Genomic DNA, 57671 nt, shown 5'->3' on the forward strand with positions numbered 1-57671 from the left:
GCATCTGCAACATCTCGACGCGGACGCCGATCGCCTTCGATCCCTTCGCCGAGAACCGCACCACCGGCGCCTTCATCCTGATCGACCGCATCTCGAATGCCACCGTCGGCGCCGGCATGATCCTACACACGCTGCGCCGCGCCGAAAACATCCACTGGCAATCGCTCGACGTCGGCAAGCGTGTGCGCGCCGACATGAAGAACCAGCGGCCCGCGGTGTTCTGGTTCACCGGACTGTCGGGCTCCGGCAAGTCGACCATCGCCAACCTGTTCGAAAGGAAGCTGTTCGCCACCGGCCGCCACACCTATATCCTGGACGGCGACAACGTCCGGCACGGTCTCAACCGCGATCTCGGTTTCACCGACGCCGATCGCGTCGAGAACATCCGCCGCGTCGCCGAAGTGGCGCGTTTGATGGCCGATGCCGGCTTGGTGGTCATCGTGTCGTTCATTTCGCCGTTCAGCGCCGAGCGGCGCATGGCACGCGAATTGATGGCCGATGGCGAGTTCATCGAGGTGTTCGTCGACACGCCGTTCGAGGAATGCGCCAGGCGTGATCCGAAGGGCCTCTATGCGCGCGCGCTGAATGGCGAGATCAAGAATTTCACCGGCGTCGATTCTCCCTACGAAGCGCCGCAAAACCCGGAAATCCATCTCAAGACACTCGGCAAATCGGCCGAACAGATGGTAGACGCCCTGGAACACTGGCTGAACGAGCGCGACATTGCCGAAGACCAATACGACAGCGGCGGCGGCATCTGACGACAGGGAGGTGCTCGAAACCTTCGAGCGGCTTGCGCTGGCGGCCGGGCGCGAGGTGATGCGCGTGTTCCATGCCGGCTGTGCGGTCGACCGCAAGTCCGATTCGTCGCCAGTGACCGAGGCGGACCGTGAGAGTGAGAAGATCATTCTCGCCGGACTGCGCGCCGCATTTCCCGACATACCTTGCGTGGCCGAAGAGGAAGCATCCGCCGGCATCGTGCCGCCCAACCTGGACGGGGCCTTCTTTCTCATCGATCCACTCGACGGCACCAAGGAATTCGTCAACCGCCGCACCGATTTCACCGTCAACATCGCGCTTGTCCGTCACGGCGTGCCGGAGGTCGGCGTCGTCTTTGCCCCTTGCACCGGCCGCTTCTTTTCGGGCCTGCCGGGCAAGGCGGAATCTCTCGAAATCAATAGCGACTACCAGATCACATCCCGTCGGCCGATTTCGGTCAGAACAGCCGTGGCGCCGCTGGCCGTCGTTGCCAGTCGGTCGCACAACACGCCGGAAACCGAGGCCTATATTCGCGATCTCGGCGCCGCCGAAATCGTCTCGGTCGGTTCGTCCTTGAAATTCTGTCTTGTCGCCAGCGCCGAGGCGGATGTCTATCCGCGCTTCGGCCGCACCATGGAATGGGACACGGCAGCGGGCGACGCCGTGTTGCGCGCGGCCGGCGGCATGACACGCACACTGGACGGCCAACCTTTGCTCTATGGCAAGCGCAGGCAAAGAGACGACGAGGATTTTGCCAATCCGCATTTTATTGCCAGCGGGGCAGGGGCCAGCCCAGCTTGAGAAGGCCGGGCAGCTTACTCGGCTGCGGCCTGCGCTGAATTCAGGTAGTTCCATTCATCTTGAATGTCTTCACTTGTGCTTAAGGCGAGTGTGGCAACCTGTAGTTGTCAACGCTTGGGGTAGAAGTCAATCAGGATGTTTGCCAAATCCATTCGAGCGCGTCTCCTGGGCCTTTCCGGCCTGTTCTTTGTCGTGCTCTTGGCGACTGTGTCGCTCGCCTCGATACAGATCGATCTTATCGAAGATCTCGTCGAAAGCCTGAACCTGAAGTCGCTCCCGGCGGCGCGGATTCTTGGCGACATTAAAGCCGAGCTTGGCCGGCTTCGCCTCGCCGAGGCCACATCTCTGCCCGACGTTGCCGGTTTGGCGCCGGCGCGAGCACGCCAGCGTCTTCGGGATCTCGGGACCGCCTACTCGAACCTCGCTTTGTCGGGCGAGGAGCGACGCATGGCCGCGACCCTCGGCGTTGCCCTCGAGGCCTATCTGGCAAAGCTTGACGCATCGACGGACGCCGCGACGAATGGGGCCGCCGATGCGGTCCAACGCGACAAGCTGAGAACGCTCAGCGACGGGGTCTCGCGAGCGCTGGATGCTTTGAGCCATGCCGCCGCAACGTCCGCAACGAACGACGTCAGCGAGGCCGAAGGGGTTTCTGAATTCGCCATCGGGCTCATGGCAGGCATCGGAGCGGTTGGCCTGATCCTCACGGCCTGGATCATCCTGCGCCTCAAGAGGGGTCTGTCCGATCCTCTTGTCTCAATCGCGCGTGCGCTGTCGCGGCTGGCCCAGGGCGATAACGACGTCGTGGTTTTCGACGTCGCCAACCGCGACGACGAGATTGGTTCGATCGGAAGGGCTGTCGAGGAGTTTCGTGATAGTGTCGTCGCGCGACGGCGCATCGAGGCCGCACTCGCGGAACAGAACAGTCGCTTGGACGCAGCGCTGACGAATTTGCCGCACGGGATGTGCATGTTCGATGCACAGACACGCCTGATCGTCTGCAATACCCAATATGGCCGAATGTACGATTTGCCTGCAGACCTGATGGCTCCCGGCACGCCGCTCGATCGCATCCTCGAGCACCGCGTGTCGGTCGGCAACGCGCCGGTCGACATGGCGACGTACTTCGACGTCGTAGTAGCCTCTCGATCGAGAGGCGGAGTCGCAAGCGCCAAGATGGAGCTCACCGACGGCCGAACCGTCAAGGTCACATACAATCCCAGGCAGGAAGGTGGTTACGTCGCAACACACGAAGACATCACCGAGAGCGTCAGGGCCGAGGCGGAGATTGCACATATGGCGGGGCACGATGCTCTGACCGGACTGCCGAACCGTTACCTGCTGCATGAGAAGATCACCGACGCTCTCGTCCGCAGCCGCGCCGGTGAGAGCGCTGCAGTGCTTTGCCTCGATCTCGATCAGTTCAAGATGGTAAACGACACGCTCGGTCACACCGTCGGCGACTTGCTGTTGAAGGCGGTAGCAGAGCGCCTGACCGGTTGTGTTCGGGAGAACGACACTCTCGCGCGCCTGGGTGGCGACGAGTTCGTTGTCGTTCAGTCCGGCGTTGAGGGACCGGAGCAGCCTGAGGCGCTCGCCCGCCATCTCATTGACAGTCTCTGTCAGCCATTCGATCTCGACGGTCACCAGGTGGTGATCGGCACGAGCATCGGGGTCGCGCTTGGCCCGGACGATGCCGATGACGCGGGTCGCTTGCTTAAGCATGCGGATCTGGCGCTCTACAGGGCAAAGGCGGACGGTCGAGGCACCTACCGCTTCTTCGAAGCCGAGATGGATGCGCGGGCGCAGCGCCGCCGCCAGCTCGAGCTGGATCTGAGGCGCGCACTGGTTAGCCGCGAATTCGAGCTATACTACCAGCCACTGGTCGACGCTCAGACCCAGAAGGTGATCGGCTTTGAGGCGCTGCTGCGGTGGAATAATGCAGGTCGCGGTGTCGTCCTCCCGTCGGAGTTCATCCCGCTGGCCGAGGAGATCGGCCTGATCATTCCCCTGGGAGAGTGGGTGCTCCGGCAGGCTTGCGCCCATGCGGCTGCGTGGCCGCATGACATCAAGGTTGCCGTCAACCTTTCGGCAGTTCAATTCAAAAGCCACGCCCTCGTGCATCACGTGGCGCTGGCACTGGCGGATTCGGGCCTGTCGCCGGGTCGATTGGAACTGGAGATCACCGAGTCGGTGCTGCTCACCGACACGGAGGCGACACTCGCCGCGCTTTACAATATGAAGCAGTTGGGCGTGCGTATCGTCATGGATGATTTTGGCACCGGCTATTCCTCGCTGAGTTATTTACGGTCTTTCCCCTTCGACAAGATCAAGCTCGATCGCTCTTTCATTGACGGTCTGCCAGACGAGAAGGGAATGTCCGCGATTGTCAGGACGGTAGCCGATCTCGGCGCGAACCTTGGAATGATCACGACAGCGGAAGGCGTGGAATCTGCGGAGCAGTTCAGACTGGTGCGCGAACAAGGCTACACCGAGGTTCAAGGCTATTATTTCGGCCGGCCCCGTCCGGAGGGCGAAGTCCTTGGAATGCTTGGCTCCAAGATTGCTTTCGTCGCCTGATCGAAGGCCGGGCAAGACGATTCAGCGGTTCGTCTCAATCTTGTGCCAGGTATGGGCGGCGCAGGCCAAGTTTGCCCCATTGAATGCCGCCTTAGATGCGGCGCCGCCGAAATCGTCTCGGTGGGTTTGTCGCCAACGCCGAGGCGGGTCTCTATCCGCGCTTCGGCCGCACCATGGAATGGGACACGGCAGCGGGTGACGCCGTATTGCGCGCAGCCGGCGGCATGACACGCACACTGTACGGCCAACCTTTGCTCTATGGCAAGCGCAGGCAAAGCGACGACGAGGACTTTGCCAATCCGCATTTTATTGCCAGCGGGGCAGGGGCCAGCCCCGCTTGAGAAGGCCCGGCAGCCGGCAGCTTACTCGGCTGCGGCCTGTGCTGAATTCGAGCCGATATAGTTGCGGATCGTCTCGATGATGCGGTCCTGGTCGGCTTCGCTGAGATAAGGGTGCATCGGCAGGCAGAGGATTCGCTTCGGCAGGTCTTCCGACACGGCAAGGCCGGTCGGCGTGCGCGGGTAGTCGCGGTAAGCAACCTGGGCATGCAGCGGCTTCACATAGTAGATAACAGACGGAATGCCCTTTTCACCAAGATGCGCCTTCAACCCGTCGCGCTTCGGCGTCTCGATCGCGTACTGCGCCCAGGCCGAACGGCTGCCGTCCAGATTGCGGGCGGCGGTAACGATGTCGCCAAGTCCGTCCGCATACCGCTTTGCCACCACCTGGCGGGCACCCATCTCGTCTTCGAGAATGGCCAGCTTCTCGATCAGGATCGCCGCCTGTATCGTGTCGAGCCGCGAATTGATGCCGACGCGGACATTGTCGTATTGCGTTTCACCCTTGCCGTGGAAGGCGAAGGATCTGAGTTCCTCGGCCAGCGCATCGTCATTGGTGAACATCGCGCCGCCGTCACCGTAGCAGCCAAGCGGCTTTGCCGGATAAAAGCTGGTCGAGCCGACCGCGCCGAAGGAACCGCACATCTTGCCTTCGAGCGAACCGCCCATCGACTGGGCGGCATCCTCGATCACCATCAGCCCTTCGCGGTTGGCAATCGCCACGATCGCCTCGTAGTCGGCGGCAAGGCCGAACAGATCGACGGGAATGATTGCCTTCGGCTTCAGCCGGCCTTCCTTCTTGATCATGGCGATTGCCGCCTCAAGACTGGCAATGTCGATGTTGTACGTATGCGGGTCGACATCGACGAACACCGGCTCGGCCTTGGCCAGCGCCACCACTTCGGCGGTGGCGGCGAAGGTGAAGCTCGGCACGAAGACCGCGTCGCCCGGGCCAATCCCGGCCGCAAACAGCGGCAACAGCAGTGCATCCGTGCCGTTGGCGCAGGCCACGACATGCTTGGTGCCGATATAGGCGGCGAGCTTGTTTTCGAATTCGGTGACTTGGGGCCCGAGAATATAGCGGCCCTCATCGACGACGCGGTCGATCGCGGCCTTCAGCCGGTCGCGGATTCGTTCGCGCTGCGCGCCAAGATCGATGAATTGCATGTCGGCCTCAAAACGGGTTAGCCAGGTAACCGGCCGCTGGTACCAGAGTTGCGCCTGTCGAGAAAGCCGGACAGGCAGAGCCGCGAATTGCCCAGGTGTCGCAGTCTGTTACCTGTATTTCCGGGGATGTCTTCGCGAGATGCCGGAATTCCGGGCTTCATCAGGCACGGTCCTGCGCCTATTATCCCCGGCATCGGCCCAGCGAAACATAAAGTGATCGACGCGCTCAACCAATCTTGAGCACGTTCGGGCCGCTCAGGCGATCTCGTGCCGCCATGGTGGATTGGCGCCGGCCCGCGAGACCGTGACCGCCGCCGCCTTGGCGCCAAGCGCCAGCGCCTTGCCGATGGCATCCCTGGAAAGGCTGGCGATTGCCGTCTTCGTCAGCAGGCCTTGTTCATGCAACGAGGCGAGGATCCCCGCGTTGAACGTGTCGCCGGCGCCGACCGTGTCGACCACCTCGACCCTTTCCGGCATCACCGTGACGGCGTGCTGCTTGCTGTACCCGACGGCGCCTTCGCTGCCGTGCGTGACGACGATCAGCTTGGGACCGCGGTCCAGCCAGTTGTGGATGACATCCTCATGCGAGCCGCCTTCGCCGAACCAGTTCAAATCTTCGTCCGACAGTTTCACGATATCGGCCATCGCCATCATGGTGCGGATGCGACTGAGGTGCTTGGCCTTGTCGGGGATGAAGTTCGGCCGGATGTTGGGATCGAGCATCATGACACGGCTTCCATGCTCGCGCCGCATCAACTCTTCATAGGCACTGCCGGCGGGCTCAGAGATCAGGCTGATGGCGCCGAACAGCATGGCTTCGATCTCGCTGCCGAGCTGTGGCAGATCGTCGATGGTGAGCATCCGGCCAGCGGTGTTCTCGTCATAGAAGGTGTAGGTCGCCTGGCCGTTGGTGAGCTTGACGAAGGCCAACGTGGTCGGTCGTGGCGAGGTGTGTGCATAGGTGGAACTGACCTTGCTCGCCTCGAGCGCATCCCTGAACTGACCGCCGAATAGATCCGACGACAGTCCGGAAAAGAAGCCGGCCGGCGCGCCGAGCCGACCAAGTGCGATCGCCGTGTTGAACACGGCGCCGCCGACATAAGGTGCAAAAGCCGGCTCGCCCGCCGTCGTCGTGCGCGGCAGCATATCGATCAGGGCTTCGCCGCAGCATAGGATCATGGCTTCCTGGTCTCCGGCGGATAGATCACGCCCTTGCGAATGATGATATTGGCATAGAGCCGCGGCTCGCTTGTCGCGACGATGGCATGCGCCGATTTGACCCGTGCATAGAAGTCGGCGCCAGCCAGTGCAACCACTTTGCGGCCCGGCGCGCGTCTGGCGCAGGTAGCCTCGATCTCCTGGTGGACAGGATCGGCAAGCGAGGGATCGCCTTTGACGGAGGCGCGAAACAGCGCCTCGGGTACAACGTCATCGACAGGCAAGACGCTCAATATCGCATCGAGCATCGGGATAAGATCGTGACCGTCGGCCCGCACCAACCGGGTCGCCTGTTGCTCGGCCGGATAATTTCCGTCGACAAGGGCGATTTCGTCGCCATGGCCCATGCCGCGCAGGATCGCCAGAAGCTCCGGACCGAGCAGCGCCGGGATTCCGATCAACATCAGGCGCTCCTGGAAATCGTCGTCGAGCCAATCAGGAAGCGTTCGGAAAGTGGCAGGCTGGCGCCGCCGAGCGCCCTGGCATGAATGCCGACGGTTCCCTCGCGAACGGCGGGCAGCTTCAAGCCTTCGCCGTCGATCGTGGCGATGGCCGCGATGATGGCATCGACCAACCGGCGGCGCACGGCCTTCGGCATCCATCCGTCGATGACCGCCGCTTCGAAATCGATGACCGAGGACGCGGCGACGATCGCGTAGGCCAGCGCCCGCGAAGCACTGGCGATCCAGTCGTCGAGTTCGGCGCCGATCTCGCCCCAGTCTTCCGGCGATGTCCACAGATGCGAGGCCTCGACGCCGCGCGCATTGAGCGCCTTTTCGAGCATGGCAATGGACGCCACGTCAATCAATTGGGTCGGCTTGCCGTCCGGCCCTGGCACGGGCATCGAGCCGAGTGCGCCGGCATTGCCGGTCGGGCCGCCAAACAGCCGGCCATTCAGCACGATGCCGCCACCGGCAAAGGCGCCGATATAGAAGTAGACGAAGTCACGCGCAGCGCCCGCCTGACCGAAGACGAGTTCGGCGCCGCAGGCTGAAGTAGCGTCGTTCTGCAAGTAGACCGGGAAATCGCATTGCGCCTGGATGTCGCCCCTGATGTCACGATGACGCCATTCGTCCATGACGTCGCGCGGGGCGCCGGCGGTATCGGCCCAGTTCCACAATTCGAACGGCATGGCGATACCGAGCCCGGCGATGCGCTTGTCCTGTGCGGGCGTCAGTTCGCCACGCATCTGCCGCATGCCGTTGCTTACGAAGTCCACCGTCTCGCGTGGCGCCGGGTAGCGGTATGAATGCTGCAGCATCGAGCGCACATTACCGAGAAAGTCGATCAGCACGAGTTCGGCGCTGCGCCGCCCGATTTTCAGGCCGATGAAGAAAGCGCCTTCGGGATTGAGCGCCATCGGGATGGAGGGCTGGCCGATCTTGCCGCGCAACGGCGCCTGGCGCAGCAGAAGGTTCTCTTCCTCCAGTTCGCGCATGATGACCGAAACCGTCTGCGCCGAAAGTCCGGTCATGCGGGCGATGTCGGATTTCGCCAGGCTGCCATGCTGACGCACCAGCGAGAGCACCAACCGCTCGTTGTGGTCGCGCATGCCACTTTGGTTGGTGCCGCGGTGAATGAGGCTGTCATTCATCTCGGGCGAACCGTGCCTCACAATGGCGGTTTCCACCCTGTTCCTCCCGTCGTTACCCTTCAAGGCTTTTCGGGCCAGAATGGGTGAACGAAGCATGGCTGTCAATAATAAATAAGAGTGATTTAATTATTGACAGAAGCCTCGGGCTGGTGTCTGTTGAGACAGCGTCCACGCTGGGAGAAATTCGATGGACGCGCCGCAGGTGCCGGTTGGCCGGCATCCGGAATGGTTCCACTGGGAGGAAGATCGTGACCAATACAAAACTGTTGAAATCGACCGTGTTTGCCGCCGCGGCTCTGAGCCTGATGGCGTTTGCCTCGTCCGCATCCGCGGCCGGTGTCGGTGCCTGCCTGATCACAAAGACCGACACCAATCCCTTCTTCGTCAAGATGAAGGAAGGCGCGACGGCGAAGGCCAAGGAACTCGGCGTCGACCTTAAGACCTACGCCGGCAAGATCGACGGCGACAGCGAGAGCCAGGTCGCGGCGATCGAAAGCTGCATCGCCGACGGCGCCAAGGGTATCCTGATCACGGCATCCGACACCAAGGGCATCGTGCCAACCGTGAAGAAGGCGCGTGACGCCGGTCTGCTGGTGATCGCACTCGACACGCCCCTCGATCCGATCGACGCCGCCGACGCGACTTTTGCAACGGACAATCTCGAAGCCGGTAAGCTGATCGGCGCCTGGGCCGCCGCTACACTCGGCGACAAGGCCAAGGACGCCAAGATCGGCTTCCTCGACCTGACCCCCTCGCAGCCGACCGTCGATGTGCTGCGCGACCAGGGCTTCATGATGGGCTACGGCATCGACGTGAAGGATCCCAACAAGATCGGCGATGAGGACGATGCGCGCATCGTCGGCCACGACGTCACCAACGGCAACGAGGAGGGTGGCCGCAAGGCGATGGAGAACCTTCTGCAGAAGGACAACACCATCAACGTGATCCACACCATCAACGAGCCCGCAGCTGTCGGCGCCTACCAGGCGCTCAAGGCCGTCGGCCTTGAAAGCCAGGTGCTGATCGTTTCCGTCGATGGCGGCTGCCCCGGCGTGAAGTCGGTGGCCGAAGGTGTCATCGGTGCCACGTCGCAGCAATATCCGCTGCAGATGGCGGCACTTGGCATCGAGGCGATCGCAGCTTTCGCCAAGGACGGAACCAAGCCGAAGCCGACCGAAGGCAAGAATTTCTTCGACACCGGCGTCAACCTGGTGACCGACAAGCCGGCCACCGGCGTGAAGTCCATAGACACCAAGGAAGGCCTCGCCAAGTGCTGGGGCTGATGCCGGTCTGACCGGCAACAACCGAACCTGAGCGGTCGGGGCTTGATCCCCGGCCGCTTCGGGTGGACGATGGTCGCGTGACCGCGAACAATCCCGGCAGCAGACCGGATAAGCGTGGACGGGCGTCGGCGTTTGGCTGCAGCCCCACGGGGAGGAAATATGGCTCAAGCTCAAGAATTCGAGAAAGTTCTCTCGGGCAGCGACACCAGCGTAGCCGCTTTTGACGAGCACAAATCGGCCGTCAAGCGCATCCAGCATTTCCTGCATTCGACTCCGGCCGCAGTGCCGTTGATCGTGCTGGTTCTGGCAATCATCGTCTTCGGCATCACCATCGGAGGGCGGTTCTTTTCGTCCTACACGCTGACGCTGATCCTGCAGCAGATTGCCATCGTCGGCATTCTCGGCGCCGCGCAGACGCTGGTCATCCTGACCGCCGGCATCGACCTGTCGATTGGCGTCATCATGGTGATTTCAGCGGTGATCATCGGCAATTGCGCGGTCAGTTACGGTATGCCCAGTGTGCTCGCCGTGGCGATCGGGCTTGCCGCCGGCGCGGCCTGCGGGCTGCTCAACGGGCTGCTGGTTGCCTACATGAAGCTGCCGCCCTTCATCGTGACGCTTGGCACCTGGAACATCGTCATGGCCACGAATTTCATCTATTCGGCCAATGAGACGATCCGCGACACCGACGTCGACAACCAGGCACCGCTGCTGCATCTGTTCGCCCTTAGCTTTAAAGTTGGGACCGCGGTGCTGACGCTCGGGGTCATTGCGACAGTCTTGCTTGTGATGATCCTCTGGTACGTGCTCAATCACACGGCATGGGGCCGCCATGTCTACGCCGTCGGCGACGACCAGGAAGCGGCGAAGCTGTCGGGTATCCAGACCAAGAAGGTGCTGGTGACGGTCTACACCCTTGCCGGGTTGATCGCAGCTTTCGCGGCCTGGGTCTCGATCGGCCGCAACGGGTCGATCTCGCCGTCCGCCGCCGTTACCGACTACAATCTGCAGGCGATCACCGCGACGGTGATCGGCGGTATTTCTCTGTTCGGCGGACGCGGCTCGATCCTGGGCACGCTGTTTGGCGCGATGATCGTCGGCGTCGTCTCCATGGGCCTCAACATGCTGGGCGCCGATCCGCAATGGAAAGTGCTGCTCACCGGTGTGCTGATCATCGGCGCCGTGGCTGTCGACCAATGGATCAGAAAGGTTTCGGCATGACCATGACTCAGGAACCCATCCTCACCGCTCGTGGCCTGATCAAACGCTATGGCCGCGTCACCGCTCTCGACAATGCGGACTTCGACCTCTACCCAGGCGAAATCCTCGCCGTCATAGGCGACAATGGTGCCGGCAAGTCGTCGCTCATCAAGGCGATTTCCGGCGCGGCCGTGCCCGACGAAGGGGAGATTCGGCTTGAAGGCAAACCCGTCGCCTTCAAATCGCCGATGGAGGCCCGCGAAGCCGGCATCGAGACCGTCTATCAGAATCTGGCGCTGTCGCCGGCGCTGTCGATCGCCGACAATATGTTCCTTGGCCGCGAGATCCGCAAACCGGGTTTTCTGGGCGACTGGCTTCGTATGCTCGACCGTCCGGCGATGGAAAAGCGCGCCCGCGACAAGCTCACCGAACTTGGCCTGATGACCATCCAGAACATCTCCCAGGCGGTGGAAACGCTCTCAGGCGGCCAGCGCCAAGGCGTGGCGGTGGCGCGCGCCGCCGCATTCGGCAGTCGTGTCGTGATCATGGATGAACCGACGGCAGCCCTTGGCGTCAAGGAAAGCCGCCGCGTGCTCGAACTGATCCTCGACGTCAAGAAGCGCGGCCTGCCGATCGTGCTCATCTCGCACAACATGCCGCATGTCTTCGAAGTGGCCGACCGCATTCACATCCACCGGCTGGGTCGTCGCCTCTGCGTCATCGATCCCAAGCAATATACGATGTCCGATGCCGTGGCTTTCATGACCGGTGCAAAGGTTCCGCCCGAGGCAGCGCTCGCGGCTTGAGGCATGTGGCCAAAGTGCGTGACGGTTTTGGGACAACGACAGGCACGGAACAAGAATTTGAAGCGCGATGCGCAGATCGTCTCAGCGCGCCGCGCTTGAAATTGTCAAATTGCCGCAGGGTAAAGCAAGCATGGGCTGATCTAAATCGATTGAACATGAAGCGGTATCGGCTAGCATGGGCTGGGAGGAACGATGAAAGCCGGTATGATCATGGCAACCGCACGAGAGGCAGCATGACGAGCGCGATGACATCCGAACCCCTCCCGCCACTGCTCGAAAATCCTGATCCAGAGACGCTCGCAAGGGAAGTCTTGATGGCCCTCAAATATCGGGTCGGCAAGGATACCACGGTCGCGACCCAATACGACTGGCTGACCGCCTCGATCAAGGTCGTGCGCGACCGCATCGTCGACCGCTGGATGCAGGCGACGAAGGAGGCCTATGACCAGAAGGAAAAGCGAGTCTATTATCTGTCGCTGGAGTTCCTCATCGGCCGGCTGATGCGCGATGCCTTCTCCAATCTCGGTCTGATGGACAATATGCGCGAGGCGTTGTCGTCGCTGGGCGTCGATCTCGATCTCATCGCCGCGCTCGAGCCTGATGCGGCACTCGGCAATGGCGGCCTCGGCCGGCTTGCCGCCTGCTTCATGGAAAGCATGGCGACCGTCGACATCCCCGCGCATGGCTACGGCATTCGTTACGCCAACGGCATGTTCCGCCAGGAGATTCACGACGGCTGGCAGGTCGAATTGCCCGAAACCTGGCTCGATCACGGCAACCCGTGGGAGTTCGAACGCCGCGAACGCTCGTTCGAGGTCGGGTTCGGTGGTTCGGTGGAATCGATCACCTCGAAGGATGGCCGACTCGATCGCCATGTCTGGAAGCCGACCGAGCATGTGCTGGCCGTCGCCTATGATACGCCCGTGGTCGGCTGGCGGGCCAATCGCGTCAACACCCTGCGGCTCTGGTCGGGCATGCCGGTCGATCCGATCCTGCTCGACAAATTCAATGCCGGCGACCATATCGGCGCGCTTGCCGAAAGCAACAAGGCCGATGCCTTGTCGCGCGTTCTCTATCCCGCCGATTCCCACAAGGCCGGGCAGGAACTGCGGCTCAGACAGGAGTACTTTTTCTCCACCGCCTCGCTGCAGGACATCGTCCAGCGGCATCTCAGCCAGTATGGCGACCTGAAATCGCTGCCCGACAAGGCTGCGATCCACCTCAACGACACCCACCCGGCCATCGCTGTGCCTGAACTGATGCGCCTGTTGATGGATGTCCACGGCATGGATTTCGATCAGGCCTGGGATACCACCAAGCGCACCTTCGGCTACACCAACCACACGCTGCTGCCCGAGGCGCTGGAAAGCTGGCCGGTGCCGCTGTTCGAGCGGCTTTTGCCGCGCCACATGCAGATCGTCTACGCCATCAATGCCGAAGTGCTGCTTGAGGCGCGCGCGTCCAACCAGTTCTCGGACGAGCAGATCAGCCGCATCTCGCTGATCCAGGAAAATGGCGACCGCCGGGTGCGCATGGGCAATCTGGCCTTTGTCGGCTCGCATTCGATCAATGGCGTTTCGGCTCTGCACACCGACCTGATGAAGGAGACGGTGTTTGCCGACCTGCACAAGCTCTACCCCGATCGCATCAACAACAAGACCAACGGCATCACGCCACGGCGCTGGCTGATCCAGTGCAACCCCGGCCTGACGTCGCTCGCCCGCGAGGCGATCGGCGATCGCTTTCTCGACGACATCGACGCTATCAAGGATCTCGATGGCTTCGCCGGCGACGCCGCGTTTCGCGACAAGTTCGCCGCCGTCAAGCGCGCCAACAAGGCGCGGCTGGCCAACCTCGTCGCCGACCGTCTCGGCATCAAGGTCGACCCCTCGGCGCTGTTCGACATCCAGATCAAGCGCATCCACGAATACAAGCGCCAGCTCCTGAACATCCTCGAGGCGATCGCGCTTTACGATCAGATCCGCTCGCATCCCGAGCGTGACTGGATGCCGCGCGTGAAATTCTTCGGCGGCAAGGCGGCGCCCAGCTATCACAATGCCAAGCTGATCATCAAACTCGCCAACGACGTCGCCAAGGTCATCAACCGCGACCCGGCGGTGCGCGGCTTGCTGAAGGTGGTGTTCGTGCCGAACTACAATGTCAGCCTGGCCGAGATCATGATGCCGGCTGCCGACTTGTCGGAGCAGATCTCGACCGCCGGCATGGAAGCGTCCGGCACTGGCAACATGAAGTTCGCCCTGAACGGCGCGTTGACCATCGGCACGCTCGACGGCGCCAATGTCGAGATCAAGGAGTGCGTCGGCGACGACAATATCTTCATCTTCGGCCTGACCACCGCCGAGGTCGCAGAGCGGCGAAACAACGGCTACAACCCGCGCGCTGTCATCGAAGGATCATCCGAGCTGGCGCAAGCAGTTGCGGCTGTTTCGTCAGGTGTCTTTTCGCCGGACGATCCAGAGCGTTACCGCGACCTTATCGACGGTCTCTACAGCAGCGACTGGTTCATGGTTGCTGCCGATTTCGATGCCTATGCCGCCGCCCAGCGTGAGGTCGATGCAGTCTGGCGCAACAGTCCCGACTGGTACGCCCGGGCAATCCGCAACGTTGCGCGTGTCGGCTGGTTCTCCTCCGATCGCACCATCCGTCAATATGCGAAAGAAATCTGGAACGTGCCTGTCTGATGTGATTGCATGAGGCTGCGAACGAGGTGGTCCTGGGGTGTGAATTCGACCGTCGAATTCACACCCCAAACAAACGCTTGGTGCCTGGGGAGGGACACTGCCTGATGAAGAAGCCGCGCGCGACCGCAGCGACAAGCGGGCCGGACGGACTGGCGCCAGCCAGCGATGTTGCGGCGATTGTTGCCGGCACGCATGGTGACCCTTTCGCGGTTCTTGGCGTCCATGAGGTCGGCAAGAACCTGTTTGCCCGCTGCTTTGTGCCACATGCCGAATTCGTCACCGCCTACACGCTGACCGGCATCATCGCGGGGGAACTTTCCAGGCGCGACGATGGCGGCTTTTTCGAAGGCAAGCTCTCGATCAAGAAGCGCCAGCCCCTGCGCTATCACGCGCGCAATGCCGGCGGCGACTGGTGGCTGACAGATCCCTATTCGTTCGGTCCGGTGCTTGGCCCGATGGACGACTACTACATCGCCCAAGGCTCCCACCTAAGGCTGTTCGACAAGCTCGGCGCCCATGTCATTGACCACGAAGGCGCTTCCGGCGTGCATTTCGCCGTCTGGGCGCCCAATGCCCGACGCGTCTCGGTGGTCGGCGACTTTAACGAATGGGACGGTCGTCGGCACACGATGCGCGATCGCCGCGACACCGGAATCTGGGAGCTGTTCGTACCCGACATCGGTGCCGGACGACCCTACAAGTACGAGATCATCGGCCCTGACGGCGTCAGGCTGCCGCTGAAGGCGGACCCGTTCGCCTTCAAATCCGAACTGCGGCCGGCCACCGCTTCGGTCGTGGCCATGCCACCAGCGCATGAGTGGGGAGATGAGGCGCATCGCAATTTCTGGCGCAATGCCGACCACCGGCGCGAAGCGATCTCGATCTATGAGGTCCATGCCGGTTCCTGGCAGCTTCGCGACGACGGTACATTCCTGTCATGGGACGAGTTGGCCGACCGGCTGATCCCCTATGTCGTCGAGACCGGCTTCACCCATATCGAATTCATGCCGATCTCCGAACACCCCTATGACCCATCCTGGGGCTACCAGACGACCGGCCTCTACGCACCGTCGGCCCGCTTCGGCGACCCGGACGGCTTTGCCCGTTTCGTCGATGGCGCCCACCGCGCCGGCGTCGGTGTCATCCTCGACTGGGTACCAGCGCATTTCCCGGTCGATGCGCATGGCTTGGCCAATTTCGATGGCACCGCGCTTTATGAGCATGCCGATCCGCGCAAGGGTTTTCATCCCGACTGGAACACCGCGATCTATAATTTCGGCCGCCGCGAAGTGGTGTCCTTCCTCGTCAACAACGCTTTGTTCTGGGCCGAAAAATACCATGTCGACGGTTTGCGCGTCGATGCGGTCGCCTCGATGCTCTACCTCGACTATTCGCGCAAGGCCGGCGAATGGATCCCCAACGAGAAGGGCGGCCGCGAGAACCTCGAGGCGGTCAGCTTCCTGCAGAAGATGAACAAGGAGGTCTATGGCCACCATCCCGGCGTCATGACCATCGCCGAGGAATCGACCTCATGGCCGAAGGTCTCGGCGCCGGTGCACGAGGGCGGCCTAGGCTTCGGCTTCAAATGGAACATGGGCTTCATGCATGACACGCTGGAGTACTTCTCCAAGGAGCCGATCTTCCGCAAGCACCACCACAATGACCTCACCTTCGGCCTGACCTACGCCTTCTCGGAGAACTTCATGCTGCCGCTCTCGCATGACGAGGTCGTGCATGGCAAAGGCACGCTGCTTGGCAAGATGGCCGGCGACGACTGGCAGAAATTCGCGACTTTGCGCGCCTACTATGCCTTCATGTGGGGTTATCCCGGCAAGAAGCTGCTGTTCATGGGGCAGGAGTTCGCGCAGCGCCGCGAATGGAGCGAAGCGCGCGCGCTCGACTGGAACCTGCTCGAATTCCGGCCGCATCGCGGCGTCTGGCAGACGGTGCGCGATCTCAACTATCTTTACCGTTCGCGCCCGGCGCTGCACGGGCGCGACTGCGAACCGGAAGGGTTTTCCTGGCTGATCGTCGACGACAGCCAGAATTCGGTTTTCGCCTGGCTGCGCAGCGCACCGGGGGGCAGCCCGGTGGCCGTCATTTCCAATTTTACGCCGGTGCCGCGCGACAACTATCGCGTGCCGTTGCCGACGGCCGGCAAATGGCGCGAAATCATCAACACCGACGCTTCGGAATATGGCGGTTCCGGCAAGGGCAATGGCGGCACGGTCGAGGCCCGGGCGGAGGGCGGAAGCATCTCTGCGACGATGCTTTTGCCGCCGCTGTCGACGATCATGCTTGAACCCGTGGCCGACTGAGCCATGTCGAGGTCGAGTAAGTCGAGACTGAGTAACTTGGGAGGGTAGAAATGGCAGACTTGAAACGGACCCAGCCGCTGGCGCGCGATGCCATGGCCTATGTATTGGCCGGCGGCCGTGGCAGCCGCCTCAAGGAACTGACTGACCGGCGCGCCAAGCCGGCCGTCTATTTCGGCGGCAAGACGCGCATCATCGACTTCGCGCTTTCCAACGCGCTCAACTCCGGCATTCGCCGCCTTGGCGTCGCCACCCAGTACAAGGCACATTCGCTGATTCGCCATCTGCAACGTGGCTGGAACTTCCTGCGGCCCGAGCGAAACGAGAGTTTCGACATCCTGCCGGCCAGCCAGCGCGTCTCGGAAACGCAGTGGTATGAAGGCACGGCCGACGCAGTCTATCAGAACATCGACATCATCGAGGCCTACGGCCCCGAATACATGGTGGTTCTGGCCGGCGACCACATCTACAAGATGGACTACGAACTGATGCTTCGCCAGCATGTCGACGCCAATGCCGATGTCACCGTCGGTTGCCTCGAAGTGCCGCGCATGGAAGCCACCGGCTTCGGCGTCATGCATGTCGACGGCAAGGACAACATCATTGCTTTCGTCGAAAAGCCCGCCGACCCGCCCGGCATTCCCGACAAGCCGGAATTCGCTCTGGCCTCGATGGGAATCTATGTCTTCAAGACCAAGTTCCTGATGGAGCAGTTGCGCCGCGACGCGGCCGAGCCGGGCTCGAGCCGCGACTTCGGCAAGGACATCATCCCCTATATCGTCCAGCACGGTAAGGCGATTGCCCACCGCTTCGCCAAGTCCTGCGTCCGCTCGACCGCCGAGAACGAGGCCTACTGGCGCGATGTCGGAACGGTCGATGCCTATTGGGAAGCCAATATCGACCTGACTGATATCACGCCGGAGCTCGATCTCTACGACCGAGACTGGCCGATCTGGACTTATGCCGAATTGAAGCCGCCGGCAAAGTTCGTGCATGACGAGGATGGCCGCCGGGGTTCGGCCGTGTCCTCGCTGGTATCGGGCGATTGCATCGTCTCGGGGGCCTCGCTGAAACGAAGCCTGATCTTCACCGGTGCGCGCATCAATTCCTATTCGACGCTGGAAGAAGTCGTCATGCTGCCCGACGTTCATGTCGGCCGGAACGCAAAGTTGAAGCGCGTGGTCATCGACCACGGTGTTAGGATACCGGAAGGGCTGGTAGTCGGCGAGGATCCCGTTCTCGATGCCAAGCGCTTTAGGGTCTCGGAAAAGGGCATTTGCCTGGTCACTCAGGACATGATCGACAAGTTAGGGCTCTAGTGCATGCAGGTTCTGTCGGTCACGCCTGAGATTTTCCCGCTGATCAAGACCGGTGGACTTGCCGACGTGACCGGCGCGCTGCCCATCGCGCTGGCGACCAAGGGCGTGACCATGCGCACGCTCATTCCCGGTTTCCCCACCGTCATGGCCGCCTTCAAGAAGAGGAAGTCGGTTCTGCAATATCCCTTGCTGCAGGGTGGCAAGGCCTCCGTCCATTCCGTCCAACTCGCCGGGCTCGAGCTGTTCGTGCTAGACGCGCCGCATCTGTTCGATCGTCCCGGCGGTCCCTATGGCAATGCGACCGGCGTCGACTGGCCCGACAATTGGCGGCGCTTCGCGGCGCTGAGCCAAGTCGGCAGCGACATCGCCAGTGGCGCCATCTCGGGCTACCAGCCCGACATCGTCCATGCCCATGACTGGCAGTCTGCGATGACCCTGGCTTACATGCGCTACGGCAGGGCAGTCGGCGTGCCCTCGATGCTAACCGTCCACAATCTCGCCTTCCAGGGCCAGTTCGGCGCAGGCATCTTCGGCGAGCTCGGCTTGCCGGCGGCGGCGATGGCGCTCGACGGCGTCGAATATTACGGTGGCGTCGGCTTCCTCAAAGCCGGCCTGCAGGCGGCCTGGGCAATCACCACGGTCAGTCCAACCTATGCGCAGGAGATTCGCTCGGCGGAATTCGGCATGGGTCTCGACGGCCTCATCAACATGCGCTCCAGCGATCTCCATGGCATCGTCAACGGCATCGACACCGGGATATGGGATCCCGAAACCGACAAGCATCTGGTGTCCACCTATACGGCCAGTACGCTGAAGGCGCGCGCCCCCAACAGGGCGGCCGTCGAAGATCGCTTCAGCCTTGAGCGCGACGACAGTCCGATCGTCTGCGTCGTCAGCCGCCTGACCTGGCAAAAGGGCATGGACATTTTCGCGACAGCCGTCGATGGCGTCGTTGCGACTGGCGCGCGCCTGGCGATCCTGGGCTCGGGCGATGCTGGTCTTGAAGGCGCACTGCTTGCCGCGGCCGCCAGGCATCGCGGCCGTATCGGGGTCGTGGTCGGCTATGACGAGGGACTGTCGCACATCATGCAAGGCGGCTGCGACGCCATAGTCATTCCCTCGCGCTTCGAACCCTGCGGGCTGACACAGCTTTACGGACTGCGCTATGGCTGCGTTCCGGTGGTCGCCCGCACCGGCGGCCTGGCCGATACGGTCATCGACGCCAACGAGGCCGCCATTTCAGCTGGTGTCGCCACCGGCTTCCAGTTCGCGCCCAACAATGGCGGTGCCTTGCTGCACGCCATCCGCCGCCTCGTCGACGCCCATGCCAGTCCGGTGGTCTGGGAATCGTTGCAGCGCCAAGGCATGAAAGCCGATGTGTCGTGGGACAAGAGCGCGGAAAAATATTTTGAACTCTATCGCTCGCTGCTTTCGAAAAGGGTTTCCTGAAGCATGATACGGACCGTCCCCACCAAACCCTATTCCGATCAGAAGCCCGGCACGTCGGGCCTGCGCAAGAAGGTGCCGGTGTTCCAGCAGGAGCACTATGCCGAGAACTTCATCCAGTCGATCTTCGACGCGCTCGATGGTTTCAAGGGCAAGACCCTGGTGATCGGCGGCGATGGCCGCTTCTACAACCGCGAGGTCATCCAGAAGGCCATCGCCATGGCGGCCGCCAACGGCTTCGGCAAGGTGATGGTCGGGCAGGGCGGCATCCTGTCGACGCCGGCCGCTTCGCATGTCATCCGCAAATACAAGACCTTCGGCGGCATCATCCTGTCGGCCAGCCACAATCCGGGCGGCCCGCACGAGGATTTCGGCATCAAGTACAATGCCGGCAATGGCGGCCCGGCGCCGGAAAAGCTGACCGACGCGATCTTCGCCAAGACCAAGGCAATCGCGAGCTTCAAGATCGCCGATATCGATCCGATCGACATCGACACAACAGGCACGGTCAAGGTCGCCGGCATGACGGTCGAGATCATCGATCCGGTCGCCGACTATGCCGAGCTGATGGAAAGCCTGTTCGATTTCGACGCATTGCGCAAACTGTTCAAGTCCGGCTTCCGCATGCGCTTCGACGCCATGCATGCCGTGACCGGTCCCTATGCCAAGGAAATCCTGGAAAACCGGCTGGGTGCGCCCAACGGCACCTGCCGCAACTTCAAGCCGTTGCCGGATTTCGGCGGCCATCACCCGGACCCGAACCTCGTCCATGCCAAACACCTCTATGACGAGATGATGGGGCCGGACGCACCGGATTTCGGCGCCGCCTCGGACGGCGACGGCGACCGCAATCTGATCATCGGCAAGGGCATTTTCGTCACCCCGTCGGATTCCGTCGCCATGCTCGCCGCCAACGCCCGCCTGGCGCCTGGCTACAAGGCTGGTTTGAAAGGCATTGCCCGCTCGATGCCGACCAGTGGTGCTGCCGACCGCGTTGCTGAAAAACTCGGCATCGGCATCTACGAGACGCCGACCGGCTGGAAGTTCTTCGGCAATCTGCTCGACGCAGACATGGCGACGATTTGCGGCGAGGAAAGTGCTGGCACCGGCTCCAACCATGTTCGCGAAAAGGATGGCCTGTGGGCGGTGCTGCTGTGGCTCAACATCCTTGCCGCGCGCGGCGAAAGCTGCAAGCAGATCGTCACCGAGCACTGGGCAACCTACGGCCGCAATTACTATTCGCGGCATGACTATGAAGAGGTCGAGAGCGACCGTGCCAACGCGCTGGTCGACGAACTCCGCGCCAGGCTCGGCGCGTTGCCGGGCACCAGCGTGCGAGGCATGACAGTCGCCAGTGCCGACGATTTTGCCTATCACGATCCGGTCGATGGTTCGACCAGCGAGCATCAGGGGATCAGGGTTATGTTCGAAGGCGGTTCACGCGTCGTCTTCCGCCTCTCCGGCACCGGCACGTCGGGCGCGACGTTGCGCGTCTATATCGAGCGTTACGAGCCTGACAAGTCGAGGCACGATCTCGACACGCAGGCAGCCCTTGCCGATCTGATTGCCGCGGCCGATGATATTGCCGGGATCAAGAGTCACACCGGTCGCAACAAGCCGAGCGTGATCACTTGAGGGTGGCGGTGGCTTCACCCTCCCCCTTGTGGGGAGGGTCGATCCGCGTTGCGGAGCGAGATGGGGGTGCTCATAAAGCGCTTTTCCCGCCCCGCCCCCCACCCCCATCACTCCCTTCGCCCCCCCCCCCCAATGGGGGAGGGTGGAGGACGCGCTGGTGAGCCAGCTCGGCGCTACCGTCACCCGCGACGGCATCCGCTTTGCCGCCTGGTCGCAGGCCGCCAGACGGCTCTGGGTCTCGATCTTCAACGAGCAGGGCAACCGGGAACTCGAACGGCTCGAGCTGCGGCCGGAAGGCGAGGGCGTCCATGCGCTGTTTGTTGCGGGTCTTGGCCCCGGCACCCGCTACGGTTTTCGCGCCGATGGCGACTACGCGCCGGAGCGCGGGCTGTGGTTCGACCCCGCCAAGCTCCTGACCGACCCTTACGCCGTCGAGATCGACAGGTCTTACGCCTATGACTGGCGGCTGGCCCAGCGTCGCGGCGAGGGCGCCGATACCGCGCCGCTGATGCCGAAGGCGATTGCGGTTGCCTTGCCGAAGCCGGTGCAGGCTGCGCCGCCGCTCTTTCAGCCCGGTGATCTGATCTACGAAGTGCCGGTGCGCGCCTTCACAATGCTGCACCCAGACGTTCCGGAAAAATTGCGCGGTACGGTCGCGGCGTTGGCTCACCCCGCGATAATCGAGCACCTAAAAAAACTCGGCGTTGGCGCGGTCGAACTGATGCCGGTGACGGCATCGATCGATGAGCGGCATTTGCCGTCGCTTGGGCTGCGCAACGCCTGGGGCTACAATCCCGTCACGTTCATGGCGCTCGATCCACGCCTGGCGCCGGGCGGCATCATGGAATTGCGAAACACCGTCGCCGTGCTGCGCCGGGCCGGCATCGGCGTCATCCTCGATCTCGTCTTCAATCATACCGGCGAGAGCGACAGGCTCGGGCCCACGCTGTCGCTGCGCGGCTTCGACAACCAGGGCTATTACCGGCACACATCTGACGGCAGGCTGACCAACGACACCGGCACCGGCAACACCGTCGCTTGCGATCATCCGGTCGTCAGGGAAATGGTCCTCGACACGCTTCGCCATTTTGCCCGGGTTGCCGGCGTCGATGGTTTCCGCTTCGACCTGGCGCCCATTCTGGGCCGTATCGAAGGAACATTCGATGCCGAGGCGCCGCTGCTGAAGGCGATGCGCGAAGATGCGCTGCTGGCCGATCGCGTATTGATCGCCGAGCCCTGGGACATCGGCCCGGATGGCTATCAGCTCGGCAATTTTCCGCCTTCCTTCCTTGAATGGAACGATAAGTACCGCGACGATGTCAGGCGCTTCTGGCGCGGCGACGCCGGCATGGTCGGCGCGCTGGCGACCCGACTGGCCGGTTCGTCCGATGTGTTTGCCGCGAAGGGACAAAACGCCAGCCGCACGGTCAATTTCATCGCCGCCCATGACGGCATGACGCTCGCCGACATCGTGCGCTACGAGCGCAAGCACAACGAGGCCAATGGCGAGCAGAATCGCGACGGCCACAACGAGAACTTGTCCTGGAACAACGGCGTCGAAGGGGATGCGGACGACCCGGCTGTGGCAGCGGCTCGCCTGAACGACCAGCGCGCGCTGCTCGCCACACTGTTTGCCTCACGCGGCACCATCATGCTGACGGCTGGCGACGAATTCGGCCGTACCCAGCAGGGCAACAACAACGCCTATGCGCAGGACAATGAGATCACCTGGCTCGACTGGGCCGGCCGCGACCAGGCTCTTGAGCGCTACACGGCGCTGCTCTCGACGTTGCGCCGCGCGACATCAGTGCTTTCCGATACAGGCTTCCTCACTGGCCGGTCGCCGGCAGACTCGGAGATGCCGGACGTCGCCTGGCTGACCGAGACAGGCGTGCCGCTCGATGAACAGAGCTGGCAGGATCTGCAGCGGCACCGTCTTGTCATGATCCTGGGTGGCGCCAGCGATGGCGAGGGTCGCCTTGCCGTCATCGTCAACGGCGATCGCCGGGCCTGCATGGTCACGCTGCCTGAGCGTGAAGGGTTTTTCTGGGCCGCTGCCGTCGATGCAGCTGATATCTCGCGGCCAGTATCGGGGCGGACGGTGATCTTCATGATCGAACAAGCGCAGGCCGGCACAAGGGAGAAGCGCAATGGCGTCAGCTGACAAGGCCGGATGGTGGCGCGGCTGCGTCATCTACCAGATCTACCCGCGCTCGTTCCAGGACACGACCGGCGACGGCAGCGGCGATCTCGCAGGCATTACGTCGAGGCTCGCTCATGTCGCCTCGCTTGGTGTCGACGCTGTCTGGCTGTCGCCCTTCTTTAAGTCGCCGATGGCCGATATGGGCTACGACGTGTCGAACTACTGCGATGTCGATCCGATGTTCGGCACGCTTGAGGATTTCGATGCGCTTGTCGCCGAGGCGCATCGTCTCGGCCTGAAGATCATCATCGATCAGGTGCTGTCGCATTCATCCGATAAGCACGACTGGTTCGTCGAAAGCCGCGGCAGCCGCGATAATCCCAAGGCCGACTGGTATGTCTGGGCCGACGCCAAGCCTGATGGCGGCGCGCCGAACAACTGGCTCTCCGTTTTCGGTGGCCCGGCCTGGGAATGGGATTCGACCCGCCGGCAATATTACATGCACAATTTCCTCGCCTCGCAGCCGGACCTGAATTTCCACAATCTGGAGGTTCAGGACGCGCTTCTGGAAACGGTGCGGTTCTGGCTGGAGAGCGGCGTAGACGGCTTCCGGTTGGATACGGTCAACTACTATGTCCATGACCGCTGGCTGCGCAGCAATCCGCCCCTGGCGTCGAGCGTCGCCGGCACCAACAGCGAGACCAACACCTACCTCTACCAGGAGCACCTGTTCGACAAGACGCAGCCGGAGAACTTGGCATTTCTCCAGCGCTTCAGGGCGCTGCTCGACGAATATGACGACCGTACCGCAGTCGGCGAAATCGGCGATGAAGGCCGCTCCCTGCAGACGCTCGCCGCCTACACCTCAGGCGGCGACAAGCTGCATATGTGCTACACTTTCGACCTGCTGGGGCCGCAGTTCTCGGCGGCGCATGTACGCGGCTGCGTCGAAGCCTTCGAGGCAAGCGTTTCCGATGGCTGGGTCTGCTGGGCGTTCTCAAACCATGACGTAGTGCGCCATGTCAGCCGCTGGACGAGGCCGGGAAGTGATCCCGACGCGGTCGCAAGATTCTCGATCATGCTGCTGTCCTGCCTGCGCGGATCGATCTGCCTCTACCAGGGCGAGGAACTTGGCCTGGAGGAGGCGGAGCTTGCTTATGGGGATCTGCGCGATCCCGTCGGCATCCGCTTCTGGCCGGGCGTCAAGGGCAGGGATGGATGTCGTACGCCGATGGTCTGGGAGGCTGGCGCCGACAATGCGGGCTTCTCGACGGCCAAGCCGTGGCTGCCCATACCGGCCAGCCATCGCGCCCGAGCGGTCGACGTGCAGAATGCAGACGCCACATCGGTGCTCACGTCCTATCGGGCCGCCCTGGCGTTGCGCAGGGAGCATGAGGCGCTGGTAACAGGCTCGATCCTCTTTATTGACGCTGAGGGTGACGTGCTCGCCTTCATCCGCGAAGGCGGCGGCGAGAGACTGCTCTGTGTCTTCAATTTCACAGGGGAGCCGGCGAATTGGCCCTTGCCTCCTGATATCGGAGCGGTCGCAAAGCTTGCCGGCGATGCAGCTGCCGTCGAGGAGACCGGGCTCTCGTTGCCTGCGCTCGGATATTTTCTTGGCCGCCTCGATTGACGTCCGTCCTTACTGGACGAGTACCGAGCGTCCGCAGGTCGCGCCGGTAACCCGTACATCGGCCTCGCCGACGCCGACACCCAGCGCTGAGAGCACATTGTAGAGCAAGTCGTCGACGGGCGCTGTTACACCGTTCAGCGCCGTCACCACCGCCGGCTTGACCGCTCCGGTCAGGGCTGTCAGGTCGATCCCCAGGCCAAGCGCATTGACCGAAAGTGACAGGTTGCTGACCAGAGACGTGGTGAGCGATTGTGTAATGTTGCGCGTCGAAACGGTCTTGATCGTCTTGTTGGCGATGTCGGCCGCATCGAAGGTCAGTGTTGTCGGGTTGTTGTTGGTGATCGCGGTGGCGGCGGAGCCCATCATCTGTATCAGCGGAATGTTGGTCAGCAGCAGCTTGAGGTTCGCATCCGCGATTTCCGCGTCGGTGAATGTCTGCGGTTGGCTGAAGTCGCCAAAGCCTGAAGTGTTGCTGTTGGCCAGGTGCAGCGCGGCAATGCCTGGGTGCGCCGCGATGGAAACCTTGATGCTGGAAGGCCCTGTCGGACAAGTGATGTCGGTCAGTTTGGCTTCGGCATAGGCGACTTCCACATTGAGCGGCAGGTTCACGGCCAGCAGACTGACGCCGCCGCCGAGACCAGGTGTGCCGACCCCGACGCTGGCCACCAGCTTGATACGTGTCTGTGCCGTGCGCACCGTGGTACCGATTCCACCGACCGCGAGCCATGGCGAAAATTGTGCCGGCTCGCCGATCGCAATGGTAAGCTTGGTGGAAACAAGCCCCGGTACGGTGGCTCCGAGATTGACCTGAGCCTGGTTGGTGCCGTTAGCCAGCACTGCGGCGGCAGTCAGCATTCCCATGGCGCTTGCATCGACCCCTAGGCCTGTCGGGGTTTGCCCCAACCCCACGCTGCCCACGGAGCCGAGGTCGACAAGGCTGCTGAGCGGGATCTTGACCGTGCTGGTCGACTTGGACGCGATCGTCTGCAGGGCGACCTTGGCCGTATTGCCAACTCCAGGCACATTGGCCATGGCGGTAGCGATCTGGCCGACGGTCGCCTTGGAGGCCAGCACATCCGAATAGGTACCGCCGGTCACGTTCGCTTGCGTGGCAAGGGCACTGATGAAGGAGAGGACGCTGACATCGGCCGAGATCAACCCGTTGTAGTCCATGACGCTGAGCGAAATGTTGCCGCCGAGAAGTCCGCTCAGAAGCGCGTTGAGGATGCCGCCATTGACGCTGGCCAGCCTCGACCCTACCGAGAACGTTGCCAGCGGTGTCATGCTGGCCGTCGCCTCAGTGCCGATGACCGGAGTGGGGATCAGTGAACTCGCGAAATAGCGGGCCGGGATCTTCTTCAGGGTTACGCGGACGGCATTGTAGGGTGTCAAGTTGGCCTGGAAGCGCTGGCTTACGTTAGCACCGGATGCCGCGTATCGTCCCGGTGTGACCGAAACGACGGTTTTGCCGACGGCCGGTGCGATCGTCTGTCCAGAGCCTTGAACGACAACCCCCGGCATGCCGTTGTCGGTCAGCGTGGTCACGACTGCGGTGTCGATCTTTGTGATGTTCGAGGCGGCGGTGATCGCGGCCAAGTCCACCATTGCCTGTGCTTCGCGACGCTCGGTGTAGATCGAGGCTTCGTCGATGGCGACGGCAGCCAGCGCAAGCCCGACCGGCGCCATGAGCGCGGTCATCACGGCAAAATTCGCCTTTCTGTCACTCAGCATCAACCGCGCCAGCCGGCCGATCTCCTTGCGCGCATGCGGCAACACTTAGATACCTCCGACCCGTATGGTTGACTGGCGCGTGATCGTGGTCCCTGGCATCGCGATGCCAGGGAAGAGATTCCATATCGGCAGGTTGCGTGCATCGTATTGGATGGAAACCACGAACTGGCTGCCATCGGCTGTGCTGTCATTGGCCTGATAGGTTAGCTTGTTCGCATCCACGAACGGATATCCACCGGCATTGTTGGTGACGAAACTGGCCACGAGCGTCTGCCGTTCGGTCTGGTTCATCCCAGCAATGGCTGTCCGTGCGGCGTCCGCCGCGATTTGCTGGATCGAGTTGGCCGCACCGAAATACATGCCGTACGCAACCATTCCAAGCAGGATGAGGATGAAGATCGGTGAGAGCAGGGCGAACTCAACCGCCGAAGTTCCCGAAGTACTTATCCGGAATCGGCGGCTTCTGGCCATAAGAATGAGACGGCGAACCATGTCGCTGAACATGCCAAAGTTCGCATGCAAAAAGCGGAAACCCCAGGTGCAACCTGGCGGTGTGAGCGATTGAAGGCATGTTCTAATTTAGCGATGGCCTCTTTCTTCTCATTGTTGACTTAGGGTCAATCAGTACTCAGTTGAAAAGAGCTTACCTCCTGTCTAGTCTCCTGCCACCAGCCATCGGAGGGAACCGGTGGCGCGCTCGAAGGAGTCAGATATCGGCTCCGGGGCGTCAACACGTAAAGGCGCGCCGACGGGCAGCGCCGACAGGGAGAACTTCATGCTGAAAAACATGCTGAGGGCGACTGTGTTCGCCACGACCATGGCGGTGGCAGCCGGCACGTTCTACACGCCCGCTTTCGCCGAGACCGTCTACAACCGCGGATCCGCCGCCGAAGCGGAGACGCTCGATCCGCACAAGACGTCGACGGTCTACGAAGCCGATATCATACGCGACCTGTTCCAGGGCCTCGTCATGCATGACCAGAAGACGAACCTCATTCCGGGCGCCGCCGAAAGCTGGACGGTGTCCGACGACGGCACAGTCTACACCTTCAAGCTGCGCAAGAACGGCCTCTGGTCGGACGGCAGCCCGGTGACGGCCGACGACTTCGTTTATTCGTTCCGTCGGCTGGAAGATCCAGCCACCGCTGCCGAATACGCTTCCATGCTCTATCCCGTGAAGAACGCCGAGGAAGTCAACACCAAGAAGGGCAAGCCGGAGGACATGGGCGTCAAGGCGCTTGACGCGAATACCCTCGAAGTCACGCTGAAGGCGCCGACGCCTTACTTCCTGGAGATGCTGACCCACCAGGCGACCTATCCGGTCAACAAGGCGTCTATCGAAAAGCTTGGCGCCGACTGGATCAAGGCAGGCAAGCTGGTCTCCAACGGGGCTTATACAGCGGCGGAGTGGATTCCCAACGACCATCTGAAGCTGGTCAAGAATCCGAAATTCTGGGACGCCGCCACCGTCAAGGTCGACGTGGTCAACTACATCCCGACCGAGGATCGCTCGTCGGCGATGAAGCGCTTCGAGGCCGGTGAACTCGATAGTTACGGTGACCTGCCGACCGAACAGCTCGCCGACCTCAAGACCAAATTCGGCGACCAGGTCCGTGTCGGTCCATATCTCGGCACCTACTATTATGCGATCAAGACCGACAAGGCGCCGTGGGATAATGTCGAACTGCGCAACGCCATCTCGATGGCGATCGATCGCGACTTTCTCGCCGAAAAAGTCTGGCAGAACTCGATGCTGCCCGGCTATTCGATGGTACCTCCGGGCATCGAAGGCTACACGCCGGCACTGGCCAAATACGCCGACATGCCGCAGATCGACCGCGAAGACGCTGCCAAGAAGATCCTCGAGAAACTCGGCTATACACCCGAGCATCCGTTGAAAATGGAGATCCGCTACAACACCTCGGAAAACCACAAGAACACCGCTGTCGCCATCCAGGAACAATTGAAGCCGCTTGGCGTCGAGATCACGCTGCTCAACACCGACACCAAGACCCACTACTCGTTCCTCGAGCAGAAGGGCGACTACGATGTGGCGCGTGCCGCCTGGATCGCAGATTACAAGGACCCGGAAACCTTCCTCGGCATCTCGCGCAAGGCCAGCGGCAACAATTATTCGAACTACAACAACCCGAAATACGAAGCGGCGATGGACAAGGCCGCCGCCGCCGGTGGCAAACCCGAACTGCGCATGAAGGAACTCGCCGAGGCCGAGCGCATCCTCATCGATGATGTCGGCGAGATCCCGCTTCTCTACTACAGCTACCACGACATCGTTTCTTCGAAGCTGCATGGTTTCGACGACAATGTGATGGACATCCATCCGTCCCGCTTCATCAGCAAGGACTGATCCCTTAGCTGGGCCGCCGCGCCACTCATGCGCGGCGGTGCTGGTTTGCCATCGCATCGGCCCGGGAACCGGATCGATTTTCGACAATGTCGGTGCGAAGATTTGAACGCTAGAGCATAATCGTCCAGTTGGACGCACACTGCTCTGGATCAAGCGGGGCACCGATGCTGCGATATGTATTAAGGCGGCTTCTGACCGCCATTCCGACGCTGTTCGTCATCGTGACAATGGCGTTTTTCCTGATGCGCGTCGCGCCAGGCGGCCCGTTCAACCAGGAGCGGGGGCTGAGCCCTGAGATCAGAGCCAATCTCGAAGCTCAGTTCGGTCTCAACGACCCGCTCTGGCTGCAATTTGTCCACTATCTCGGCAATCTTTTGCGCGGCAATTTCGGGCCGAGCTACAACATGCCGGATTTCACCGTCACCGAACTCTTCGCCAAGGGACTGCCTATTTCGGTCCAGCTCGGCGCGTCGGCACTCGTCCTGGCGCTTCTGCTCGGTTCCGTGCTCGGCACCATTGCCGCGCTCAACCAGAACAAGCTTGGCGACTACATGGTGATCGCGCTGGCGACCGCCGGCAGCACGATTCCCACCTTCGTCATCGCGCCGGTGATCCAGCTTCTGTTCGGGCTGACCTGGAAACTGCTGCCGATCGGTGGATGGGGCGATGGCGCTTTCATCAACAAGGTCGGCCCGGTGCTGACGCTCGCTCTGCCGCAGATCGCCATCGTCGCCCGACTGATGCGTGGCTCGATGATCGAATCGCTGCGATCCCATCATATCCGCACGGCACGCGCGCTCGGCCTCTCCGATTGGTCGGTGGTGGTCAAGCACGCGCTGCGTGGCGCCATCCTGCCGATCGTCTCCTTCACCGGCCCGGCGGCCGCGGCTCTGCTGACCGGTTCGGTCATCGTCGAGACGATCTTCTCCATTCCCGGTGTCGGCCGCTATTTCGTCGATGCCGCGCTCAACCGCGATTACACGCTGGTGATGGGAACGGTGGTGGTGATCGCCATCTTCACCATCGTTTTCAACCTGATCGTCGACGTCATGTACGCGGTCGTCGACCCGAGGGTGCGCTATGACTGACATCGCAGCCACGGCTCCCGCCGTCATCGGCCGCTCGCTCTGGGGGGACGCCTGGGCGCGCCTCAAGGGCAATCGCGCCGCCATGTTCAGCCTCTATTACCTCGCTTTAATCGCGCTCATCAGCGTGGTCGGCCCCTCACTCGTGCCGCATCAATACACGACCATCTACGGTGATTATGTGCGCACGCCGCCAAGCCTTTCGGCCTATCCGAAGGCCGACACGATCGAGACGGCGCTCACCGAAGCGATCAAGCGCATGCGGGTCGACCTCAAGGAGTGGCGGCAGGAGGGCAACCAGGTCTTCGTTACCGTAAAGTCGACCAAGCCGATCGACGACCGCAACATCCGCTATCTCGATCGCTCCGATGCCTTTGACGGCACCAAGATCGAAAGCAAGTCGCCTGACGGCCTCGAAGTGACGATGAGCGCCTCGATCAAGCAGCAATACTTCCTGTTCGGTACCGACAACACCGGCCGCGATCTGTTGTCCCGCACGCTGATGGCCGGGCGCATATCTCTGGCCATCGGCCTGCTCGCCGGCATCGTGGCGGTGGTCATCGGCGTGGTCTACGGCGCCGCTGCCGGCTTTGCCGGCGGCAAGGTCGACGAGGTGATGATGCGCATCGTCGACGTGCTCTATTCCTTGCCCTTCATCTTCTTCGTCATCATGCTGGTGGTGTTCTTCGGCCGCAATTTCGTGCTGATGTTCCTGGCGGTCGGCGCAGTGCTGTGGCTCGACATGGCGCGCATCGTGCGCGGCCAGGCACTGTCGATCCGCCGGCAGGAATATGTCCAGGCGGCGGAGGCCATGGGTGTCGGCCAGCGCGGCATCCTCCTGCGCCACGTCATCCCCAACCTGCTCGGGCCCGTCGTGATCTACATGACGCTGCTGGTGCCGCAGGTCATCATCCTGGAGAGCTTCCTGTCGTTCCTGGGGCTCGGTGTGCAGGAGCCGATGACCAGCTGGGGCGTACTGATCTCGGTCGGCGCCAAGAACATCGGCACCGCCAACTGGCTGCTCCTGTTTCCCGCCTTCTTCCTCGTCTCGACGCTGTTCGCCTTGAACTTCGTCGGCGACGGCCTTCGCGACGCGCTCGACCCAAGGGATCGCTAAGATGGGGATCGATAGAGATGGGGATCACTGAGATGGCTGCTTCCGAAACGATCCTCAGCGTCAAGGACCTGCGCGTCCGCTTCCGCACGCTCGACGGCGCGGTCGAGGCGGTCAAGGGCATCAACATACATGTCAACGCGGGCGAAACCGTTGCCGTCGTCGGTGAGTCCGGCTCCGGCAAGAGCCAGACGATGATGGCGGCGATGAGCCTGCTGGCATCGAATGGCGAAGCGACAGGCAGCGTCGACTATCGCGGCCGCAACCTTCTGGCTCTGAGCAAATCCGAGCTCAACAAGGTCCGTGGCCGGAAGATCAGCATGATCTTTCAGGAGCCGATGACGTCGCTCGATCCTCTCTATTCGATCGGCAATCAGCTGATCGAGCCGATCCGCCGGCATCGCGGCTTGAATGTCGCCGAGGCGCGCGAAGAGGCGCTCAAGCTGCTGCGGCTGGTGCATATTCCCGATCCCGAGCGGCGGATGAAGTCCTATCCGCACGAAATGTCTGGCGGCCAGCGCCAGCGCGTGATGATCGCCATGGCGCTCGCCAACGATCCCGACATCCTGATCGCCGACGAGCCGACGACGGCGCTCGACGTAACCATCCAGGCGCAAATCCTGATGCTCTTGGCCGAATTGCAGCGCAAGCTCGGCATGGCGATCGTCTTCATCACCCATGATCTTGGCATTGTCCGTCGCTTTGCCGACCGTGTCTATGTCATGCGCCAGGGCGAGGTTGTGGAGGAGGGGGAGGCTGAAGCCATCTTCGTCAACCCGCAGCATGCCTATACGAAAATGCTGCTGGCAGCCGAGCCGACCGGCCACAAGGCGCCGCCGCCCGCCAACGCCCCGGTGCTGCTCGAAGGCAGGAATGTCGAAGTGACCTTCAGGATCGGCGGCGGGTTTCTTGCTGGCGAGCCGTTGATGCTGCGTGCCGTCGACCACATCTCGATCCGACTGCAGCGCAACCAGACCATCGGCATCGTCGGTGAATCCGGCTCGGGCAAATCGACGCTCGGCCGCGCCTTGCTGCGACTGTTGCCGAGCGACGGCCTCATCCGTTTCGGCGATCACGACATTTCCACTGCCGACCGACAAGCGATGAGGCCGCTGCGGCGCCAGATGCAGCTCGTCTTCCAGGATCCGTTCGGTTCACTATCGCCACGCATGACCGTCGGCCAGGTCGTCACCGAAGGGCTTCTGGTGCATGAGCCGAACCTTTCGGGCAAGCAACGCGACCAGCGCGCGGTCGAGGCCTTGCGCGAGGTCGGCCTCGATCCAAATGCCCGCAACCGCTACCCGCACGAATTCTCAGGCGGCCAGCGGCAGCGCATCGCCATTGCCCGCGCCATGATCCTGAAGCCCAAGCTGGTGGTTCTGGACGAACCAACCTCGGCACTCGACCGCTCGGTGCAAAAACAGATCGTCGAACTGCTGCGCAAGCTGCAGGCCGACCACGAGCTGTCCTACCTCTTCATCAGCCACGATCTGTCAGTCGTGCGCGCCATGGCCGACTACATCATCGTCATGAAACAGGGCAAGATCGTCGAGGAAGGGCCGACCGAGGCGATTTTCAGCAATCCGCAGCACGTCTACACCCAGACGCTGATGGCCGCGGCGATCGACGTCACACGGTTTCGGTTGAGCGCCTGAGACCGTAGCCACCAAAAGGCGCAAAACACCAGACACGGCTGTTCACTCAGTCCGTTGACCTCGGGCACTTGTTTGCCCGAACCGCGACTAGGGCGTCTTGCTGCTGTTTCAGCCGGGCGATCCTAGCCGTTTCACGGTTGGCGACCGCGGTTTTTACACGCGAGCCGCCCGGCAGCCAGCGCGGAACGTTGGTATTCGCGATTTTGCCGCGGGTAATTGCGGTTCGCGAGATGTCGCGGGCGATGCCTCCCAGCGCACTGTTGAGCTCAGGGCACGACATCGCATCGTATTTCGCCGGATCGACAGTTCTGCCGATCGATGAACAGCCGACGACAAGAAACAGCGCAATCGTCAGGGCCGGTGGCGAGGCTGTCGTTGAATTCGAATTCATGTCGCATCCGGCTTGCCGTTACATCGAGCCCGTCATACCGCATCGAAGTACCTAGCGCTGACGGCCATTTTCGTCAAAGTTTCGCCGCGGCGCGCTTTCGCATTTTGGTTGTCTCCGACCTGGAAAGGGATGTTCAGCGGCTTCGTTCGGATCGCCTGGTCGACCTGCAAACTTCGGCGGCACGAGCTGAAAGCGGTAAGCCAGCCGCCGCACCGTTCCCGCCCTCCAAATTGTTGGGCCATTCGTTCAATTTCCCTGCGAACTCTCACGCTGCTTCGGCAACGAACTTCGCCGATTCGTCCCCGAGCACCGCCTGAACGGCATCGATCTCGTTTTCATCGACATGCGCCGTCACCAAAATGATGCCCTCAGCCATGCTCGCATCATTCGTCTTTGCGGAACTCGTGGTAAATGTGCCGAGCAGGCCGCCGGCAAGGCCGCCAAAGACAGCGCCTGCCATCGCTGTCGCCGATAGTCCCGCGGCAAGAGGATTGATGGCGTGAACGGCAATGCCGCTCAACCAGGCCAACCCGCCAGCGCCAGCGCCAGCGATTGATCCCAGAGCGAGCGCCCATAGAAATCCCGCTTCGTCCCGGTAAGGTCCAATGATGGCGATCTCCACCCGAAGAATTCCAGCTCCCATAAGGTCGCCTGCGACCCGGGCAGCTTCGGCAGGCGAATCAAAAAGTCTGCTGATTGTCGCCATGGCTACTCGGGTTTTTGGCTGTTCAGATCGGAGACGAAAGACGCGGCGATCAGGTCGTCGCCCTGAATTCGCCCCTCGCGGTCCTCCATCATGGCCGCGACTTTCTGGAAGGTCTTCATTTCGCCCTTGGTGATGCGGGCCTCTTGCATCTTGGCCTTGAGGTCAGCCACGCGCGCCCCCAGCGCTTGGGATATTTCAGTCTCACGGTTCATGGCGATCTGCATCCGTTTTGCTGCGAAGCCCGTGGCCCCAAAGGGCGGCGGGCTTCAGCCGACAGCGGCTGGTTCAGTCGATGATCTTGATGATCTTGTGGGTACCCGGATCCACGACAACTGTTCGGTTGTCGATCACTGTGTAGCGGTATTTGACGTTGGGGACTTCGTGAAGCTCGACCGTTTCGGGCAGCGCTGTTCCAACATTGAGTTCCACACCGGGAAGTTTCACCGAAGCGAGGGGCTGCTTCTTCACATATTCACGGATGACTGTTTCCTGCTCGGGCTGGAGGATGATGTCCTCGGCTGCGGCTGCTCCGATACCTGCAAGCAACAGAAGCGCCGCCGCCGCGGTGGTAAGATGCATTTTCATGAATTCCTCCTTTGCAAACCGACGCAGCACAACATCGTCTGCGCCAATCACTCGAACTTGGGGCAGGTGCAAACGTTCCCGGGGCTGGGCTTCGGTCGGGCGGAGCAGGGGACTTAAGTCTGATCGCAAAAGGCAATGGTCTTACCAAGGGCGTAGCCCGGAACGGCCGCTGTTTGCGGTCGTTGTCCGCTGCAAGTTGTGGGAGGAAACCGATGGAGAAGAGCGTTGGCCAGGCGCGCTGGTTGCTCGCACCAGTCTTCGCGATGGCCATCACCTTGATGGCTATTGGACTAGCCCTTGGCTGATCGTCCAGGAGATGACCCATGAAGATTTGCACATCGGCGCAGCTACGTCCCTTCCTGCAGCCGATAGGGTTCGCTCGCCGGGTAGTAATCCTGGTGAGCGAACTCTCTTTTCCATCCGCGACCGAGCATTTTGGTTCCTTTCGAGTGAAGGAGGCCAAGGGCCGTCGTCGGCGTCGCTGACATGTTCCAACCAGTCCACGACCTTGCCGTCCTTTGACCTCCTGGAGGGGTCATGGCGGTCAGCCGCATCCGGAGCAAGAACGGCGCCGGTCTGTACCTCCTCGTCGTTGCGTCGACCGACGGACAGGGTCGACTCCCCCGTTCACGCGGACCGCCGCTGCTGATCCCTGGTCTTGAGAAGACTCCAGACCACGCCGGCGGCGATGATCGCAAACGTAATGCCGAGCGAGAAGGCGGCCGGGAACTTTTCAAGGCCAAGGAGATCGGCGACGAAGATCTTCGAGCCGATGAAGACCAGGACGATAGCGAGCGCGGGCTTCAGATAACGGAAGCGGTGGATCATCGCCGCAAGCGCGAAATAGAGGGCGCGAAGGCCGAGGATCGCAAAGACGTTCGAGGTGTAGACGATGAATGGGTCTGTCGTGATCGCGAAAATGGCAGGGACGGAATCCACGGCGAAGATGACGTCGGCCACCTCGACCATCACCAGGGCCATGAAGAGCGGGGTGATGAACCAACTCGCCTGGCCTGTTCCGGGATTTGTCTTTTTGACGAAAAACCGCTGTCCGTGGTGCTCTTCGGTGACCCTAAAGCGATTGCGCATGAAGCGGAAGAGGACGTTCTTGGACAGGTCGGGTTCTGCCTCCTTGACGATCAGCATCTTGATGCCGGTGATGATCAGGAACGCGGCGAAGATATAAAGAACCCAAGCGAACTCGGCGACCAGCATCGCGCCGACACCGATCATAATGGCACGCAGCACCATGACGCCGAGGACGCCCCAGAAGAGCACCCGGTGTTGGTAGATGCGCGGCACAGCAAAGAATGAGAATATCAGGGCAATTACGAAGATGTTGTCGAGCGCCAGCGTCTTTTCGACGACGAAGCCTGTTAGATAGGCGAGGCCGGCGTCGGCGCCGAGATACCACCATACCCAGCCACCGAAGGCGAGCCCGAGCGCGACATAGAGGGCAGAAAGCATCACGCTTTCGCGGACGCCAATTTCCTTGTCCTGCCTGTGAAGAATTCCAAGGTCGAATGACAGAATAGCGATAACAAGGACAAAAAAGCTCGACCACATCCAGAGCGGTGTCCCGAGCCATTCGATGAACAAGAATGAGAAACTCAAGGGCAATCCCCTGTCAGCACGGCTGTCAGAAAATCGGTCCGACATCGTAAGAGTGCCGAGGCTCTCACCAGAGGGGCCCGGACCAGCGGGTTGGTACCCACTTGGGAACTCATTTTCTGACGATCAAGGGTCCGGCGGGACTTTTACTGGGGCCGGAAGATTGCGGCCTGGAGTTCAACTGGGGTTTTGCCATGAGGCTGGTCCGACGGGCTAAAGCCCTGCGTCGGAGCAAGACGCGCGTTTTGAATCTGACCAGATCCCTTAGGTGGCGCTGGCAAAAGGGGAATCCGATTTGGTGAGCTGACCTGCATTTCGGAAAGAAAGGCTTGCCCAAACAATGGGTAGAGCTCCATCCAATTCCTGGATCAGGGAACTTGCTTCTTCCCGTGAAATACCGGAAGAAAGATGATCGACTGAGGATTGATTCGGAGCTTGCGAATGCGCGGGGTGCGAGCGGCTGTGGCTGCACTGGTCCTGACCTGTTCCATCACTTCCGCTCTCGCCGACAATTCTCCCTTCATCTATATTGCTACCGAAGATCCTTTCACCGTCGGTCAACCGGCGAAGAACGACGTGTATTTTTTTGGCGGCGTTTTTGCGGCCGGATCATTTGGGAACACAATCAACGTATTCGGCGCCGACTATACGAACAACTACATAATCGGAGCTGCCTATGGCCGCGATTTCGTCGATATGGGCGCTGGTTTCGTTCTTGGCGGTGTGACCGGGGCTGCCGTAAGATTTGGCGAGGACGACGACACGTCAGGAGAAGTTTGGGCCGGGGTTAGGGTTCGTCACCAGGGCCTTGTCATCGGCGATCTGGCGATTGCGCCCGCAGTGACGGCCGGTTTGAGTGCGGTTACGGGCACCACCGAGATCGAACGCGAACGCGAAATCTATTACGATGGCGACGCGTCTTTGCTTGGTTTCATCGGCGCGGAGCTTTCTTTCAGGCTAAGGCAAGCTCCCAATGTCGAGCTTGTCTATCAACTCCACCACAGATCCGGCGCCGGTGGTACGTTTGGAAATATGGGAGAGGGTTCCAACGCGAATACTGTTGGGCTTCGTTATCGCTTCTAGCTGACGCCTCAACGCCACCCGACACTGTGGACCGGCGCACCTTCACAGCCCTCGTTGGCGAAGCGCGACCCCGATCGGGTGACACACGTCGCCAGGCCGGCAGAACTCAGAGCGCCGGCAGGCCTCGCGCTGTGGGTATCGGGAGAACAAACAACTAAGTGCCTGTTTTTTCTGGTCGGAGTGGCAGGATTTGAACCTGCGACCCCCTCGTCCCGAACGAGGTGCGCTACCAGGCTGCGCTACACTCCGTGACCAGACCGCGGGCTTATAGCCGCCACACCTCGTTCCTGCAAGCGCCAATGGCAGCACTTCTGTCGCATTTCATTCCTTTCGTCGGGCATTTCCGCAAAGCTCGGATTTCGGTCCGCGATAAACGTGGCTTAAAACCTTGCGTGCTAAGCCGCGGGCCTCGATATCAGTACCTTTCCGCCTCTTGGGAGTTTCCGGTCTTGCCCTTCAGGATCGTTGGCGACGCTTGGCCCAACAGTTTCGAATTCGAGACCGAAGCGCTGATCAAGCCGCCCGGCTTTCGCGAATATGTTGCGCGCTGGTGGTTCGGCCATCCCGCTCCACGCTACCACCGGAGCTCAATCTGATCGGGCCCGGCCACTCGGCATGGGGCTTGGCACGCTGATTCGCCGTCCCGGCGCAGGACCCGGATATCGTCACCGGACATGACCTCCGCTCCAACTTGCTGTCGTTCAAGCGGGCGCTGGTGTCGGGCTGGGGCTGCCGGCGCGCGGATCCGTCGCAATGGTCACGGCCGCGCTAGACGGTTCGGGTGGCGCCGACCTCAAGCCGGAAATCGAGGCACGCGTTGGTCGCCTGTTCCGCTGGCACATAGACCCGGCGCCGCTCGGCCTTTGGATCGACCGCATCGACGAGTGCGGGCGCTATCTTCTATCATCTGGTCTGTGCGCTGACGCAGTATCTGGACAGCACGCTGAAAAAGCCGCGTAGATCGGCTCAATACGGGCTCGCCACGTCGCCGGTCTCGACATAGATCGACTTCAGCTGCGAATAAAGCGCCAGTGCCGCCAGCGAGTTCTCGCGTCCGATGCCGGACTGCTTGAAGCCGCCGAACGGGATTTCCACGGGTGTCAGATTGTAGGCGTTGATCCAGCAGGTGCCGGCCTGCAGCTCGGCAATGACGCGGTGGGCGCGCGGCAGGTCGCGGGTGAAGACACCGGCGGCTAGGCCGAATTCGGTGTCGTTGGCGCGGTCGACCACTTCGTCCTCGCCGTCGAATTTCAGCACGCTCATCACCGGCCCGAATATCTCCTCGCGGGCGATGCGCATCGTGTCGGTGACGCCGGTGAACACGGTCGGCTCGACGAAGAAGCCGCCCTGGAAACCCTGCAAAGAAGGCACGTTGCCGCCGCAAGCGAGTGTCGCGCCGTCCTGCTTGCCGATTTCGATATAGCCGACCACCTTGTCGTGCTGCGCCTTGGAGACCAGCGGCCCCATCTGGGTTTCGGGATCGAGTGGGTCGCCGATGCGGATTTTCTTCGTCCGCTCGACAAGGCGTTCGACGAAGCGGTCGTGGATGCCGCTTTGCACGAAAACCCGCGTACCGTTGGAGCAGATCTGCCCGGTCGAATAGAAATTGCCGAGCATGGCGCCGCCAATGGCATTCTCGATATCGGCATCGTCGAAGACGATCAGCGGTGACTTGCCGCCGAGCTCCATCGTCGCGTGCTTCATCTTCGAGCCGGCGAGCGACAGCACCTTGCGGCCGGTCGGCACCGAGCCGGTCACCGAAACCTTGGCGACGACATCGTGGCCGACGAGCCCGGCGCCGACATCGCCATAGCCCTGCACGACGTTGAACAAACCGTCGGGCAGACCGGCCTCGCTGTAGATCTCGGCCAGCGCCAGTGCCGACAGCGGGGTGTTTTCCGACGGCTTGAACACCATCGCGTTGCCCATGGCGAGCGCAGGTGCCGATTTCCAGCCGGCGATCTGGATCGGGTAGTTCCAGGCGCCGATGCCGACGCAGACACCCAGCGCCTCGCGCCTTGTGTAGGCGAAGGGCCCGCCGAGATCGACCGACTCGCCATTGTAGGCGGCAACCGCACCGCCGAAATATTCGAGGCAGTCGGCCGCCGACGGGGCGTCCGCCACCAGCGTCTCCTGGATTGCCTTGCCGGTGTCCAGGGTCTCGATGCGGGCGAGGTCGGCGTTGCGGGCGCGCAGGATATCGGACGCGCGGCGCAGGATGCGCCCACGCTCCACCGGCTTCAGCCGCGCCCAGGCGGGCTGCGCTGCCCGCGCTGCCTCGACGGCGAGTTCCAGCACGTTCGGCGTCGCCGAGCGCAGCATGGCGATGGTCTCACCGGTTGCCGGATAGATGACCGGCAGCGGCGCGCCGCCTTCGTCCTCGATGTAGCGTCCGTTGACATAGGGCGATGCCGTGGGCTGGGCGCGCATGGGAGGTCTCCAATTGGTCTGCGCCCCCCAAATGGGTGGCTCGCTCTATCGGGCAGCTCGATCTGTCGGGTGGATCATGCTCTATCTGTCCGACGCCTGCCAGCGTGGATTGATCCATGGTTCCTGGTTGGACGGCGCCAGCGGCGTGCGGCCAAGGATGTGGTCGGAAGCCTTCTCGCCGGTCATGATCGATGGCGCATTGAGGTTGCCGTTGGTGACACGCGGGAAGATCGAGGAATCGGCGACCCGCAAGCCGTCGACACCGATGACCCGGCACTCCGGATCGACCACGCTCATCATGTCGTCGGCTCGGCCCATCTTGCAGGTGCCGCAGGGATGATAGGCGCTCTCGGCGTGGTCGCGAATGAAGACGTCGAGATCATCGTCCGATTGCACTTGGCTGCCCGGCGAGATTTCCTGGCCACGATAGGGATCGAAAGCCGACTGGCCGAAGATTTCGCGCGTCAGCCGGATGCAGTGGCGGAACTCCGTCCAGTCGTCTGGATGCGACATGTAGTTGAAGCGGATCACCGGCTTCGATTTCGGGTCCGGCGAGCGCAGCGTCACCGAGCCGCGCGACTTCGACCGCATCGGCCCGACATGCGCCTGGAAGCCATGCGACTTCGCCGCCGCCTTGCCGTCATAGCGGACCGCGGCCGGAATGAAGTGGTACTGAATATCAGGGTAGTCGACGCCGGCGCGCGAGCGCACGAAGGCGGCAGCCTCGAAATGGTTGGTTGCGCCAAGCCCGGTCTTGAAAAACAGCCATTGCGCGCCGATGCGCGCCTTCGAGAATGGGTTGAGCACTGAATTGAGCGTGATCGGCAGCAAGGATTCCTGCTGGATATAGAGCTCCATGTGGTCCTGCAAATTGCGGCCGACGCCAGGCCGGTCGGCCAGCACTGGAATGCCGTTCTCGCGCAGATGCTCGGCCGGGCCGATGCCCGAAAGCATCAGGATCTTGGGTGAGTTGATCGACGATGCGGCGACGATCACCTCGCGTCGCGCCTTAACGACCTGAACCTGTTTGTGAGCTTCGATCTCGACACCGATGGCGCGTTGATTCTCGATGATCACCCGCCGCGCAAAGCCCTTGACGAGACTCACATTTTTGCGTCCGAGCGCCGGCTTCAGATAGGCCGATGCCGCCGACCAGCGGCGGCCGCCGCTGATGGTTTGCTCCATCGGCCCAAAACCTTCTTGCTTGGAACCGTTGTAGTCGTCGGTCAGTTCGAACCCGGCCTGGCGGCCGGCCTCGACAAAGGCCCCGTAGAGCGGATTGCGGCGCGAACCGCGCTGAACGTGCAGCGGCCCGCCGTGACCGCGCCAGCCATCCTCGCCGCCGTCGGAGTCCTCCATGCGCTTGAAATAGGGGAGCACATCGGCAAACCCCCAGCCGGCCGCACCCTCTTCGGCCCAATGGTCGAAGTCGCGCGCATGGCCGCGCACATAGACCATGCCGTTGATCGAGGACGAGCCGCCGATGACCTTGCCGCGTGGCGTTGCCAGCACGCGGCCGCCAAGATGCGGCTCCGGCTCGCTGGCAAAGCCCCAGTCATAGAGACTCATGTTGAGCGGTATCGACAGGGCCGACGGCATCTGGATCAGCGGCCCGATATCGCTGCCGCCGAACTCGATGACGATGACCGAATGCTTGCCGTCCTCCGACAGGCGATAGGCCATGGCCGAGCCGGCCGAGCCGGAGCCGATGATGACGAAATCTGCTTCAAGCATGGTTCATATGCGCCATAAAATCGGCGAGCGAGACATTGCCGCCGGTAGCCACAACAAGGACGGTCTTGTCCTTCACATCCACCTTGCCGCCGAGCAGTGCCGCCAGCGACGCCGCGCCCGACGGTTCGAGCACCAGCTTCATGCGCTCGAAGGCGATCCGCATGGCGCGCCGTACCGATTGATCATCGACGGTGACGCCGCGAACACCGGCGGTCTTGACCGCCGCGAACGGCGCGTCGCCCGGCCGTCGCGACATCAGCCCATCGCAGATCGACTTCGGGCCGATCGGCATGGTCTCGATGCTGCCATGCGCCAGCGACGCGCCCATGCCATTGAAACCTTCCGGCTCGACGCCGATGATTTCAGTGGCGGGCGACAGATAGTGGAAGGCGAGCGAAACGCCACCGATCAACCCGCCGCCACCGACCGAGCAGAACAAGACCTCGGCGCTGGCACCCTTGGCCTCAAGCTGGTCGAGCGCTTCGAGGCCGGCACCCGCCTGGCCGGCGACAATCTCCGGATCGTCGAACGGATGCAGCAGGGCCAGACCTTCGGTCTCGGCGATCTCGCGCGCCTTGGCGGCGGCAACCTCTTCTCGCGCGCGCTCGCCATGGTCGGTCAGCACGACGCGGGCACCATAGCCCGCCGTTGCGTCGCGCTTGGCGGCTGGTGCGTCGATCGGCATGACGATGGTGACGGGAATGCCAAGCGCCTGGCCGGCAGCCGCCAGCCCTTGCGCGAAGTTGCCGGAGGAGTAGGCGACGACGCCTTCCTTAGCTTCATCGGCCGAAAGCTGCTTCAGACGCCAGTAGGCGCCACGCACCTTGAACGAGCCTGCCCATTGCAGCGATTCCGGCTTGACGAAAACACGAGAGGCACCGGTTTCTCTGGCCAGTGCCGCGGATTCCAGCAGCGGCGTGATCTGCGTCGCCTGGGAGGTAACGGCATAGGCCTGTCTAAGGTGATCGAGGGAGGGGACGAGCGCTGTTGTCATCATTCGCCCCGCGGATACCTTTTGCTCTCTTCGAGATTGTCGAGGTTCATGTGGTTTCGCATGAACCGCTCCGAAGCCCTCTGCAGGGGCTGGAAATCCCAGGGGTAATAAGCGCCGTTGCGCAGCGCCGGATAGACCACCCAGCGACGCGCCTGGCTTTCGCGCACGGCGGCGTCGAAGCCGGCCATGTCCCAGCGCCCCCGGATCTTGTCCATGAATGCCACCACCAGGCCAGCATGGACGGGATCGTCGGCCAGATTGTTTCGCTCGAGCGGATCGGCTTCGAGATCGAACAGTTGAGGCGGATCGAGCTCGCAATGGACGAATTTGTATCTGCCTTCACGGATTGCAACGAGTGGCGCGGAAGAACCTTCGGCGGCATACTCCATCAACACGGGTGCCGTGCGCTGCCCGCCATTGGCGAGCGGCAGCAGCGACTGGCCGTCGGTCCATGGCGCGATCGCGGCGATGTCGAAGCCGGCGAGGTCGCAAAGCGTCGGTGTCACGTCAAGATTGGAAACCGGCGCCTCGATCAGCCCGGCGGGGACGCCTTTGCCGGCAATCATCAGCGGCACCCGCGCCGAACCCTCGAAGAAGCTCATCTTGAACCACAGGCCCCGCTCGCCGAGCATGTCGCCATGGTCCGAGCAGAACAGGATGATTGTGTCGTCGAGCATGCGCGTGCGCTCGAGGACGTCCAGGAGTTCGCCGAGCTTGTCGTCGACATAGGAGATATTGGCGAAATAGCCGCGCCGCGAACGCCGCACCTGTTCCGGCGTGATCTCGAATGAGGGATAGTCGCTGGCGTGGTACAGCCGCCGGGAATGCGCATCCTGCTCGTCATCCGCGATGAACCCGGTTTCCGGGTCCAGCGCCTGGCAATGCTCATAGAGATCCCAATACTGCTTGCGCGCGACGTATGGATCGTGCGGGTGCGACAGCGAGACGGTGAGACACCAGGGCCGGTGGTTCGCATCGTCCTGTTCGCGCGCAAGCTGATAGAGCTTTTGCGTGGCGAGGAACACGACCTCGTCGTCATATTCCATCTGGTTGGTCGTCTCGGCGACGCCGGCGCCCGTGACCGAACCAAGATTGTGGTACCACCATTCGATGCGCTCGCCGGGCTTGCGGTAATCCGGCGTCCAGCCGAAATCGGCCGGGTAGATGTCAGTGGTCAGCCGCTCCTCGAAACCGTGTAGCTGATCCGGCCCGACGAAATGCATCTTGCCCGACAGGCAGGTGTAGTAGCCGGCTGCGCGAAGATGATGGGCGAAGGTCGGGATCGATGAGGCGAATTCAGCCGCATTGTCATAGACACCAGTGCGCGACGGTAATTGCCCGCTCATGAACGAGGCACGGCCCGGCGCGCAGAGCGGCGACGCCGTGTAGTTGTTGGCAAAGCGCGCCGAACGTGCGGCCAAGGCTTTCAGGTGCGGTACGTGCAGAAACTCTGCCGGGCCGTCCGGAAACAGGGTCCCGTTGAGCTGATCGACCATGACGATCAGGAAATTGGGTCGCTTCGTTGTCACTGTTTGCGCCGCTCGCCAAGTTTGGTTTCGAGATAGTCTTCGACCAGCGCAATGGCGGTCGCAGCATCAGGCAAGCCGTCCTTCAGCGCCCGCCTGATGTAGAGCCCGTCGATCATCGCCGCCGTCGCTTCGGCGACGCGGTCGGCTTCGGCTCTGGGCAAGATCCCGGTCAGACCGCTCATCAGGTTCGAATGGAGCCGCCGCGCGTAGACCCTGAGCAGCCGGCGCAAGGCTGATGACTTCTGTGCCTCGACATAGAAGGCAAGCCAGGAGGCGATGGTTTGCGGCTGAAACTGAATGTCGGAGAAGTTGACGGCGACCACCGCCGAGACGCGTTCGCGCGGTGTGCCGGCCGAACCAAGGGCGCGCAACGTGTCGGCGGTCAGCTCGGCCAGGATATGGCGCATCGTCGCCAGCATTAGCTCGTCCTTGGCGCCGAAATAATGATGGGCAAGGGCCGATGAAACGCCGGCGCGCCCGGCAATCTCAGACATGGTCACGTCGAGCGAGCCACGCTCGCCGATCGCCGAGATCGTCGCGTTGATCAGCGCCTTGCGGCGCAGCGGTTCCATTCCGACTTTCGGCATTTCGCTATGATCCTTTGAAACAGGATTATTTTTTATTGACGGGTCAATCAACAAAAAAATCGACACTGGTTTCGTTTGTACCAAGCGATTGTCGGCTTGCAGCCCTTCACGAAGCGGGCAGGACTGTTTATCTTTGAACAATAAATGCGAGGTGCGCCTTGAGCCCACATGCTAGGCTGGCGCTAAAGAATGGAGGCCGCCATGACCGCATGCATCGTTGGCTGGGCGCATTCGCGCTTCGGCAAGCTCGAGGGCGAAACGCTCGAAAACCTCATCGTCAAAGTGGCAACGGACGCGCTCGACCATGCCGGCATCGGTCCTGACGAGGTCGACGAGATCGTGCTCGGCCATTTCAACGCCGGTTTTTCGGCGCAGGATTTCACCGCCAGCCTGGTGCTTCAGGCGGACGACCGGCTGCGCTTCAAGCCGGCGACGCGCGTCGAAAACGCTTGCGCCACAGGCTCGGCGGCGGTCCGGCAAGGCATCCGCGCCATCGACGCCAATGCTGCCCGCATCGTGCTGGTGGTCGGCGCCGAGCAGATGACGACGACGCCCGGGCCGGAGATCGGCAAGAACCTGCTCAAGGCCTCCTATCTGCCCGAGGATGGCGACACCCCTGCGGGTTTCGCCGGTGTCTTCGGCAAGATCGCGCAGGCCTATTTCCAGCGCTATGGCGACCAGTCGGACGCACTCGCCATGATCGCCGCCAAGAACCACAAGAACGGTGTCGACAATCCCTATGCGCAGATGCGCAAGGATTTTGGCTATGAGTTCTGCCGCCAGGAAAGCGAAAAGAACCCTTTCGTTGCCGGTCCCCTGAAGCGCACCGACTGCTCGCTGGTCTCCGACGGCGCCGCCGCCCTTGTCCTCGCCGACACCGCGACGGCACTGAAGATGCGCCGCGCCGTTGCCTTCCGCGCCAACGAACATGTGCAGGATTTCCTGCCGATGTCGAAGCGCGACATCCTGACCTTCGAAGGCTGCGAACAGGCTTGGAACCGGGCGCTGAAATCGGCCGGTGTGACGCTCGACGATCTCTCCTTCGTCGAAACGCATGACTGCTTCACCATTGCCGAACTGATCGAATACGAGGCGATGGGTCTGGCCAAGCCGGGAGAGGGCGCCAGACTGGCGCTGGACGGCACAACGGCCAAGGATGGCCGCCTGCCGGTCAATCCGTCCGGCGGGTTGAAGGCCAAGGGCCACCCGATCGGCGCCACAGGCGTGTCCATGCATGTCTTGACCGCCATGCAGCTTGTCGGCGAGGCCGGCGGTATCCAGGTGCCCGGTGCAAAACTCGGCGGCATCTTCAATATGGGCGGTGCGGCGGTCGCCAACTACGTTTCAATATTGGACCGGATCAGGTAGAAGCAGCCCGTATTTTTGCGGGGTAGCCATGACAAATCCGGTTCTGATCGAAGTGTTGCGCGGCGCGCTCGTCGAGAGCGCGCATCGTGGCGCGGTCGCCGTCTTCGATGCCGATGGCAAACCGGTTTGGGAGATTGGCGACACGGCCAAGCCGGTGTTTCCGCGCTCCGCGGTCAAGGCGATCCAGGCATTGCCGCTGGTCGAAAGCGGCGCGGCCGACGCCTATGGCTTCGGCAACCGCGAACTGGCGCTCGCCTGCGCGTCCCATTCGGGCGAGCCGGCGCATGTCGAACTGGCGCGATCGATGCTGGCCAAGGCCGGGCTGGACGGCTCGGCACTCGAATGCGGCACGCATTGGCCGTCCAATCATGACGCCGAGATTGCACTCGCCCGCGCCGGCGGCTCGCCGAACGCATTGCATAACAATTGCTCCGGCAAGCATTCCGGGTTCCTCTGCACATGCGTCCACGCCGGCATTGCGCACCGCGGCTATGTCAAGCCGGGGCACGGCCTGCAGGAGATGGTGCGAGACGCCATGCAGGCGGTGACGGGCGCTGTCCATGGCGCGGACGAGCGGGCGACCGATGGCTGCTCGATCCCGACCTATGCGGTGCCGCTCCGGAGCTTCGCGCTTGGCTTTGCCCGCATGGCAACGACAAATGGTTTTGGTCCCGAGCGAGCCAAGGCCGCGAAGCGTCTGCTGGCTGCCTGCATGGCCGAGCCGTTCTTCGTTGCCGGCACCGGCCGCGAAGACGTCGCGCTGATGGAGGCCGCACCAGGGCGGATTTTTACGAAAGGCGGCGCCGAAGGCGTCTATTGTGCAGCAGTTCCGGAACTTGGTCTCGGCATTGCACTCAAATGCGATGATGGCGCCGGCCGCGCCGGCGAAGCCATGGTTGCCGCCGTTCTTGCCAAACTGCTGCGCGCCGACGAGGCCCTGGCGTCAAAGCTAAACGTACTGGCAAACGTGCCCATCAAAAGCCGGAACGGTGCCAAGGTCGGGGCGCTGAGGCCCACCGGCGCCTTGAATTAAAACGGCCCTCAACTGGCGTGATTGCGCTCGACGGTCAGATGCGCATATCCGGTATCGTTTGACGAGGTGAGATCGCCTGTCGCCGGCTGGGCCCAGCGTTGGCCAACAATGGCGCCATTCTGCGCGCTGTCGATGACATTGTCTGAAATGACCGCCGTGCCGGCGCCCTCGACCACCGACACGACGATGCCGGTACCTACCTTGCGGATGATGTTACCGGTGGCAACGACATTGCGCAGATACGGCCCCCAGCCAATCTGCATGCCGTAGAGCGGCGCGTTCTCGATGACATTGTTGGAAACGGTCGTGTCGGCCTCAACGCCAATGCCGACGCCGAATCCAGGCGAGTCGGCGGGGTAGGGACCGCTGGTCGACAGATTGCGCACGATGTTGCCAGAGCAGACGCCCATACGGCCGCCTTCGTTGAAGTTCACGATCGAGATGCCGTTGGCGGCTCCATCGACGATGTTGTTGCTGATGATGGCGCCTTCGAACGAGAACTCGGAGTAAACGGCTGTTTCGCCGGAACGCGAGCAGGTATTGCCCGATATCTGCAGATTGCTGGCGCTGTTGGCGCGGATCGCCGAGAAGGCGCAGTCGGAGACGATATTGCCTGAAATGACTACATTGCCGGCCCGGAAAGCATTGATGCCATTGCCGTTCTGACCGGTCCCGCCGCTGCGCGCCTGGACCCGTTCGACGCGGTTGCCGGTAACGATGGTACCGTCTTCCGCCGCCTGCCAGCGGTGCACGAGAATGCCGCCATTGGCGCAGTCTGAGACGGTGTTGCCCGTGATTGCCAGCCCCCCGGCCTCGACCGAATAGATGCCGGCATCGGCAGCCCCCGATATCTCCGAACGTTCGACCCGGCCCGCCGCGTGTTCCAGCGCCAGTCCGCTCTTGCCGCTGCCGGTGATCTGGCAATTGTCGACGACCAGATGCGCGACCCGGCGCAGATCGAGCAGCCCTTGCGCGTAGTCGCCCATCGAGCGGTTTGCACCGTCGAAGACCAGCCCGCCGAGTTCGATATGGTCGGCCTGCTCGGCCATGAACAGGTGACCGTCGCCGCCATAGACGATGCGCGTTGCGCCCGGCACGCCGGAAAGACGCACGCGGCCGGGCAGCGAGATGTTGGATACGACATAGGTGCCCGGCGGCAGGAACACCGGCATGTCGCGATCGTTTGCGTCGCGCAGCAGCTTGGCGAAGGCCTTGCTCTGATCGTCGAGGGTGCCGGGCTGCGCGCCAAGTTCCGTGGCATTGATCGAACCGCGCATAGAGGCTTTCTCGATACCGGTCAGGCCGGCGGCCGCCGTCTTGCCAAGCGATAGGCCCACGACGGCAAAGCCGGCGGTTCCGATCAGCAGCGTTCGTCTGTTCAACATCGGCACAGGTCCTGGCTTTTGACCCTTGCACCGCAGGAATCGTGCCAGCCAGTCCGCCTCTCCGGTCGAGGGCAACGACATTCGCTTGTCGAGCAGCCTTTCCGCGCCTAAGTTCAGGGAATGAGCAGAGCTTTCACTCGCGAGGAAGACAGCGAAAACGCCATTGCCGGTGTCGGTGAGCGACCGATCAGCCACCACCGCAATCTGGTGACGGAGCGCGGGCTGGCGCAGATCGAGGACAATCTTTCCGATTTGCGCGATATACTGGCGAAAGCCGAAAGGAAGGCAGACCGCGAGCGCATCGCGTTGGTGTCACGCGACCTACGCTACTGGACCGCCCGGCGTGAAAGCGCCGAACTCTCCGTGCCGGAACCGGGCAGCGACCTTGTACGCTTCGGCATGGGCGTCACGCTTGAGGGCGATGACGGCAGGAAGGTGCACTGGAAAATCGTCGGCGAGGATGAGGCGGATCCGGCAAAGGGCACGATTTCGCACGTGTCGCCGATGGCCGTCGCGCTGTTCGGCAAGAAAGTCGGCGACGTAGCCGTGGTCAACGGCAAGGAATGGGAAATCGTCAAGCTTTCCGACAGCTAGTCTTCGAGCTTGACGACATGGTCCCGGAAGAACGCTGCAGCGCCCGCTTCATCGATTTCGCCTGAAGCGACTGCCATGACGAATTCGTAGAGTGTGCCGTTATCGGCTGTCAGGACATGGCCGTTCACAATCAAAAATGCGCCGGCGGCCACGATGGCGGTACGCTTGTTGCCGTCGACAAAGGCATGATTCCGGGCAATACCAAAGACATAGGCGGCAGCGAGATCCTCGATCGCCGGATCCCCATAGTTCGCCTTATTTTCAGCGCGTGAGAGCGCTGATTCGAGAGCGTTCTCGTCTCTCAAACCTTGTGCCCCGCCATGCCTGAGCAACTGCTCGGCATGCATCGCTTCGACCGCGCGTCGGGTCAGGAACTCCCAGTTCATTCTGCGAGCTTCTGAAGTGCGACCTTGTATTTGTCCATGACCTTGCGAGCAGCTTCCATCTGCCGTTCGAAACTGTCGTCCACCGGCTCGAGAGCAATACCCTTGTCCGTTTCGACGATCTGAAGCTGATCGCCTGCCTTCATGTTAAGACGATCGAGCAGATCCTTGGGCAGGATCACGCCTTCGGAATTACCGATCTTGCGAATGATGGTGTTCATGATGGATTATCCTGTTGCAACGTCGATTATAACACAAGCGCCGTGCGTTGCAACAGTTATTATAACAAGTTATTATAACAAGCCTGTCAAGCCGAAAGCAGCCGGTCGAGCAACCGATCCGCTGCTTCCGGAATGACCGTGCCCGGCGGGAATATCTCAGCCGCGCCTGCTTTCAGCACCGCGTCATAGTCCTGAGGAGGGATGACACCGCCGGCGACGATCAGCATGTCGCCGCGGCCGAGCTTCTTCAGCGAGTCACGTAACTCGGGGATCAGCGTCAGATGCCCTGCAGCCAGCGACGAGGCGCCGACGATGTGGACGTCCTGAGCGACCGCCAGCCTGGCGATCTCATCGGGTGTCTGGAACATCGCTCCGACGGTGACGTCGAAGCCGAGATCGGCGAAGGCCGTGGCGATAACCTTCTGCCCACGATCATGGCCGTCCTGTCCCATCTTGGCGACGAGTATACGCGGCTTGCCTCCGGTTTTCTTCTCGAAGGCGTCAACCTTCTCCTGCAGCCCGTCGACAACGGGATGATCGCCAAGGGCTTTGCGATAGACGCCAGAAATGGTCTGCACCGTAGCGACATGGCGCCCAAAGGTTCTTTCCAACGCGAATGAAATCTCGCCTACCGTGGCATTGGCTCGCGCGGCCCGGATGGCGAACTCCAGCAGGTTTTCGTTGCCCTGTGCGGCACGGGTCAGCGCATCGAGTGCGGTTTCGACGGCGGCGACGTCGCGCGTGCCCTTCAGCCGTTGCAACTTCGACAATTGCCTGGCCCTGACCTCGGCATTGTCGATCTTCAGCACGTCGACCTCCATGTCCTTCTCGGGACGATAGGCATTGACGCCAACCAGCATCTGTTCGCCGGAATCGATGCGTGCCTGCGTGCGCGCTGCCGCTTCCTCTATGCGCAGCTTGGGAATGCCCTGTTCGGTCGCGGCGGCCATGCCACCGAGCGCCTCGACCTCCTCGATGTGGGCAAGCGCGCGGGCCGCCAGGTCATGCGTCAGCCGTTCGAGATAGGCCGAGCCGCCCCACGGATCGATAACGCGTGTCGTGCCGGATTCCTTTTGCAAAATGAGCTGCGTATTGCGGGCGATCCGTGCCGAGTGGTCGGTCGGTAGCGCCATCGCCTCGTCGAAGGAATTGGTGTGCAGCGACTGCGTATGTCCCTGCGTCGCCGCCATAGCCTCGATCATGGTGCGTATGATGTTGTTGTAGGGATCCTGCGCCGTCAGCGACCAGCCCGAAGTCTGGCAATGGGTGCGCAGCGACAGCGAGCGCTCGTCCTTGGGCAAGAAATTCTTCTTCATCAGGGTCGCCCACAGCAGGCGCGCAGCCCGCAGTTTGGCGACTTCCATAAAGAAGTTCATGCCGATCGCCCAGAAGAAGGACAGACGCGGCGCGAAGCGGTCGATATCGAGGCCCGCTGCAACGCCGGCGCGGGCATATTCGATGCCGTCGGCGATCGTGTAGGCAAGCTCCAGGTCGGCTGTCGCGCCGGCCTCCTGCATGTGATAGCCGGAGATCGATATCGAATTGAACTTCGGCATGTTCTTCGACGTGTAGGAGAAGATGTCCGAAACGATCCGCATCGAGGGTTTCGGCGGATAGATATAGGTGTTGCGGACCATGAACTCCTTCAGGATGTCGTTCTGAATGGTTCCGGCAAGATCCTTCTGCGCAACGCCCTGTTCTTCCGCCGCGACGATGTAGAGCGCCATGATCGGCAGCACGGCGCCGTTCATCGTCATCGACACCGTCATCTCGCCGAGCGGAATGCCGTCGAACAGTTGCCGCATGTCGAGGATGGAATCGATGGCTACCCCCGCCATGCCGACGTCACCGGCAACGCGTGGATGGTCGCTGTCATAGCCGCGATGCGTGGCAAGATCGAAGGCGACCGACAGCCCCTTCTGGCCGGCGGCAAGATTGCGCCGGTAAAACGCGTTGGACTCTTCGGCCGTCGAGAAGCCGGCATATTGCCGGATGGTCCAGGGCTGCTGGATATACATGGTCGGGTAGGGGCCGCGCACGAAAGGCGGCAGCCCCGGATAGGTGTCGAGATGCGGCAACCCCTTGAGATCGCTTTGATTGTACAGATGCTTGGCGACAAGTCCTTCCGGCGTCGTCCGCTGGCCTTTGACCTCGACGGGGGTGCGGGGTGGCGGGACCCAACCGATCTGGCTGAAATCGGGGATCAAGAGGCGGCTCCGATGGATTGGTCGATGCGGACCGGAAACAGCGGCTCACAGACGGCAACGCCTTCGGTGAAGGCAGGCCGCCGTTCCGCTGCCAGCGTCTCGACCGGACTTTCGCCTTTCAGCGGGTAGAGCGTGGTGCCGATGATGACCCGCTCGCCTGCCTGGTAGGCCGCATTGCGCTGCGCTGCCGCGGCGTGAACTCGCTTCTGGATATGTCCGTCCCGAAGGCTGGACAGGATGCCGCCCTCGGCCTCGATTGTTTGCAATTGCGCCCAGGCCATCTCGCAGAGTTCGTTGGTCAGCGCTTCGACCGCGCCGGAACCATAGGCAGGATCGGCGACATGATCGATATGGCTTTCATTCGCCATGATCAGCTGCGTGTTGCGGGCGACACGACGGGCAAACCCCGCCGGCAAGCCATGCGCGATCGTGTGCGGCAGGATCGAGATCGAATCGGCGCCTCCGGATGCCGCGGCAAAGCAGGCAATTGTGGTGCGCAGGATGTTGGTCTCCGGATCCATCGCTGTCATCATCCGAAACGACGTCTCGGCATGGATGTTGGCCGTGGAACTGGGGATCGAGCAGGTCTCCTGCACCCGCGCCCAGAGCCTGCGCAGCGCCCGCACCTTGGCCATAGACAGCAACTGATCCTGGTCGACGCTCAGCGCAAAGCCGATATGGGGCGCGGCATAGACAAGCGGCTGCCGCGCCGTCTCGAACATTCTGAGATAGGATATCGCCGAAGCCAGCATGATGCCAAGCTCCTGCGCTTCCGTCGCACCGGCATTGTGGAACACACGTCCGTCCGCTTCCAGCAGCACGCCCGGAACGCCCATCGAGAAGAAATGCGCCAGCGACTGCGGCATCGAAGCCTGCAACGCCTCGATCGACATGCGCAGCCGGCCGGTTCCGGCGAAGATCGCCGCCGGATCGATGCCGAAGGAGAGGTTGAGTTTTGCCGGGTCTGACCGGCGCTTGCTCAGGAACGCCACCAGCCAGTCGGCCACGGCGCGGCTCCAGGGATGGGCGTCGATGCGAACCTGGACGCGGTTGAGCGGTACGCCGTCCAATACCGTCTCCAGTGCTTCCGCCGTTCTCGGCAGGCCGTAGCCGAACGCGTTCGGCGCCCCTTCGAAGACAAGTGACAATCCCGTGGCGCCTTGCGCTACGTCGTCCAGAGCCTGGGTTCTGGCGCGCTCGATATCCGGATCGTCGATGCGCTGGCTGACGATCCACGGCGATTTCGGGTTTGCGCGCACGGTCGGCTCTGCCGCTGTGCTGCGATCGTAGAGCGGTTCGATGCGGATGTTGTCGTCGGTATGCGAGACCAGCTTCTCTTCGAAGGATGCGCCGGCGAGTGCCTTTTCCGCCAAGGCTCGCCATCGCTGGCGCTCGGCGTTCTCTGGTTCGACATCCCTGGTCAGGGCTTCGGCGGCCATCCGTCTTCCTCGCTTTATGCGCCCGCACCAGCCTGGAGCGGTTCAGTCTACGGTCCTCGGTTCGATATCGCAATCCAATGCGTTTTCAGCGGCCGAATTCGATCCAAAAGATATAGGTCGGCCCACGTGCACGAACCATGAACGATTGCCAAACAGCGGCAAAATCCGCAAGCTTCAAAAAATCGATTGGAGGGTTGCCGCGATTGAACGATTGCCACGACTTGGACGAATGGTTCCAACTTGAACGAATGGCATTGTCGCTGTGCAACGGCCTCACTATACCTGCGGCAAGGCCACTGGCTTTAAACACATCAGTTTGCGGAGACCGGACACATGGCTGACGACACCAGTATTTTCATCGGCGCCAGCCGCAAGCCCGACGACAGCTACCAGCGTGCCGAGCAGTTGTTGCTGCAATACGGCAATCGTCATGGCCTGGTGACCGGCGCCACCGGTACCGGCAAGACCGTCACCTTGCAAATCCTGGCCGAAGGTTTTTCCAACGCCGGTGTGCCGGTGTTCTGCGCCGACATCAAGGGTGACCTATCAGGCATCGCGATGATGGGTATGGCGCAGGATTTTCTCGTCAAGCGGGCAGAACAGGTCAAGCTCGACCCCTATGACTTCCAGGAATTCCCCGTCGTTTTCTGGGATCTATTCGGCGAACAGGGTCATCCTATCCGCGCCACGGTTTCGGAAATGGGGCCGTTGCTTCTGTCGCGCCTGATGAACCTGACCGAGGCGCAGGAAGGGATCATGAACATCGCCTTCCGCCTGGCGGACGAGGAAGGCCTGCTGCTGCTCGATATGAAGGATCTGCAGGCGCTTTTGGCCAACATCGCCGAGCGCGCCGAGGAGATCGGCTCGCGTTACGGCAATGTGACGAAGCCATCGGTCGGGGCTATCCAGCGAACGCTGCTGGTCCTGGAGCAGCAGGGCGCGGCAAACTTCTTCGGCGAGCCGGCACTGCGCATCGCCGACATCATGCGCACCACCCGCGACGGGCGCGGCGCCATCAGCGTGCTTGCCGCCGACAAGCTGATGATGAATCCACGGCTTTACGCGACCTTCCTGTTGTGGCTGATGTCGGAACTGTTCGAGGTGCTGCCGGAAGTCGGCGATCCGGACAAGCCGAAGCTGGTGTTCTTCTTCGACGAGGCGCATCTTCTGTTCGACGAAGCACCCAAAGTGCTGGTCGATCGCGTCGAGCAAGTGGTCCGGCTGATCCGCTCGAAAGGCGTCGGCGTCTATTTCGTCACGCAAAACCCTTTGGATATCCCTGAAAAGGTTCTCGCCCAGCTCGGCAATCGCGTACAGCACGCGCTGCGCGCCTATACGCCGCGCGAGCAGCAGGCGGTGAAGACGGCGGCCGAGACGTTCCGGCCTAATCCAGATTTCGATTGCATGACCGCCATCACTCAACTCGCCACAGGCGAGGCGCTGGTCTCGACGCTGGAAGCCAAGGGGGTTCCGTCGATGGTGCAGCGGACACTGATACGCCCGCCATCGTCGCGGCTTGGGCCCATCACGGTGGCCGAGCGCCAGAAGCTGATCCAGGAAAGCCCGGTCGCCGGCCAGTACGATCAGGTCATCGATCGCAAATCGGCCTTCGAGATGCTGCAAAAAAAGGCCAAGGATGCGCAGGATGCCGAGGAGCAGGCGCAGCAGGCCGGCAGCGGTCGCTCGCGCTGGACGATTCCGGGCTTCGGCAACGACGAGTCCGCGCCGCAATCCGATGGCAGGCGCTCGCCTGCACCGCGCCCGTCCAACCGCCAGACGGTGGCCGAGGCGGCGATCAAGTCGGTGGTTCGATCCGTTGGCTCGTCAGTCGGTCGGGCAATCGTTCGCGGCATCCTGGGCAGCCTGTCGCGGGGGCGTTAGGACCGGAGGCAGCGGCGTTGCCGCCGCCCGTCGGATCAGAAGATCGAGTTGGTGATCTCTTTCAGAGGCCCGAGCAGGATCGATCCTTCCGGCACGCCGGCGTCGATCGGGATTGCCCGGCGATTCGCAGTCGCCACCACTGGCTGGCTGGCATCGCTGGTGACGACAACTGGTGTCTTCGAGGGCACGCGATCATAGAGATCGATGATATCCTGGTTCATCAGGCGTACGCAGCCTGACGAGACGGACTTGCCGATCGACCGCCATTCTGGCGAGCCGTGCAGGCGGTAAAGCGTGTCCACGTTGCCCTGGAAGAGATAGAGCGCGCGTGCGCCGAGCGGGTTCTTCAACCCGCCGGGCATGCCGCCATTTTCGGCGCTGTATGGTTTCAATTCCGGCTGCCGGGCAATCATTTCATCCGGCGGCGTCCATTTCGGCCACTTCTGCTTCCACTGGACGACGGCATCGCCGGACCATTCGAAACCGGCGCGGCCTAGGCCGACACCATAACGGATTGCCTGGCCCCCCGGGCGAACCAGGTAGAGGAAATGGCCAGTGGTATCGACGACGATCGTTCCCGGCTTCTGCCCGGTCGGATCGGGAACGATCTGGCGCAGGAACTGCGGATCGATCCTGTCGAACGGGATCGCCGGCAAATCGAAGCCGCCATCACTGATCGCGCCGTACATCGTCACATAGTCGGTCAGCGGCGGCTCGATATAGGCTGGCGGCGGTGGCTCGACCGGCCCCGGTCCGGTGGTCGCGCATGCGGAAACCGCGATCGAAGCAGCGCCTAAGGCTGCGGCGTTGAGAAAGCCGCGACGGCTCAGGCGATAGGATTCGATTTCGATTTTGGACATGTTTGCCTTCTTTAAGTCTCAAATCGCAACAAGGCGTCAATGCGCCGATCGCTGCGCGGGTGCCTGACAACACCTGGGGCGATAGGCGGTTCCGATTCTGGCCGGAAGGTGGACAAACCAAGGCGAAGCTGTGACTGCGTTGCCACTGTGGCACCAGGGACACATGCGCGTCTCAGCTGCCTGGCACCAAAGCTTCGAGCGACGGCAGGATCAGGGCCGGCGGGAAGTCCCGGTATTCTTCGGGCTGGTTGGAACGGTTGATCCACACCGTGCGAAAACCGAATTTGGTGGCGCCTGCGATATCCCAGCGATTGGAGGACTGGAAGGAAACCGCGCCCGGGTAGAGGCGCCAGCCGGTGGCGACCATGTCATAGACCGCCGGATCGGTCTTGAAGCGCTGAACCGCATCGACGGAATAGATGTCGTCCAGAACCTGATCGAGCGCAGCGGACTTGACCGCTGCCTGGAGCATTTCGGGTGAGCCATTGGACAGGATCGCCAGCCTCGCTCCCGAAGCCTTGAGCGCCTTGAGCACGGCCGGCACTTCCGGATAGCAATCCAGCCGCCAGTAGGCATCCAGCAAGATCGCCTTGAGGCTGGGATCGGCCGAGGGAACCTTGCGCAGGGCGAAATCGAGCGCCTGTTCAGTCAACTGCCAGAAATCGGCATAGGCACCCATAAGCGTACGAACCCAGGAATATTCGAGTTGCTTGGCGCGCCAGATCTCGGACAATAATTGACCGTCCGGACCGATCCGATCGGCATGACGGCGTACGGCGGCATGCACGTCGAACAGCGTGCCATAGGCGTCGAAGACATAGGCGGCGTATTGCATGAAGACAGTTTTGAGGGCAGGCGCGACAAGGTGCAAGCTTTGATTGCACGGCGCCCCGTCGCTGGCCTCAACAAAACTATTCAATGCCGGTTGACGGCGCCCGCCAAAGCATCTTCCAATGGCTCCCACGAGACCGATTGAGGCGGGACAACACGATGACACTGGCGGCTGCGGCGCAATCCACGACATGGACTTTCGTCGATGGTGATTGGCACGAGGGCAATGTCGCCATTCTGGGGCCGCGAAGCCACGCGATGTGGCTCGGCACCAGCGTGTTCGACGGAGGCCGCTGGTTCGAAGGCGTCGCCCCGGACCTCGAGCTTCATGCCGCCAGGGTGAATTCTTCGGCGATTGCACTCGGCCTCAAGCCGTCGATGAGCGCCGACAAGATCGTCGGGCTGACATGGGATGGGTTGAAGAAGTTCGACGGCAGGACGGCGGTCTACATCAGGCCGATGTACCGAGCATGGCGGCTACATGGGCGTGCCGGCCGATCCCGCCTCGACCCGCTTCTGCCTTTGCCTCTATGAGTCGCCCATGATCCCGCCGACCGGCTTTTCGGTGACCGTGTCGCCGTTCCGGCGCCCGACCATCGAAACCATGCCGACCAATGCCAAGGCCGGCTGCCTCTACCCCAACAACGGCCGTGCCATTCTCGAGGCCAAGATGCGCGGCTTCGACAACGCAATGGTGCTCGACATGCTGGGCAACGTCGCCGAAACCGGAACATCGAACATCTTCCTGGTCAAGGACGGCCACGTGCTGACGCCGGCACCGAATGGCACCTTCCTGTCCGGCATCACCCGCTCGCGCACGATGACTCTGCTTGGCGAATATGGCTTCAAGACCACCGAAAAGACGCTGTCGGTGCGCGACTTCCTCGAAGCGGACGAGATCTTCTCGACCGGAAACCATTCCAAGGT

The 57671-nt window shown here is 62.1% G+C and carries 47 protein-coding genes, 1 tRNA gene and 3 pseudogenes (1 of these 51 running past the window's edge); 26 read left to right on the forward strand and 25 right to left on the reverse strand.

What is annotated here, in order from left to right:
- On the forward strand, positions 1-761 hold a 761-nt coding region (gene cysC, locus NKJ01_RS11530; RefSeq protein ID WP_352728022.1), incomplete at its 5' end, for an adenylyl-sulfate kinase.
- A 10-nt stretch (positions 762-771) separates the two neighbouring features.
- Positions 772-1560, forward strand: coding sequence for a 3'(2'),5'-bisphosphate nucleotidase CysQ (cysQ, locus tag NKJ01_RS11535; RefSeq protein ID WP_352728215.1), 789 nt, complete (start codon positions 772-774; stop codon positions 1558-1560).
- Between the two features lie 126 nt (positions 1561-1686).
- Here cysQ and NKJ01_RS11540 read toward each other — a convergent pair whose 3' ends face one another.
- Entirely contained in the window at positions 1687-2163 is a 477-nt protein-coding gene (locus tag NKJ01_RS11540; protein WP_352728024.1) for a hypothetical protein, read from the reverse strand.
- Here NKJ01_RS11540 and NKJ01_RS11545 point away from each other — a divergent pair.
- A complete protein-coding gene (locus tag NKJ01_RS11545; RefSeq protein ID WP_352728026.1) occupies positions 2155-4140 on the forward strand; it encodes a putative bifunctional diguanylate cyclase/phosphodiesterase in 1986 nt (661 codons plus the stop codon). The two genes, NKJ01_RS11540 and NKJ01_RS11545, sit on opposite strands and share 9 nt — an antisense overlap.
- A gap of 99 nt (positions 4141-4239) precedes the next feature.
- Positions 4240-4481, forward strand: a pseudogene (locus NKJ01_RS11550) (inositol monophosphatase family protein); the annotation flags it as partial.
- A 21-nt stretch (positions 4482-4502) separates the two neighbouring features.
- Here the strand turns inward: NKJ01_RS11550 and NKJ01_RS11555 are convergent.
- From NKJ01_RS11555 to NKJ01_RS11570, 4 genes are all read right to left on the reverse strand, one after another.
- A complete protein-coding gene (locus NKJ01_RS11555) occupies positions 4503-5645 on the reverse strand; it encodes a DegT/DnrJ/EryC1/StrS family aminotransferase (protein ID WP_352728028.1) in 1143 nt (380 codons plus the stop codon).
- A 255-nt stretch (positions 5646-5900) separates the two neighbouring features.
- Positions 5901-6824 (reverse strand): carbohydrate kinase family protein, encoded by a 924-nt coding sequence (locus NKJ01_RS11560; RefSeq protein WP_352728030.1) that lies wholly within the window; start codon positions 6822-6824, stop codon positions 5901-5903.
- Complete coding sequence (locus NKJ01_RS11565) at positions 6821-7267, reverse strand: RbsD/FucU family protein (RefSeq protein WP_352728032.1); 447 nt, start codon at positions 7265-7267, stop codon at positions 6821-6823. Before NKJ01_RS11565 ends, NKJ01_RS11560 begins: the two co-directional genes overlap by 4 nt.
- A complete protein-coding gene (locus NKJ01_RS11570; RefSeq protein ID WP_352728034.1) occupies positions 7267-8493 on the reverse strand; it encodes an ROK family transcriptional regulator in 1227 nt (408 codons plus the stop codon). The genes NKJ01_RS11565 and NKJ01_RS11570 overlap by 1 nt, the downstream gene beginning before the upstream one ends.
- Positions 8494-8762: 269 nt before the next feature.
- On the opposite strand from NKJ01_RS11570, the gene NKJ01_RS11575 reads away from it, so the two are divergent.
- The 10 genes from NKJ01_RS11575 (at position 8763) to bglA (ending at position 24939) form a co-directional block, all read left to right on the forward strand.
- Entirely contained in the window at positions 8763-9740 is a 978-nt protein-coding gene (locus NKJ01_RS11575; RefSeq protein WP_502898064.1) for a sugar ABC transporter substrate-binding protein, read from the forward strand.
- Between the two features lie 159 nt (positions 9741-9899).
- Positions 9900-10961: an ABC transporter permease gene (locus NKJ01_RS11580; protein ID WP_023760534.1), complete on the forward strand. Its 1062-nt coding sequence runs from the start codon at positions 9900-9902 to the stop codon at positions 10959-10961.
- A gap of 2 nt (positions 10962-10963) precedes the next feature.
- A complete protein-coding gene (locus NKJ01_RS11585) occupies positions 10964-11746 on the forward strand; it encodes an ATP-binding cassette domain-containing protein (RefSeq protein ID WP_023760533.1) in 783 nt (260 codons plus the stop codon).
- Between the two features lie 233 nt (positions 11747-11979).
- A complete protein-coding gene (locus NKJ01_RS11590; protein ID WP_352728036.1) occupies positions 11980-14448 on the forward strand; it encodes a glycogen/starch/alpha-glucan phosphorylase in 2469 nt (822 codons plus the stop codon).
- A gap of 104 nt (positions 14449-14552) precedes the next feature.
- The gene (glgB, locus tag NKJ01_RS11595; protein WP_352728038.1) at positions 14553-16766 is read left to right on the forward strand and encodes a 1,4-alpha-glucan branching protein GlgB; all 2214 of its coding nucleotides are present in this window, start codon (positions 14553-14555) and stop codon (positions 16764-16766) included.
- A gap of 50 nt (positions 16767-16816) precedes the next feature.
- Entirely contained in the window at positions 16817-18082 is a 1266-nt protein-coding gene (gene glgC, locus NKJ01_RS11600) for a glucose-1-phosphate adenylyltransferase (protein WP_023760530.1), read from the forward strand.
- Between the two features lie 3 nt (positions 18083-18085).
- A complete protein-coding gene (glgA, locus tag NKJ01_RS11605; protein ID WP_352728041.1) occupies positions 18086-19531 on the forward strand; it encodes a glycogen synthase GlgA in 1446 nt (481 codons plus the stop codon).
- Between the two features lie 3 nt (positions 19532-19534).
- The gene (locus NKJ01_RS11610) at positions 19535-21163 is read left to right on the forward strand and encodes an alpha-D-glucose phosphate-specific phosphoglucomutase (protein ID WP_352728043.1); all 1629 of its coding nucleotides are present in this window, start codon (positions 19535-19537) and stop codon (positions 21161-21163) included.
- A gap of 157 nt (positions 21164-21320) precedes the next feature.
- Positions 21321-23327 (forward strand): glycogen debranching protein GlgX, encoded by a 2007-nt coding sequence (glgX, locus tag NKJ01_RS11615; RefSeq protein ID WP_352728044.1) that lies wholly within the window; start codon positions 21321-21323, stop codon positions 23325-23327.
- Positions 23314-24939 (forward strand): beta-galactosidase BglA, encoded by a 1626-nt coding sequence (gene bglA, locus NKJ01_RS11620; protein ID WP_352728046.1) that lies wholly within the window; start codon positions 23314-23316, stop codon positions 24937-24939. The genes glgX and bglA overlap by 14 nt, the downstream gene beginning before the upstream one ends.
- Positions 24940-24948: 9 nt before the next feature.
- Here bglA and NKJ01_RS11625 read toward each other — a convergent pair whose 3' ends face one another.
- Positions 24949-26715, reverse strand: a complete 1767-nt coding sequence (locus NKJ01_RS11625) for a Tad domain-containing protein (RefSeq protein ID WP_352728048.1) — start codon at positions 26713-26715, stop codon at positions 24949-24951.
- Positions 26716-27162, reverse strand: a complete 447-nt coding sequence (locus NKJ01_RS11630; RefSeq protein WP_352728218.1) for a TadE/TadG family type IV pilus assembly protein — start codon at positions 27160-27162, stop codon at positions 26716-26718.
- A gap of 283 nt (positions 27163-27445) precedes the next feature.
- Between NKJ01_RS11630 and NKJ01_RS11635 the strand changes: the two genes are divergently transcribed.
- From NKJ01_RS11635 to NKJ01_RS11650, 4 genes are all read left to right on the forward strand, one after another.
- On the forward strand, positions 27446-29038 hold the full coding sequence (locus tag NKJ01_RS11635; RefSeq protein ID WP_352728050.1) for a peptide ABC transporter substrate-binding protein: 1593 nt from the start codon (positions 27446-27448) through the stop codon (positions 29036-29038).
- Between the two features lie 164 nt (positions 29039-29202).
- Complete coding sequence (locus tag NKJ01_RS11640) at positions 29203-30126, forward strand: ABC transporter permease subunit (RefSeq protein WP_352606657.1); 924 nt, start codon at positions 29203-29205, stop codon at positions 30124-30126.
- Positions 30119-31240, forward strand: a complete 1122-nt coding sequence (locus NKJ01_RS11645; protein ID WP_352728052.1) for an ABC transporter permease subunit — start codon at positions 30119-30121, stop codon at positions 31238-31240. The genes NKJ01_RS11640 and NKJ01_RS11645 overlap by 8 nt, the downstream gene beginning before the upstream one ends.
- 32 nt (positions 31241-31272) lie before the next feature.
- Entirely contained in the window at positions 31273-32892 is a 1620-nt protein-coding gene (locus NKJ01_RS11650; RefSeq protein WP_023760522.1) for an ABC transporter ATP-binding protein, read from the forward strand.
- 46 nt (positions 32893-32938) lie between these two features.
- Here NKJ01_RS11650 and NKJ01_RS11655 read toward each other — a convergent pair whose 3' ends face one another.
- The 5 genes from NKJ01_RS11655 to NKJ01_RS11675 form a co-directional block, all read right to left on the reverse strand.
- Positions 32939-33283 (reverse strand): hypothetical protein, encoded by a 345-nt coding sequence (locus tag NKJ01_RS11655; RefSeq protein ID WP_023760521.1) that lies wholly within the window; start codon positions 33281-33283, stop codon positions 32939-32941.
- 265 nt (positions 33284-33548) lie between these two features.
- Positions 33549-33905: a hypothetical protein gene (locus tag NKJ01_RS11660; protein WP_352728054.1), complete on the reverse strand. Its 357-nt coding sequence runs from the start codon at positions 33903-33905 to the stop codon at positions 33549-33551.
- 86 nt (positions 33906-33991) lie between these two features.
- Positions 33992-34213 carry a hypothetical protein gene (locus NKJ01_RS11665; protein ID WP_352606667.1) on the reverse strand — a complete coding sequence of 74 codons (222 nt, stop codon included), beginning with the start codon at positions 34211-34213 and terminating at the stop codon, positions 33992-33994.
- A 61-nt stretch (positions 34214-34274) separates the two neighbouring features.
- Complete coding sequence (locus NKJ01_RS11670) at positions 34275-34574, reverse strand: DUF1236 domain-containing protein (protein ID WP_352728056.1); 300 nt, start codon at positions 34572-34574, stop codon at positions 34275-34277.
- 627 nt (positions 34575-35201) lie between these two features.
- Positions 35202-36188, reverse strand: coding sequence for a TerC family protein (locus tag NKJ01_RS11675; protein ID WP_352728058.1), 987 nt, complete (start codon positions 36186-36188; stop codon positions 35202-35204).
- A 438-nt stretch (positions 36189-36626) separates the two neighbouring features.
- Between NKJ01_RS11675 and NKJ01_RS11680 the strand changes: the two genes are divergently transcribed.
- Entirely contained in the window at positions 36627-37268 is a 642-nt protein-coding gene (locus NKJ01_RS11680) for a hypothetical protein (protein ID WP_352728060.1), read from the forward strand.
- A 172-nt stretch (positions 37269-37440) separates the two neighbouring features.
- On the opposite strand, the gene NKJ01_RS11685 is transcribed toward NKJ01_RS11680, so the two are convergent.
- Positions 37441-37517, reverse strand: a tRNA-Pro gene (locus NKJ01_RS11685).
- Positions 37518-37717: 200 nt separating this feature from the next.
- Between NKJ01_RS11685 and NKJ01_RS36445 the strand changes: the two genes are divergently transcribed.
- Together NKJ01_RS36445 and NKJ01_RS11695 are read left to right on the forward strand one after the other, a co-directional pair.
- A complete protein-coding gene (locus NKJ01_RS36445; protein ID WP_502905876.1) occupies positions 37718-37864 on the forward strand; it encodes a hypothetical protein in 147 nt (48 codons plus the stop codon).
- Positions 37865-38033: 169 nt separating this feature from the next.
- Positions 38034-38271, forward strand: a pseudogene (locus NKJ01_RS11695) (hypothetical protein); the annotation flags it as partial.
- On the opposite strand, the gene betB reads toward NKJ01_RS11695, so the two are convergent.
- The 5 genes from betB to betI all read right to left on the reverse strand — a co-directional run bounded on the left by betB (position 38235) and on the right by betI (position 44542).
- Complete coding sequence (gene betB / locus NKJ01_RS11700) at positions 38235-39698, reverse strand: betaine-aldehyde dehydrogenase (protein ID WP_352728062.1); 1464 nt, start codon at positions 39696-39698, stop codon at positions 38235-38237. The pseudogene NKJ01_RS11695 and the gene betB overlap by 37 nt on opposite strands.
- Positions 39699-39779: 81 nt before the next feature.
- The gene (betA, locus tag NKJ01_RS11705; RefSeq protein ID WP_352728064.1) at positions 39780-41432 is read right to left on the reverse strand and encodes a choline dehydrogenase; all 1653 of its coding nucleotides are present in this window, start codon (positions 41430-41432) and stop codon (positions 39780-39782) included.
- Positions 41425-42426 (reverse strand): threonine/serine dehydratase family protein, encoded by a 1002-nt coding sequence (locus NKJ01_RS11710; protein WP_352728066.1) that lies wholly within the window; start codon positions 42424-42426, stop codon positions 41425-41427. Before NKJ01_RS11710 ends, betA begins: the two co-directional genes overlap by 8 nt.
- Positions 42426-43955 carry a choline-sulfatase gene (gene betC / locus NKJ01_RS11715; protein WP_352728068.1) on the reverse strand — a complete coding sequence of 510 codons (1530 nt, stop codon included), beginning with the start codon at positions 43953-43955 and terminating at the stop codon, positions 42426-42428. Before betC ends, NKJ01_RS11710 begins: the two co-directional genes overlap by 1 nt.
- Entirely contained in the window at positions 43952-44542 is a 591-nt protein-coding gene (gene betI / locus NKJ01_RS11720; RefSeq protein ID WP_352728070.1) for a choline-binding transcriptional repressor BetI, read from the reverse strand. Before betI ends, betC begins: the two co-directional genes overlap by 4 nt.
- Positions 44543-44743: 201 nt before the next feature.
- Between betI and NKJ01_RS11725 the strand changes: the two genes are divergently transcribed.
- Positions 44744-45910 (forward strand): acetyl-CoA acetyltransferase, encoded by a 1167-nt coding sequence (locus NKJ01_RS11725; protein ID WP_352606685.1) that lies wholly within the window; start codon positions 44744-44746, stop codon positions 45908-45910.
- 28 nt (positions 45911-45938) lie between these two features.
- Positions 45939-46943 (forward strand): asparaginase, encoded by a 1005-nt coding sequence (locus NKJ01_RS11730; RefSeq protein ID WP_352728072.1) that lies wholly within the window; start codon positions 45939-45941, stop codon positions 46941-46943.
- Positions 46944-46951: 8 nt separating this feature from the next.
- Here the strand turns inward: NKJ01_RS11730 and NKJ01_RS11735 are convergent, their stop codons facing one another.
- Positions 46952-48328 carry a TIGR03808 family TAT-translocated repetitive protein gene (locus tag NKJ01_RS11735; protein ID WP_352728074.1) on the reverse strand — a complete coding sequence of 459 codons (1377 nt, stop codon included), beginning with the start codon at positions 48326-48328 and terminating at the stop codon, positions 46952-46954.
- 120 nt (positions 48329-48448) lie between these two features.
- Between NKJ01_RS11735 and greA the strand changes: the two genes are divergently transcribed.
- Entirely contained in the window at positions 48449-48922 is a 474-nt protein-coding gene (gene greA, locus NKJ01_RS11740) for a transcription elongation factor GreA (RefSeq protein ID WP_023760505.1), read from the forward strand.
- Here greA and NKJ01_RS11745 read toward each other — a convergent pair.
- The 4 genes from NKJ01_RS11745 to NKJ01_RS11760 form a co-directional block, all read right to left on the reverse strand.
- Positions 48919-49308, reverse strand: coding sequence for a type II toxin-antitoxin system death-on-curing family toxin (locus NKJ01_RS11745; protein ID WP_352728076.1), 390 nt, complete (start codon positions 49306-49308; stop codon positions 48919-48921). The genes greA and NKJ01_RS11745 overlap by 4 nt on opposite strands.
- Complete coding sequence (locus NKJ01_RS11750; RefSeq protein WP_352728078.1) at positions 49305-49526, reverse strand: AbrB/MazE/SpoVT family DNA-binding domain-containing protein; 222 nt, start codon at positions 49524-49526, stop codon at positions 49305-49307. Before NKJ01_RS11750 ends, NKJ01_RS11745 begins: the two co-directional genes overlap by 4 nt.
- A gap of 86 nt (positions 49527-49612) precedes the next feature.
- A complete protein-coding gene (scpA, locus tag NKJ01_RS11755) occupies positions 49613-51733 on the reverse strand; it encodes a methylmalonyl-CoA mutase (RefSeq protein ID WP_352728080.1) in 2121 nt (706 codons plus the stop codon).
- Positions 51730-53172, reverse strand: coding sequence for a methylmalonyl-CoA mutase subunit beta (locus NKJ01_RS11760; protein WP_352606696.1), 1443 nt, complete (start codon positions 53170-53172; stop codon positions 51730-51732). Before NKJ01_RS11760 ends, scpA begins: the two co-directional genes overlap by 4 nt.
- Before the next feature lie 333 nt (positions 53173-53505).
- On the opposite strand from NKJ01_RS11760, the gene NKJ01_RS11765 reads away from it, so the two are divergent.
- The gene (locus tag NKJ01_RS11765; protein ID WP_352728082.1) at positions 53506-55053 is read left to right on the forward strand and encodes a helicase HerA-like C-terminal domain-containing protein; all 1548 of its coding nucleotides are present in this window, start codon (positions 53506-53508) and stop codon (positions 55051-55053) included.
- A 35-nt stretch (positions 55054-55088) separates the two neighbouring features.
- Here the strand turns inward: NKJ01_RS11765 and NKJ01_RS11770 are convergent, their stop codons facing one another.
- Entirely contained in the window at positions 55089-55913 is an 825-nt protein-coding gene (locus NKJ01_RS11770; protein ID WP_023760498.1) for a L,D-transpeptidase, read from the reverse strand.
- A gap of 172 nt (positions 55914-56085) precedes the next feature.
- Positions 56086-56748, reverse strand: a complete 663-nt coding sequence (locus NKJ01_RS11775) for a haloacid dehalogenase type II (RefSeq protein WP_023760497.1) — start codon at positions 56746-56748, stop codon at positions 56086-56088.
- A 155-nt stretch (positions 56749-56903) separates the two neighbouring features.
- Here NKJ01_RS11775 and NKJ01_RS11780 point away from each other — a divergent pair.
- Positions 56904-57671, forward strand: a pseudogene (locus NKJ01_RS11780) (branched-chain amino acid aminotransferase); it runs 106 nt beyond the window's last position.

The sequence above is a fragment of the Mesorhizobium sp. M0276 genome (assembly GCF_040321755.1).
Lineage (GTDB): Bacteria > Pseudomonadota > Alphaproteobacteria > Rhizobiales > Rhizobiaceae > Mesorhizobium.

Excerpts from the sequence above, each read along its gene's own strand:
- bglA (WP_352728046.1), top strand. The coding sequence starts at position 23,314 with ATGGCGTCAGCTGACAAGGCCGGATGGTGGCGCGGCTGCGTCATCTAC.
- greA (WP_023760505.1), top strand. The coding sequence starts at position 48,449 with ATGAGCAGAGCTTTCACTCGCGAGGAAGACAGCGAAAACGCCATTGCC.
- betI (WP_352728070.1), bottom strand. The coding sequence starts at position 44,542 with ATGCCGAAAGTCGGAATGGAACCGCTGCGCCGCAAGGCGCTGATCAAC.
- NKJ01_RS11775 (WP_023760497.1), bottom strand. The coding sequence starts at position 56,748 with ATGCAATACGCCGCCTATGTCTTCGACGCCTATGGCACGCTGTTCGAC.
- betB (WP_352728062.1), bottom strand. The coding sequence starts at position 39,698 with ATGCGCGCCCAGCCCACGGCATCGCCCTATGTCAACGGACGCTACATC.
- glgA (WP_352728041.1), top strand. The coding sequence starts at position 18,086 with ATGCAGGTTCTGTCGGTCACGCCTGAGATTTTCCCGCTGATCAAGACC.
- NKJ01_RS11725 (WP_352606685.1), top strand. The coding sequence starts at position 44,744 with ATGACCGCATGCATCGTTGGCTGGGCGCATTCGCGCTTCGGCAAGCTC.
- NKJ01_RS11645 (WP_352728052.1), top strand. The coding sequence starts at position 30,119 with ATGACTGACATCGCAGCCACGGCTCCCGCCGTCATCGGCCGCTCGCTC.
- NKJ01_RS11585 (WP_023760533.1), top strand. The coding sequence starts at position 10,964 with ATGACTCAGGAACCCATCCTCACCGCTCGTGGCCTGATCAAACGCTAT.
- NKJ01_RS11610 (WP_352728043.1), top strand. The coding sequence starts at position 19,535 with ATGATACGGACCGTCCCCACCAAACCCTATTCCGATCAGAAGCCCGGC.
- NKJ01_RS11560 (WP_352728030.1), bottom strand. The coding sequence starts at position 6,824 with ATGATCCTATGCTGCGGCGAAGCCCTGATCGATATGCTGCCGCGCACG.
- NKJ01_RS11665 (WP_352606667.1), bottom strand. The coding sequence starts at position 34,213 with ATGCAGATCGCCATGAACCGTGAGACTGAAATATCCCAAGCGCTGGGG.
- NKJ01_RS11770 (WP_023760498.1), bottom strand. The coding sequence starts at position 55,913 with ATGTCCAAAATCGAAATCGAATCCTATCGCCTGAGCCGTCGCGGCTTT.
- NKJ01_RS11730 (WP_352728072.1), top strand. The coding sequence starts at position 45,939 with ATGACAAATCCGGTTCTGATCGAAGTGTTGCGCGGCGCGCTCGTCGAG.
- NKJ01_RS11680 (WP_352728060.1), top strand. The coding sequence starts at position 36,627 with ATGCGCGGGGTGCGAGCGGCTGTGGCTGCACTGGTCCTGACCTGTTCC.
- NKJ01_RS11540 (WP_352728024.1), bottom strand. The coding sequence starts at position 2,163 with ATGGCTCAAAGCATCCAGCGCTCGCGAGACCCCGTCGCTGAGCGTTCT.
- NKJ01_RS11565 (WP_352728032.1), bottom strand. The coding sequence starts at position 7,267 with ATGTTGATCGGAATCCCGGCGCTGCTCGGTCCGGAGCTTCTGGCGATC.
- NKJ01_RS11640 (WP_352606657.1), top strand. The coding sequence starts at position 29,203 with ATGCTGCGATATGTATTAAGGCGGCTTCTGACCGCCATTCCGACGCTG.
- NKJ01_RS11575 (WP_502898064.1), top strand. The coding sequence starts at position 8,763 with ATGGCGTTTGCCTCGTCCGCATCCGCGGCCGGTGTCGGTGCCTGCCTG.
- NKJ01_RS11735 (WP_352728074.1), bottom strand. The coding sequence starts at position 48,328 with ATGTTGAACAGACGAACGCTGCTGATCGGAACCGCCGGCTTTGCCGTC.
- NKJ01_RS11710 (WP_352728066.1), bottom strand. The coding sequence starts at position 42,426 with ATGACAACAGCGCTCGTCCCCTCCCTCGATCACCTTAGACAGGCCTAT.
- NKJ01_RS11650 (WP_023760522.1), top strand. The coding sequence starts at position 31,273 with ATGGCTGCTTCCGAAACGATCCTCAGCGTCAAGGACCTGCGCGTCCGC.
- NKJ01_RS11635 (WP_352728050.1), top strand. The coding sequence starts at position 27,446 with ATGCTGAAAAACATGCTGAGGGCGACTGTGTTCGCCACGACCATGGCG.
- NKJ01_RS11765 (WP_352728082.1), top strand. The coding sequence starts at position 53,506 with ATGGCTGACGACACCAGTATTTTCATCGGCGCCAGCCGCAAGCCCGAC.
- NKJ01_RS11670 (WP_352728056.1), bottom strand. The coding sequence starts at position 34,574 with ATGAAAATGCATCTTACCACCGCGGCGGCGGCGCTTCTGTTGCTTGCA.
- NKJ01_RS11630 (WP_352728218.1), bottom strand. The coding sequence starts at position 27,162 with ATGGTTCGCCGTCTCATTCTTATGGCCAGAAGCCGCCGATTCCGGATA.
- glgB (WP_352728038.1), top strand. The coding sequence starts at position 14,553 with ATGAAGAAGCCGCGCGCGACCGCAGCGACAAGCGGGCCGGACGGACTG.
- NKJ01_RS11745 (WP_352728076.1), bottom strand. The coding sequence starts at position 49,308 with ATGAACTGGGAGTTCCTGACCCGACGCGCGGTCGAAGCGATGCATGCC.
- betA (WP_352728064.1), bottom strand. The coding sequence starts at position 41,432 with ATGCTTGAAGCAGATTTCGTCATCATCGGCTCCGGCTCGGCCGGCTCG.
- NKJ01_RS11750 (WP_352728078.1), bottom strand. The coding sequence starts at position 49,526 with ATGAACACCATCATTCGCAAGATCGGTAATTCCGAAGGCGTGATCCTG.
- NKJ01_RS11580 (WP_023760534.1), top strand. The coding sequence starts at position 9,900 with ATGGCTCAAGCTCAAGAATTCGAGAAAGTTCTCTCGGGCAGCGACACC.
- NKJ01_RS11760 (WP_352606696.1), bottom strand. The coding sequence starts at position 53,172 with ATGGCCGCCGAAGCCCTGACCAGGGATGTCGAACCAGAGAACGCCGAG.
- NKJ01_RS11555 (WP_352728028.1), bottom strand. The coding sequence starts at position 5,645 with ATGCAATTCATCGATCTTGGCGCGCAGCGCGAACGAATCCGCGACCGG.
- glgC (WP_023760530.1), top strand. The coding sequence starts at position 16,817 with ATGGCAGACTTGAAACGGACCCAGCCGCTGGCGCGCGATGCCATGGCC.
- NKJ01_RS11655 (WP_023760521.1), bottom strand. The coding sequence starts at position 33,283 with ATGAATTCGAATTCAACGACAGCCTCGCCACCGGCCCTGACGATTGCG.
- NKJ01_RS11590 (WP_352728036.1), top strand. The coding sequence starts at position 11,980 with ATGACGAGCGCGATGACATCCGAACCCCTCCCGCCACTGCTCGAAAAT.